This is a genomic window from Metapseudomonas boanensis (genome assembly GCF_018704125.1).
GTDB classification, from domain to species: Bacteria; Pseudomonadota; Gammaproteobacteria; order Pseudomonadales; family Pseudomonadaceae; genus Metapseudomonas; species Metapseudomonas boanensis.
On sequence record NZ_JAGTIS010000008.1, the window covers coordinates 167580 to 223738 of the forward strand.

Consider the following 56159-nt stretch of genomic DNA (forward strand, 5'->3'; position numbering starts at 1 on the left):
CGTCGATGAAGTGGAAATGCACCGCGTGCTGAACTGCGGCGTGGGCATGGTCATCTGCGTGGCACCGGAACAAGCGGAAGCGGCCATGAAGGCTCTGCGTGAAGCGGGCGAGCAACCCTGGATCATCGGCGGAATCGCCGCCGCTGCCGAAGGCGCCCAACGTGTCGTTCTGAACAACCTGAAAAGCCACTGATGGCCGCACGCTGTGATGTGGTGGTGCTGATCTCCGGCTCCGGCAGCAATCTGCAGGCGCTGATCGACAGCACCACCGGCTGCGACCATCCGGCACGCATCTGCGCGGTTGTTTCCAACCGCGCCGACGCCTTTGGCCTTGAGCGCGCCAGACGCGCAGGCATCGAGACCCGCGTACTCGACCACAAGGCCTATGCCGACCGCGAAGCGTTCGACGCGGCACTGATCGAAGTAATTGACGCATTTTCGCCGCACCTGGTGGTGCTAGCGGGCTTCATGCGCATCCTCACTCCAGGCTTCGTTCGCCACTATCAGGGCCGGCTGCTGAACATTCATCCCTCTCTGCTGCCCAAGTACAAGGGTTTGCACACCCACCAGCGCGCACTGGAAGCCGGCGATACGGAACACGGCTGCAGCGTGCACTTCGTCACCGAGGAACTCGATGGCGGGCCTCTGGTGGTGCAAGCCGTAATCCCGGTACAGTCGGACGACACACCGGAAAGCCTGGCCCAGCGTGTCCACGTGCAGGAGCACCGCATCTATCCGCTGGCCATGCGCTGGTTTGCCGAAGACAGGCTCCGCCTGACCCCGACAGGTGCCGAACTGGATGGACAAGAGCTGCCTGCCAGCGGGCAGCAACTGCGTAACTAGGAGATTCGCCAATGCGCCGTGCCTTGCTGTTGATCCTCGCCCTCTTCACCTTGCCTGCCATGGCCGCCGAGTTGAAGCCATTCACGGCCAGCTACACCGCCGACTGGAAACAGCTGCCGATCAGCGGAAACGCTGGACGCAGCCTGAAGAGTCTCGGCGATGGTCGCTGGGAACTGGATTTCGAAGCCGCCATGCTGGTCGCCAGCCTGAGCGAAGTCAGCACCTTCCGCGTCGAGAACAACGCTTTCCTGCCGCTGACCTACCGCTTCAACCGCAGCGGCCTGGGCAAGAGCAAGCAAGTCGAGTTCGACTTCGACTGGACCCAGAAGCAGATCATCGGCAGCGATCGGGGTGCTCAGGTACGCCTGCCACTCAACCGTGGCCTGCAAGACAAGTCCACCTACCAACTGGTACTGCAACATGACGTTGCCGACGGCAAGAAGAGCATGAGCTACCAGGTGATCGATGGCGACGAGATCGAAACCTACGACTTCCGCGTCCTGGGCGAAGAGCGCGTCCACACCGAAGCTGGTGTAGTCGATGCGATCAAGGTGGAACGTGTTCGCGACCCCACTCAGAGCAGCCGCAAAACCGTGCTCTGGTTCGCCAAGGATTGGGACTTCCTGCTGGTCCGCCTGCATCAGGTGGAAAAGGACGGCAAGGAATACCAGATCATGCTCAAGGAAGGCACGGTCAACGGGCGGCAGGTGAAAGGCCTGACCGAGTAATCCACATCATGAAGAAACCGGGCCCAGCGCCCGGTTTTTTTTGCCTGCTCAACGGCGCCCGAACGACCAAACATTGGACCAGGCCCCGCTATGCTGAAGAGTGCCAATACTAGGAAGGTGAACAGCCCGTTCGGCCGGCACCTGCATGAAGAGCGCAGGCTGCCATCATGCCGCTGAGGAATCAGTCATGACCGAGGAATACCTGCCGCTATCCTGCGATCTCTACGATTACATCGAGATCGCCTGCCTGCACCGCTATCAGCTGCACATCGAGCTGGCCGGTGGTGGGCGCCTGGATGCCCGCGCAGTGACGACCCTGACGACACCCGACAAGGAAGAGTTCCTGATCGTGCAGAACGAAGGCGGCCAGGAACATTTGCGCCTAGACCAGATCATCGCCATTACACCGCTCACCGAAGGCGCCAGCTTCGGCCGGGTGCTGCTGGGCAACCAGATTTGCTGAAGCTATAGCCCTGCAGGAGCGATTTCGTTGGCGCAGCCCCACATACTCCGTAGGAGCCAGCTTGCCGGCGAAGGGTGCACGGCGCTTCGCGAGCAAGCTCGCTCCTACAAGACACCCAGCTACGCTGCGCCGGGAATCAAATCGACGGGACAATAAAAAGCCGGGCAATGCCCGGCGCTCTAGTCTCAACGTGTCTCACCACATCAGGTCGTCAGGCACCTTGTAGGCGGCGTACGGATCATCGGCATCCGGCTCTTCCACCTGAGTATTGAGCAGCACCACCCGGCGCGGGTCGCGCTCCTGGATGCGCAGCGCTGCATCACGCGGGATGATCTCGTAGCCGCCACCGTGCCGCACGATGGCCAGGGATCCACGACTAAGCTTGTCGCGCATCATGTCGTTCACCGCGATTCGCTTGACCTTCTTTTCGTCGACGAAGTTGTAATAGTCGTCGGTGGTCATTTTTGGCAGACGCGAGCTTTCGATCAGCTGCTTGACCTGCGCAGCTCTGGCCTTCTGGTCAGCCTTCTCCTGCTGCTGGCGATTCAGCTCCTGATCGCGGGCAGCCTTCTCGGCCTGTGCCTGAAGAGCTGCCTGACGCAAGGATTCGTCTTTCTCAACCTGGTTCTTCTTCTCCAGGCGCTGTTGCTTCTGCTGCTGCTTGCTGGCCTGCTTGACCTGCTTTTCATTGACCAGGCCGGCTTTCAGCAACTGGTCGCGAAGGGAAAGGCTCATAACGGGATTCAGTCTCTCGAGTTAGCAGCCAAGGGCCGGTTTTTCCTGCTTCTTGGCTTCGCCCCACAGGGCATCCAGTTCTTCCAAGTTGCAATCTTCAATGGGACGACCTGCTTCGCGCAATGCCTGTTCGATAAAACGGAAACGTCGATCGAACTTTGCATTGGCATTGCGCAGTGCAGTCTCTGGGTCCACCTTCAGGTGACGGGCCAGATTAACCACCACGAACAGCAGGTCGCCAACCTCATCGGCAATGGCCTGGCTGTCATTGTCGGCCATGGCCTCCAGCACTTCATCCAGCTCTTCGCGCAGCTTGTCGATCACTGGAAGGGCTTCCGGCCAGTCGAAGCCCACCTGCGCTGCGCGTTTCTGCAACTTCGCGGCCCGACTGAGGGCCGGTAACGCCGCTGGCACATCGTCGAGCAGGGACAGCTGCTCGGGCGCTTCAGCCTTCTCGGCGCGCTCCTCAGCCTTGATCTCCTCCCAGCGCTGCTTGATTGCAGCCTCCTCCAGGCGTGCCATGTCCGGTGCGCCGTAGAGGTCGCCATCGGGAAACACATGGGGGTGGCGACGAACCAGCTTGCGGGTGATGGCATCGACCACGCCAGCAAACTCGAAACGCCCGTCTTCCTTTGCCAACTGGCTGTAATAGACCACCTGGAACAGCAGGTCGCCGAGTTCCCCGGGCAAGTGCTCGAAGTCGCCCCGCTCGATGGCATCGGCCACCTCATAGGCTTCCTCGATCGTGTGCGGGACGATGCTCGCGTAGTCCTGCTTCAGGTCCCACGGGCAGCCGTACTGCGGATCACGCAGCCGGGCCATCAGGTGCAGCAGGTCTTTGAGTTGGTACATAACGATGTCCTGTGCCTGTATCCATGTAGGTCGGTGCAGAGCACCAACCTACGACGTCGCGCCGCGGTTCCTGCGGGCCTCGATGATATTCGGCAGCTGAGCGATGCGTGCCAGCAAGCGCCCGAGCGAGTCCAGCCCCGGGATCTCGATGGTGAGCAGCATGGCAGCGGTGTTGTCCTCCTTGTTGGAACGGGTATTCACCGCCAGCACGTTGATGCGCTCGTTGAGCAGCACCTGGGACACGTCGCGCAGCAGGCCAGAACGATCATATGCGCGGATGATGATATCCACCGGATACGTCTGTTCCGGCGCTGGGCCCCAGCTGACCTGGATCATCCGCTCGGGTTCGCGCGAAGCCAGTTGCAGTGCCGAAGCGCAATCCTGGCGGTGGATGCTGACGCCACGACCGAGGGTGATGTAACCGACGATCGGGTCGCCCGGAAGCGGCTGGCAGCAGCCTGCCATCTGCGTAAGCAGGTTGCCGACACCCTGGATCTGCACATCGCCGCGCTTGCCCGGCTTGTGATGGTGGATGCGCCGCGGGATCAGCTCCAGTTGTTCGTTTGTGCCGCGCTCCGGCTCAACCAGTTGCTGCGCAGCATTGACCACGTGGGCCAGACGGAGGTCGCCAGCACCGAGCGCGGCATGCATGTCTTCGGCTGTGCGCAGGTTGCACTTCTCGGCCAGCTTCTCGAAGTCTACCGGCGGCAACGCCAGACGCGACAGCTCGCGCTCGAGCATGGCCTTGCCGGCGGCGACGTTCTGATCGCGGGCCTGCAGCTTGAACCAGTGGACGATTTTCGCCCGCGCCCGCGACGTGGTGATGTAACCCAGGTTGGGGTTGAGCCAGTCGCGGCTCGGCGCACCGTTCTTCCCGGTGATGATCTCCACCTGCTCGCCGGTCTGCAGGCTGTAGTTGAGCGGAACGATGCGGCCGTTGATCTTCGCGCCACGGCAGTTGTGGCCGATCTCGGTGTGCACGCGGTAGGCGAAATCCAGAGGCGTAGCGCCCTTGGGCAAGTCGATCGCGTGACCGTCAGGGGTAAAGACGTAGACACGGTCCGGCTCGATGTCGACCCGCAGCTGCTCGGCGAGGCCGCCGATATCGCCCAGCTCCTCGTGCCACTCCAGCACCTGGCGCAGCCAGGCGATCTTTTCTTCGTAGTGGTCGGAGCTGCTCTTGACGTCGGTACCCTTGTAGCGCCAGTGCGCACAAACGCCCAGTTCGGCCTCTTCGTGCATGGCGTGGGTGCGGATCTGTACCTCCAGCACCTTGCCGTCGGGGCCGATCACCGCTGTGTGCAGGGAGCGGTACCCGTTCTCCTTGGGGTTGGCGATGTAATCGTCGAATTCCTTGGGGATGTGGCGCCAGAGGGTGTGCACGATACCGAGGGCGGTGTAGCAATCACGCACCTCAGGCACCAGCACGCGCACGGCCCGCACGTCGTAGATCTGGCTGAACTGCAGGCCCTTGCGCTGCATCTTCCGCCAGATCGAATAGATGTGTTTGGCGCGACCACTGATATCGGCCTTGATGCCCGTAGCGGCCAGTTCTTCGCGCAACTGCTTCATCACATCGGCGATGTATTGCTCGCGATCCAGACGCCGTTCGTGCAGCAGCTTGGCAATCTGTTTGTACTGGTCAGGTTCCAGGTAACGGAAGGAGAGGTCTTCCAGCTCCCATTTGATATGGCCGATACCGAGACGATGGGCCAGAGGAGCGTAGATGTCGAACACCTCGCGGGCGACGCGATGACGCTTCTCTTCGTCGGCGTTCTTCACTTCACGGATGGCGCAAGTACGCTCGGCCAGCTTGATCAGTGCCACACGCACGTCATCGACCATGGCCACCAGCATCTTGCGCAGGTTTTCCACCTGCGCCTGAGTGCCCAGCACCATCGACTGGCGGGGGTTCATGCTCGCGCTGATGGCCGCCATGCGCAGCACGCCCTCGATGAGCTTGGCCACCACCGGGCCGAAGCGTTGCTGCACGGTTGCCAGGGGCACCTTGCCCTCGCGCACGCCGCGGTAGATCAAGGCTGCCACCAAGGACTCCTGGTCAAGCTTGAGGTCCGCCAGGATCTCGGCAATTTCCAGGCCCGTGTGGAAACTGGAAGTACCCTCGGCCCAGCGGTTCTGCGTGTCCTTGGCCTGAGACTGCAATTCGGCGTCGCGGGCGAACTCGCACGCCTCTTTGAGTAACGCGCGGTCGAGCACCGGGTCGAGACTCAGGACATGGTCCAGCCACGCCTCGAGGTTGATGCTGCCGTCCGTATTGACCGGCTGTTGCGCTCTCACCTGTACCATCTTGCCTACCTTCCCTACGACATGAACCGCTCACGTCGAATAGTCGCCAGCCTCTGTGGACCAGTCGGATTGCGCGAGCTTCCTAGCTCGCCTCGAATAACGCCATGGCCTCGACATGGGCCGTTTGCGGAAACATGTCGAGAATCCCGGCCTGTTTCAGCCGATAGCCCTGCTTGGCCAGCTCGGCGCTGTCACGCGCCAGGGTCGCTGGATTGCAGGAGACATAAACCACTCGCCGAGCCCCCGTGGAGGCAATCTGCCGGACAGCCTCGAGTGCACCATCCCTGGGCGGATCCAGCAATACCGCATCGAATCCCTGCGCCGCCCAGGCTGCGCCAACTAGCGGGTTCGACAGATCGGCCTGAAAAAAGTGCACGTTGCCCAGACCGTTGGCCAGAGCGTTGCCGCGGGCACGCTCCACCATCGCCTCGACGCCTTCGACTGCCACCACTTCGCCCACCTTGCGCGCCAGCGGCAGCGCAAAGTTGCCAAGCCCACAGAACAAGTCCAGCACGCGCTCACCGGGTTGCGGGTTCAACCAGTCTAGCGCTTGCGCAACCATAGCCTCGTTGACAGGCGCATTGACCTGCACGAAATCCCCAGGGCGATAATCCAGAATCAGATCCCAGCGCTCCAGGCGGTAACCCAGGCGCGCGTCGGGCTCGTCCGGTTGCGGCTCCCCTCCGCCCTGCAGCCAGAGTTGGGCCTGGTGCTCGGCACAGAATCCGCGCCATTGCGACAGGTCACCTTCAACCAACGGCAGGGTGTGACGCACGAGGACGGCCGATGCCGTTCCGTGGAACAATTCGACATGCCCGATGGCCTGCGGTCGTTCCAGTCCATGCAGCAACGCCGGAAGCCCGCGCATGATCGGCTGCAAGGGTTGTACCAGCACCATACAATCGGCGATTGCGACGATTGCCTGGCTGGAAGCCGCGCGGAATCCAACCTCCAGCTTGCGGGCCTTGGCATCCCAGCGCACGGCGATTCGGGCGCGGCGCCGATAACCGAATTCGGGCCCCACAAGTGGGTCAATCAAGGCCTCCGGTTCCAGGCCGGCAACGCGAGCCAACTGCTCGGTCAGGGTGCGCTGTTTAAGGGCAAGCTGCTCGACATGGGGCAAGTGTTGCAGGGTGCAACCGCCGCAATGCCCTGCGTGGGCACACGGTGCGATGCGGCGCAACGGACTGGCGGTGAGCACCTGTTCGGTACGCGCCTCCACCACTTGGCTGCGCGCAGCCAGCACTCGCGCTTCCACCTGCTCGCCAGGCAAGGCGCCCTCGACGAACCAGGTCTTCCCGTCGACGAAACCAATACCCCGACCGTCATGGGCTAGTCGCTCGATGGCAAGGCGTTGCTTCTTGCCCACCGGAGCTTGCGGGGCCCGGCTTCCACCGCTTGGCTGGAAGCGCAGGCTGGAATTACGCCGGGACATTGGGATCGTCGTAGACGCCAGTCGAAAGATAACGGTCGCCGCGGTCGCAGATAATCGCCACCATCACGGCATTCTCCACTTCGCGCGACAGGCGCAGCATGGCGGCCACTGCCCCACCCGAGGAAACGCCACAGAAGATGCCTTCCTGACGAGCCAGTTGGCGCATCGTGTCTTCCGCTTCGCTCTGGGCCATGTCGATGACGCGGTCGACGCGATCGGACTGGTAGATCTTCGGCAGATATTCCTGCGGCCAGCGCCGGATACCAGGAATGGCCGAGCCTTCCTGCGGCTGTAGGCCGACGATCTGGATCTTCTCGTTCTGCTCCTTGAGGTAACGCGACACACCCATGATGGTGCCGGTGGTGCCCATGGAGCTAATGAAATGGGTGACCGTACCCTGGGTCTGCTGCCAGATTTCCGGGCCAGTGCCAACGTAATGGGCTTCCGGGTTATCACCGTTGGCGAACTGGTCGAGCACCTTGCCACGGCCGCCGCGCTGCAGGCTTTCGGCGAGGTCGCGAGCGCCTTCCATGCCCTCTTCGCGGCTGACCAGGATCAGCTCGGCACCGTAGGCGGTCATCGCAGCCTTGCGTTCGGCGCTCATGTTGTCGGGCATGATCAGCATCATCTTGTAGCCCTTGATCGCGGCCGCCATGGCAAGGGCAATGCCGGTGTTGCCGGAGGTCGCCTCGATCAGGGTGTCGCCCGGCTTGATGTCACCGCGCAGCTCGGCGCGAGTGATCATCGACAACGCAGGACGGTCCTTGACCGAACCAGCCGGGTTGTTGCCTTCGAGCTTGACCAGCAGAGTGTTGCTGGTATCGCCCCCCAGGCGCTGCAAACGCACCAGCGGGGTGTGGCCGACGCAGTCGGCGATAGTGGGGTACTGCAGGGTCATGGCAGGTTCGCAGTCCAGACTCGGGAAGGATGCCTATGATAACGGCAAACCGCCCAACTCCATATCGCACGTAGGTTGCAGATTATGGCCGCAGGTCAGCTGGGCGACGCCAATCCTCTCCAGGGCCGCCCCAGCTCAACCCAATTGCCCCGCCCACTCCGGCCCGAGGACCATCCGCACTGAAAAACTGGCATAACTGCCTGGAGATTCCCTCCCGACGAATCGCTACACTGCGCACATAGCGCATGGGGAGGATGGGCGTGTTCAAGGATCTAGGCATCAAGGGCCGCGTGCTCTTGCTCACGCTGTTACCCACCAGCCTGTTGGCATTGGTGCTGGGCGGTTACTTCACTTGGGTGCAACAGGCCGATTTCCAGGCCCAGTTGTTGCAGCGTGGCCAGATAATCGCCGAACACCTGGCCCCGCTTGCCGCGCCTGCCTTGAAGCGTGGCGACGCCCAGTTACTGGAGCACATCGCCGACCATGCCCTCGACCAGCCGGACGTACGCGCCGTCAGTTTCATCAGTATCAATCACAAGCGTCTCGCCCACGCCGGCCCACGCATGCTCAACGAGGCCCCCGCAGGCGAAAGCGACAGCCTGGCCCTGAGCAGCAACACTGATGCGACGCGTTTTCTACAGCCTGTTTTCGAGGAGCAGCGCGTCGATGCGGGCGACACGCTGCACACGCGAGACGGCAAGCTGCTCGGCTGGGTCGAACTGGAGATGTCACACCAGGGCACTCTCCTGCGTGGATATCGGAGCCTGCTTGCCAGCCTGCTCCTGATCGGGACCGGACTCGGCGTGACCGCACTGCTGGCCCTGCGCCTGAGCCGGACGATCAACGAGCCGCTGCGACGCATCAAGCACGGCGTTGCCCTGCTCAAGGAAGGTCGGCTGGAAACCCGCCTACCACCGCTTGGCAGTCATGAGCTGGACGAGCTGGCCTCAGGCATCAACCGTATGGCCGAAGCGCTGCAAACGGCACAGGAAGAGCTCCAGCACAACATCGACCAGGCAACCGAAGACGTGCGGCAGAACCTTGAAACCATCGAGATCCAGAACATCGAACTGGACCTTGCACGCAAGGAGGCCCTGGAGGCCAGCCGCATCAAGTCCGAGTTCCTCGCCAACATGAGCCACGAGATCCGCACCCCGCTCAACGGCATCCTCGGTTTCACCAATCTGCTGAAGAAAAGCGACCTCACCACGCGCCAGCAGGACTACCTGGGCACCATCGAGAAATCCGCCGAAAGCCTGCTGGGGATCATCAACGAAGTACTGGACTTCTCGAAGATCGAGGCCGGCAAGCTGATGCTCGAAAGCCTGCCCTTCAATCTTCGCGACCTGATCCAGGACACCTTGACCATCCTCGCCCCGGCGGCGCACGAAAAGCACCTTGAGCTTGTGAGCCTGGTCTACCGTGATACACCACTAAACCTGGTGGGCGACCCGCTGCGCCTGAAGCAGGTGCTGACCAACCTGGTGAGCAACGCGATCAAGTTCACCCGGGAAGGCACCATCGCCGTTCGCGCCATGCTCGATGACGACAGCGAGACCGATCTGGCCCAACTGCGCATCAGCGTGCAGGACACCGGAATCGGCCTCTCCGACGCTGACCTGCGTGCACTGTTCCAGGCCTTCAGCCAGGCGGATAACTCCCTTACCCGACAAGCGGGCGGCACCGGCCTGGGCCTAGTGATTTCCAAGCGTCTGGTGGAGCAGATGGGCGGTGAAATAGGCGTAAGCAGTACGCCGGGGGTTGGCTCGGAGTTCTGGATCACCCTCAGCCTACCCAAAGCGCCCACCGACAGCGACGACCTGCCATTGGCGCTGCTCAGCAGACGTCGGGTTGCCGTGCTGGAAGCCTTGGAGCTGACTCGCCAATCCCTGTGCCACCAACTGGAAGACCTCGGCCTGGACGTAGTCGAGTTCCCCAGCATCGAGGCGCTGGTGGAAGGAGTTGCCAGCCTCCGCCAGGGCAAACAGGCCATCGGGCTCGCGGTCATCGGCGCAGATGCAGAATCGCTCGCCCCCGAGCCACTCAGCCAACGTATCTGGGAACTCGAGCAACTCGGCTGCAAGAGCCTGGTGCTCTGCCCCACAACCGAGCAGGGGCTCTATCACCGGGCACTGCCGGAGGCGCATAGTCAGCTGCAAGCCAAACCGGCCTGTACCCGCAAGCTCCAGCAGGCCCTGACGGGGCTGGTTGCGCCTCGCCAGCTACGCAAGGAAGACCGGCCTGTGAGCATCAATCACCGCCCTCGCCTGCTCTGCGTCGACGACAACCCAGCCAATCTGCTGCTGGTGCAGACCCTGCTCAGTGACATGGGCGCCGACGTGCGCGCTGTGGACAACGGCGTCTCCGCCGTGGAAGCCGTGCAGCGCGAGCGCTTCGATCTGGTCCTGATGGACGTGCAGATGCCGGGGATGGATGGCATCCAGGCCACCGCAACGATCCGCCGCTGGGAAAACGAGCAACGAATGGATCCGGTCCCCATCATTGCGCTGACGGCCCATGCGCTGGCCAATGAAAAGCGCGCCCTGCTGCAAAGTGGCATGGATGACTACTTGACCAAACCCATTGGCGAGCGCCAATTGATCCAGGTGATCCTGAAGTGGAGCGGCCTCTCCCTGGGTGAGCCGCCCAGCCCCCACTCGAACGGCGAACTGCTCGCGAACGGCGACCTGAAGGTGCTGGATGCCGAAGAAGGCCTGCGCTTGGCCGCCGGCAAGGCCGACCTGGCCGCCGATATGCTGGCCATGCTGCTCGCCTCTCTCGATGCCGACCGCGAAGCGATCCAGCAGGCGCAGGTCAACGGCGACCGCAACACCTTGCTGGAGCGCGTCCATCGCCTCCACGGCGCCACGCGCTACTGCGGCGTTCCACAGTTGCGGGCTGCCTGCCAGCGCAGCGAAACCCTGCTCAAGCAGAACGACCCTGCGTCACGACAGGCTCTGGAGGAACTCGACGCCGCCATCGTCCGCCTCGCACAGACCGCCAGGGTCAGTGCCTGACCCCGATCAATTCCAGCGATCCGCGGCCGGCTAGACTGCTGAACAAACAAGGAGAGACCATGCGCACCATCGTCTTCAGCAGCCAGGCGTACGACCGCGACAGCTTCCTCGGCGCCAACCCGACCTTCGATCTCCACTTCCAGCAAGTGCGCCTTACCCTCGACACTTCGGCCTTGGCCAGCGGTTTCGACGTGGTCTGCGCATTCATCAACGACGACCTTTCCGCACCGGTGCTGGAGCGACTCGCCGCCGGCGGCACACGCCTGATCGCCCTTCGCTCGGCCGGCTACAACCACGTCGACCTGGTCACCGCCAAGCGGCTGGGCCTGACTGTGGCACGCGTGCCAGCCTACTCGCCGCACGCCGTAGCTGAACACGCCGTAGCGCTGATCCTCGCACTGAACCGGCGCCTGCACCGCGCCTACAACCGTACCCGCGAGGGGGATTTCAGCCTCCACGGCCTGACCGGTTTCGACCTGGTGGGTAAGACCGTCGGCGTGGTCGGCACTGGGAAGATCGGCGCCACCTTCGCCCGCATCATGGCAGGTTTCGGCTGCGGTCTGCTGGCTTACGACCCCAACCGCAACCCCAGCGTAGAAGCGCTCGGCGGGCTTTATGTCGAGCTGCCGGAGCTGCTGACCAACAGCGACATCATCAGCCTGCACTGCCCGTTGAACGACGCCACCCGGCACCTGATCAACGCCGAGAGCCTGGGACGGATGAAACCCGGCACCATGCTGATCAACACCGGCCGCGGAGCCCTGGTGGATACTCCGGCGCTGATCGAAGCGCTCAAGTGCGGGCAGCTCGGGTACCTCGGCCTGGACGTGTATGAAGAGGAAGCCAACCTGTTCTTCGAGGACCGCTCCGACCTGCCCCTGCAGGACGACGTGCTGGCCCGCTTGCTGACCTTCCCCAATGTCATCATCACGGCCCACCAGGCGTTCCTCACCCGCGAGGCTCTTGCCGCCATCGCCCGCACTACCCTCGACAACATCACTGCCTGGGCCGCCGGGCGGTCCTGCAACCAGGTGGAAGCCTAGGCCGTGGTAGGATGCGCGGCGTTTCTGGAGGACCTATGGCCGAACACGATTTCCGTTACACCCTGCTCAACCCCGCCCACACCCTCAACGAGTGCCGCGCCCTGTCGCCTGGCCTCTACCAGGTAACCGGCACCGGTGGCTCGATCCAGAACGGCGATGCCCTGCTCGTGACCCTCAAGGGCAGTCGCGATCTGAGCATGCGTCTGGTGGTCGAAAAGGTACGCCACCTGATCAACCCGCCCGGCCAGTGGCTGGCGGTGGCCAAGGGCCCCGTTTTCAAGGAGCTTGCCATCCACAATTGGCACGTGGACTGCGACAGCTGCGGCACCCGCCTGGACTTCGAGTTCGCCGTCGATGGCGGCCTTGGCAAGTCAGCGCAGTCCCCGGCGGCAGAAGCCCGCATCGCCGAATTGGGCTGGCGCAGCCGTGCCGGCAAGCATTACTGCCCAAAATGCCGTCAGGAGGACGCCCCATGAATCACCACATGCTGCTACTGGCCGGGTTGGCCGCGGGCCTGACCGGCTGCGCTTCCGATGCGTTGCAGCTGCAGACTGACCGCACTTACCAAGTGGAATGGATCGGCGAGCGCCCACTCATCGACCGCAGCCACCTGACCGTCACCCTCGGCGAAGACGGTCGCGCCTATGGCACCGCCGGCTGCAATCACTGGTTCGCCTCCTACAAACTGGAAGGCGACCAGCTCAGCTTCGGCGCCGCCGGCAGTACTCGCAAGATGTGTGCCCCGTCGCTGATGGAACAGGAGCAACGCTTCCTCAAGGCCCTGACCAAGGTCCAGCGCTGGGACTTCTCCCCGATCGACCAACTGCGCCTGTGGCCCACCGAAGGCAAGCCGATTCGGCTGTGGCCGGCAGAGGGTTGATCGTCAGTCTCCCCCAGAGCCGCTTCGCGGCCCTTTGCGAATGAATTCGCACCCACACGGCGCCGCTCGCTGGCTAGAAGAGCGCCAACTGTTCATGGGCACCACGAAGGTCCTGCAGCCTCACACCCACCCCGATCAAGCGCACCGGCTTGTCGCCCCGGGCAAACGCCGCGCTGAGCAACAGCTTGTAACTGTCCAGGTCACGCCGGGCGCCTGCCTGCTCCAGGGTCGTCTGGGTGAAATCGTGGAATTTGAGTTTGACAAAAGGCTTGTCCGGCTTGTAGCTGGCATCCAGCCTCGCCATACGGCCGTTCAGCTCCTCCAGTAGCACAGGCAGCCGACTCAGGCACGCAGCAAGGTCCGGCAGATCCTGGTCGTAGGTGTGCTCGACGCTGACCGATTGCCGCCGGCTGTCGACCTGCACACGGCGGTCATCCTGCCCGCGGGCCAGGTTATAGAGGCGCTCGCCGAAGCTGCCAAACTCGCGAGCCAGCGCCAGACGGTTCCAGTCGCGCAGGTCGGCGCAGGTACGCACTCCGAGACGCGCGAGTTTGTCCGCCGTGACCTTGCCCACCCCATGCAGTTTACTGACGGGCAGCGCTGCCACGAAATCATCCACCAGCTCCGGCGTGACCACAAACAGTCCATCCGGTTTTCGCCAGTCGCTGGCGATCTTTGCCAGGAACTTGTTCGGCGCCACGCCAGCCGACACCGTAATGCGCAATTCCTTCGCTACCCGCCTGCGAATTTCCTGCGCGATGCGCGTGGCGCTGCCGCTGAAGTGCGGGCTGTCCGACACATCCAGATAAGCCTCGTCGAGGGACAGCGGCTCAATGAGCTCGGTGTAATCACGAAAAATCTGGTGGATCTCGCGAGACACAGTCTTATAGGCATCCATGCGCGGCCGGACGATCAGCAAGTCAGGGCATAGCTTCAGCGCATGCCGCGACGACATCGCCGAACGCACGCCATAGGCCCGCGCCTCGTAATTGCAGGTCGCAATCACCCCACGCCGATCCGCTGCGCCACCAACAGCCAGCGGCCGATTGGCCAGACTGGGGTCATCCCGCATCTCGATGGCAGCGTAAAAACAGTCACAATCAATGTGGATGATCTTTCTTTGACTCATAAGTCTTTGGTTTTAATGGGTAGCGTCAAAGAAAATCGATTTCACACCTTGTTATGTTAACCACTATCTTGCACGCTGGCCCAGGTTCGAGAACCTACGAACCCGCGCGCGATTCAGAACGCATTTAATGTAGGGCCTGCGGCAGTGAAGCAGGCCCAAGCTGCAGCAGGCTAACCTTACTGACTCTCCTCGGTCACGGCCCTCGCAGCATTCAACCCCGCTTGGCGCCCGAAGAAGGTGGCATCTGCCAGCGACAGGCCAGAACTGTAGCCGCCACTCCAGCGCGGCAAACCACACGAGGTACGTCCGGCCGCATACAGGCCACGGATCGGTTCACGCTTCTCCGTGACGACCTGGCCCGTCGGCAGCGTATCCAGCCCCCCAAGGGTGAAGTGCGGATAGAAGGCATAGCCGATTCGGCAATCCAGCGCGACGAAGGGTGGCTCATTCAACGGCTTCAGCCATTTTTCGCCCTTATGGAACAAGGGATCACGGCCTTCGGCGGCATGGCGGTTATACAGTTCGACCGTGTGGGCCAGGGTGCCTTCTGGTAGACCAAGTTCCTGCTCGACCTCTTCCCAGGTCTCGCCTACGGCGGCGATATCGATGCGCGTGAACTCTGCAGGGCGTTCGAAAATGGCGTTATCGGCCAGCAGATAAATACGATCGCCCGACTGCTGCATGATGTGATGGCCAATGCGCCCGTGATAGCAGTCCTCGTTGATGAAACGCTGGCCTCGTTCATTGACGAAAATCCCCTTCACCAGCGACTCCGGCGCATAGAACGGCAAGCTCACAAACGCTTCGTTCATATGAATGGCCGCGCCCCCGACGCTCCTGCCCAGGAGAATGCCGGTCCCGTCATCGCCAGGTGTTCCGATGGGATCGTCGGAACGCAATAGATGCGGCGCGTAGCGCCTGACCATGTCGCGGTTCATCGCGAAACCGCCGGCACAGAGGATGACGCCTTTGCGAGCCCGCATGAAGCGAATCTGCCCATCGTTACGGACCACCAGGCCATGAACGTTGTTGGCGTCATCGGCAATCAGCGCAAGCACGCGGCTGTCGTAGCGAATATCCACGCCGAGAGCCTCAACGCGTGCGGCCAGGGCATCCATGAGCATGCGCCCACCGCCCCAACCGACAAACTGTGGCGTGTGCCCGCGAGGACAAGGTTTGGCCTGCTCCACGAACGGCCAGGCCTCTTCGCTACCCGACCAGATCAGGCAGTCATCCGTCACCGGTTCCATCATTTTTTCCGGCAGGAAAGTGTTCTTGTATTTGACCCCCTGGGCAACCAACCAGTCGTAGTGTGCAAGGCTGTTTTCCGCATAGACACGCACCTTCGACTCGTCCGCATCAGGTCCACCGGCCATCATCAGATAGCGGAACAGGTCTTCGGTGTCGTCACTGAAGCCAGCTTGGCGCTGAGCGGGGGTGCCTCCACTTCCTCCCAGGTAGATCTCTCCCCCCGACATGGCGCTGGTGCCACCGTTACCGGAAGTCGCCTCCAGCAACGTTACGCCTGCCCCCGCGCTGGCGGCCTCAATGGCAGCACTTGCGCCGGCAGCGCCAAATCCGACGACGAGGACATCGGTCTCGTGATCCCACTGGGGAACATGGTGGACGCGGTAGGGACGTGAGGCGGAGAAGTCAACGGTCATGCATGTTGTCCTTGTTGATTTTGTCATGCGGGGGCTGCTTGATTCGAGCGCTCAAAGTACAAGCAGCCGGAAATCTTCCACCTCGTCCACTTGGACTAACGCACGCTTTTGCCCTTATGTGCTTTCCGGATGCAGTTCAGGCGCGTAATGCGGCGCTCTTACACTGTGGAAAATCTTGCACACGAAAAGCGCTGCAAGCCCCGGCGGGCATGGTCTCAAGGCTCTCCATCCCGGACCTGGGCAACGCTAAGCGTCTGAAGAAAAAACACTTTTTTTGAAAATAACGTTTGACCCCTCAGCGTCTGGCTGTAGAATGGCGACCGCGGGATGGAGCAGTCTGGTAGCTCGTCGGGCTCATAACCCGAAGGTCGTTGGTTCAAATCCAGCTCCCGCAACCAGTTTCAAGAAGAAGGCCACTCAATCGAGTGGCCTTTTTCGTTTGGCCGCGAATAAACATTTGATTTAAATAGCAGAAATCGATTGACGGGCTCCCACAGAACTGTAGAATTGCCGGCGCGGGATGGAGCAGTCTGGTAGCTCGTCGGGCTCATAACCCGAAGGTCGTTGGTTCAAATCCAGCTCCCGCAACCAGTTTCAAGAAGAAGGCCACTCAATCGAGTGGCCTTTTTCGTTTCAACGCCTTTCGTCTCTTCGCCCCTACCCTTTTCCGCGCATCGGCCTGGCCACGTGGCCAGGCGTCCTGCCCAGATCACAGCTTGGCGATCGATACCTCCGTCGACTTCACGAATGCGATCACTTCGCTGCCAACCTGCAGCTCCAGTTCACGTACGGAACGGGTCGTGATCACTGAAGTGACGACACCCGCGGCGGTCTGCACGTCGATTTCGGAGAGCACGTCACCGATGACGATCTCCTTGATGGTTCCCTTGAACTGGTTGCGAACGTTGATGGCTTTGATGGTCATGGTCTTGCTCCTTGGGGGTTGGTCTTAAAGCGCCCAACGCAATTGCGTTGGCAGAGGTGAAACGGGCTCGGGCTGCGGTGGCAGCTCGGGCAATGCCAGCACACGGTTGAGCACATCGGCTTCGAGCGCGGCCAGGCACGCCGAGCCACGCTGACGTGGGCGCTGCAGGTCGACCGAAAGATCCAGGCCGACCTGGCCCTCTTCGATCAGGATCACCCGATCGGCAATCGACACCGCCTCATTGACGTCATGGGTCACCAGCAGCACGGTGAAGCCATGTTGCTGCCACAAGCGCTCGATCAGTTGCTGCATTTCGATTCGCGTCAACGCATCCAGCGCACCGAGCGGTTCGTCGAGCAGCAGCAGGTGCGGCTTGTGGATCAGCGCGCGAGCCAGGGCCACGCGTTGTTTCTGACCACCCGACAGTGCTGCCGGCCAATCCTCGGCACGTTCGGCCAGGCCAACAGCTGCCAAGGCCTCCAGGGCCCGCGGGCGCCAATTGCCAGAGAGCCCGAGGCCGACGTTTTCGATCACTCGTTTCCACGGCAGCAAGCGTGAGTCCTGGAACATCAAGCGAATGTCATCTCGCGTAGCCGCCAGCGGACCATTGCCCGCCAGCAGCTGACCGCCGCTGGGCAGGTCGAGGCCGGCCAGCAGACGCAGCAAGGTGCTCTTGCCGCAGCCGCTGCGGCCCACGACGGCGACGAACTGACCAGCCGGAATGTGCAGATCGATGTCCGCCAGGACCTGGCGCTCACCAAAGGCCTTGCCGATGCCATTGAGCGCCAGCGGTATTCCGCGTTTGAGGGTATGCAGGGTGGTCATTGCGCACCTCCCTTGACCTGATATGCCGGGTGCCAGCGTAACCACAGGCGCTCCAGCAAACGGGCGGCGACATCAGCCAGTTTGCCCAGCACGGCGTAGAGCAGGATCGCCAGGACAACGATGTCGGTCTGCAGGAACTCGCGGGCGTTCATCGCCAGGTAGCCGATGCCGCTGCTGGCCGAAATCGTCTCGGCAACGATCAGGGTCAGCCACATGAAGCCCAGGGCGAAACGCACGCCCACCAGGATCGAGGGTAGCGCGCCCGGCAGGATCACCTGGCGGAACAGACTGAAGCCGGACAGACCATAGCTGCGGGCCATCTCCACGAGCGCCGGGTCGACGTTGCGGATGCCGTGGTAGGTGTTCAGGTAAATCGGGAACAAGGTGCCGAGGGCAACCAGGAAGACCTTGGCCGCTTCGTCGATTCCGAACCACAGGATCACCAGCGGAATCAGCGCCAGGTGCGGGACATTGCGGATCATCTGCACCGAGCTGTCGAGCAGGCGCTCACCCCAGCGCGACAGGCCAGTGATGAAGCCAAGGACCAGGCCAATGGCGCCGCCGATGGCAAAACCAATGGCCGCGCGCTGACCGCTGATGGCCAGGTGTTTCCAGATTTCGCCACTCGCCAACAGAGCCCACCCCGCCTCCAGCACGGCACTCGGCGCTGGCAGGATGCGCGTGGACAGCAGGCCTAGGCTCACCGCGGCCTGCCAGACTGCCAGCAAGATCAGGGGCAGCACCCAGGGCGCAGCACGCAAAAACAGAGTACGGGTCATGACCAGGTCCTCAACTCTGCGCTGCAGCTTTGGGCAGGATGTCGTTGGCCACCATTTCGCCGAATGGGCTGACGTAGCCCCGGGACTCCGGACGCTCGGGCTGGGCAAATTCAAGGTGCGGGAACAGCAGCTCGGCCACCCGGTAGGACTCCTCCAGGTGCGGATAGCCAGAGAAGATGAAGGTGTCGATGCCCAGCTCCACGTATTCCTTGACCCGTGCCGCCACCGTCCGGCCGTCGCCTACCAACGCGGTACCCGCACCGCCGCGCACCAGTCCGACGCCGGCCCAGAGGTTGGGTGCGACTTCCAGCCTGTCACGCTTGCCGCCATGCAACGCGGCCATGCGCTGCTGGCCAACGGAGTCGAAGCGCGCCAGCGCGGCTTGCGCCCTTGCGATGGTGGCATCGTCCAGATGGCTGATCAGCCGATTGGCGGCGGCCCAGGCCTCTTCATTGGTCTCCCGCACGATCACATGCAGGCGGATGCCGAAGCGCACGCTGCGGCCGAACTTGGCGGCCTTCTCGCGTACCTGGGCAATCTTCTCAGCCACGGCAGCCGGCGGCTCGCCCCAGGTCAGATACAGCTCGACCTGTTCTGCGGCCAGGTCGTGGGCAGCTTCGGACGAGCCGCCGAAATACAGCGGTGGACGCGGCTGCTGGATGGGCGGGTAGAGCAGCTTGGCGCCCTTCACCTGCACATGCTTGCCGTCGTAATCGACGGTCTCGCCTTCCAGCACCCGACGCCAGACGCGGGTGAATTCCACAGAGGCCTCGTAGCGCTCTTCATGGGACAGGTGCAGGCCATCGCCGGCCAACTCGTCCGGATCACCGCCGGTGACCAGGTTGAACAGGGCGCGACCGTTGGACAGCCGATCCAGGGTCGCAGCCTGGCGGGCGGCCACCGTCGGCGAGATGATCCCGGGCCGCAGCGCGACTAGGAACTTCAGCCGCTGGGTCACTGGAATCAGCGACGCAGCAACCAGCCAGGAGTCTTCGCAGGAACGCCCGGTAGGGATCAGCACTCCGCCAAAACCAAGGCGATCGGCCGCTTGGGCGACCTGCGTGAGGTAGCCGTGATCGACAGCGCGTGCGCCTTCGGCGGTGCCCAGATAGTGGCCGTCGCCGTGGGTAGGCAGGAACCAGAAGATGTTGAGGCTCATGGAGTCGTCTCCTTATGACGAATCGAGGGAGCGGGCGCGTAGGCTGCCGGCCGCGCGTCATGCATGAGCGCGGCCCGGCAGTGGGACTTGGCCGCTACCGGGCCTGTGCGAGATTGGCAGGCGGGGTCCAGACCACGTCCTTGATGCTCAGGCGCTTGGGAATCAGCTGGAGGTCGCTGAAGGTGTCCGCGATCTTCTGCTGGGCTTCCACCACCTGCGGGCTGATCAGCTGCGCACCATAGGTCTGGCGCTCGACCGCAAGGCGAGTGATGTCCGCTGGGAGACCGATAAGCGGCGCCACCTGGATCGTGGCCGCTTCGCTGTTGGCCTGGGTCCATTCACCCACGGCGCGGATTTCCTCGACCAGCACGCCTAGCACGTCCGGGTGCTTCTCAGCGTAAGGCTTGGCCGCCAGGTAGAACTGGTGATTGGCCACCAGGTCCTTGCCATCACGCAGGCTGCGGGCCTGCAGTTGCCTCTCGGCGGCCGCCTGGAAGGGGTCCCAGATAACCCAGGCATCCACGCTGCCACGCTCGAAGGCGGCACGCGCGTCAGCCGGTGGCAGGTAAACCGGGGTAATGTCCTTGATCGACAACCCAACATCCTCCAGCGCGCGCACCAGCAGGTAATGCACGTTGGAGCCCTTGTTCAGCGCGACCTTCTTGCCCTTGAGGTCGGCCACGGACTTCAGCGACGAACCCTTGGGCACCAGGATCGCCTCGCTGGTGGGCGCGGGCGGCTCATGGGCGACGTAGAGCAGGTCCGCACCGGCGGCCTGGGCGAAGATCGGCGGCGCTTCGCCGGTGGTGCCGAAATCGATGGAGCCGACATTCAGCCCTTCCAGCAGCTGCGGGCCGCCGGGGAATTCCGTCCACTGGACGTCGATGCCCTTCTCCGCCAGGCGCTTCTCGAGGGTACCCTTGGCCTTGAGCAGGACCAGAGTGCCGTACTTCTGATAGCCGATTCGCAGAGTTTCGGCCTGGGCTTGGGTGATGGCGCCGAAGGAAATGGCCGCTGCGAACAGGGCGACCAGGCTCCGACGCAAAGTAATGGTGCGCATGGCGCTCTCCTTTGCAGTGTCAGGTTTGGCGGCCTGCTCGTCCGTTAGCGGACCAGTAAGGCGGGGGTGTGACGTTATGAGGATGGGGTGGCGGGTGGACCCGGCACGGGGCTCGTATCAGCGGTTGGGTTGTGGGGTCAGGCGCAAGTAGGGCTTCACCGTGCGGTAACCTTTCGGGAAGCGCTGCTGGATCTCGTCCGGGTCCTGGAGCGAGGGCACGATCACCACCTCGTCGCCATCCTGCCAGTTGGCCGGAGTCGCCACCTTGTGGTTGTCGGTCAGCTGCAGCGAGTCGATCACCCGCAGGATTTCGTTGAAGTTGCGGCCGGTGCTGGCCGGGTAGGTGATGATCAGGCGCACCTTCTTGTTCGGGTCGATGATGAACAACGAGCGCACCGTCAGGGTGTCGTTGGCGTTGGGGTGGATCAGGTCGTACAGGCCGGAAACCTTGCGATCGGCGTCGGCGAGGATGGGGAAATTGACCTGCGTGTCCTGGGTTTCGTTGATGTCATCGATCCACTTGATGTGCGACTCCGCCGGATCGACCGAGAGCGCGATGGCTTTGACGCCACGTTCGGCGAAGGCGTCCTTGAGCTTGGCGGTGAGGCCCAGCTCGGTGGTGCACACCGGGGTGAAGTCGGCGGGGTGGGAGAACAGCACGCCCCAGCTGTTGCCCAGCCATTCGTGGAAGCGAATGTGGCCGATGCTGGAGTCCTGTTCGAAATCGGGGGCGATGTCACCGAGACGGATGCTCACGTTTTTCTCCTTGGGTGAGTGCGTGGTGTGGGCTCACTATGCGCAAGATCACTAAGGATTAAAAAGAATAAATAAAAATTTGTTTATTACTCTTTTGAATATAAAAATCCGCGGACGCCCTCCCCTCGCAACAGCTAGCCACGCACAAGCGAGCCATCCCTTGCAAAGCCTTGGACGGCACGCAGGAGGCATGGCGGTAGGGTTTGAAGGCAGCAGGGAAGGAGAGAGGCAGCAGCCTCCGTGGAATGCCATCTGGCGGCTGCTCTTAGGGCGTTCAGTCCGCGACAGTGCTTATACCAAGGCCAAAAGCCGAGTCTGTCGACACCGATTTGCGGAGCGCACGGCGCAGCCTACATCTACGCCGCGCAGGTAGGTGAAGCGGACTCAGCTCGCCCGGACGGTAGCCGTCAGTTCGCCGATCTTCTCCAGCCTGGCACGAACGATATTGCGGCTGATGCCCAACAGGCGTCCGGTCTGCAACTGGTTGCCATGGCAGAAGCGATAGGCCGCACGAAAGAGGGTTTCCTCGATATACCCGTAGAGGTCCGGCAAGTTTTGCTCGAACAGCTCATTCAGCGCCGCCTCCAGATCTGCAGGCCCGCGAGTCGCGGAACTGTATTGGCCCGAGTCGTCCTGTCGGCCCGCAGCGCCGCGCATCTCGACCAGGTGCAGGTCGGCAGGCTGCACGACTTGGTGACGGCACACCAGCAAGGCATGGTGAATGGCGTTCTCGAGTTCTCGGATATTGCCCTGCCAGCCATGCCCCAGCAGCTTGCGCTCGGCCTCCGGGCTGAGCTGCGCGCGGACGTAACCGAGGCGCTGGCAATGCTCTTCAAGGAAAAACTCGGCCAATGGCAGGATATCGCCCGGCCGTTCCCGCAGCGGCGGCAGGCGAATCGTCGCCACGTGCAAGCGATAGAACAGGTCCTCGCGAAAGTGCCCGGCAACCACCGCATCGGCCAGGTTGACGTTGGTCGCCGCCACCAGGCGCACATCGATCGGAATCGGCGTGCGTGAGCCAAGGCGCACCACCTCGCGCTCCTGCAGCACCCGCAGCAGCTTGACCTGCATATTCAGCGGCAGGTCACCGATCTCATCGAGAAACAGCGTCCCCCCGCTGGCCGTCTCGAACCAGCCCGCCTTACTGCTGGTAGCGCCGGTGAAGGCACCCTTTTCATGGCCGAACAGCTCGCTTTCCACCAGGCTCTCGGGAAAAGCACCGCAGTTAACGGCCACGAAAGGCCCCTTGCTGCGACGGCTCAGATTGTGGATATGCCGGGCCACCAGCTCCTTGCCAGTCCCGGTCTCGCCGATGATCAGTGCATTAGCCTCACTCGGTGCGAGACGCTCGATGCGATCGAGCAGTTCCGCTGAGCGCGGGTCCTTGAATACCAGCACGGTGGCCCTGACCGACTTGGTCAGCTCACGGGCGTTGGGATGGGTCAGCAGCGACATCTCGGATTCCTTGCGTCGTAGAGCGCCGAGGAATATTGCACCATCCTCAATAGACTAAATAATTATTAATTAATATTTATATAGACCATATTGGAATATATCTACTTTCACGCGACGTGCTGCTCCCGCAACAGTCGAACAGCACAACTGCTGCCCGGTCGCCAGCAAAGCGCGATGGAAATCCGCGCAACTGCACTGATTCCGCACACTTCAGCCCTTGGTATGGCTCTTGCCTCTGGCCGCTGTACACCACGCAACATCACCAAGGAATGCTTCATGAGCCATCCGATCAAAGTCGTCGCCGTCTCCGGCGGCACCTACCGCCCCTCACGTACCCAGGTGCTGACCCAGGCGATCATCGCCGAGGTGGAAAAGCACCTGCGTATCGACAGCCATATCATCGAGTTGGGCGATATCGCTCGCCCGCTGGGTGGCGCGCTGTCGCGCAAGGAGCTGCCCGAGATCGTCGAGCATGAGCTGCGCGCCATCGAATCGGCCGACCTGCTGATCGTCGCGGCGCCAGTCTATCGCGGCTCTTACCCCGGCCAGTTCAAGCACCTGTTCGATCTCATCGACATGAATGCCCTGATCGGCACCCCGGTCCTGCTGGCGGCCACGGGCGGCAGTGACCGCCATGCATTGGTGCTCGACCACCAGCTGCGCCCACTGTTCAGCTTCTTCCAGTCGCTCACGCTGCCGATTGGCGTGTATGCCTCGGAGGCCGACTTCCAGAACTACCAGATCAGCAGCGAAGCGCTGAAAGCCCGCATCCAGCTGGCGGCAGAACGCGCGGCGCCTTTGTTCGGCGCCGCTCTCGATCCCCTCAGGAAAATTGCCTGACCAACGCTCAGTGATTCTCGGCGTACGCCTGCTGGCAGGACTGGCAGCAGGCAGAGGTTGCTCTGGGATCGAGGCCCAACATCGGGATCAGCTGTGTTGGGCTTCGCTTCGCTCTGCCCAACCTACAGGCATCGAGCCAATGCAGCACCGTGCCAATCCAGTCCGGCAAACCCTGTGAGAAGGCACTCAGGCCCGCTTGTTCAGCAACTGCGCAAACCGGTCCCCACCGAACTGGATCAACGTCACCAGCACCACCAACAGGATGATCACCGTGAGCATGATCTGGGTGTCGAAACGCTGGTAGCCGTAGCGGTAGGCCAGGTCGCCCAAGCCTCCCGCACCGATGGCGCCGGCCATCGCCGAGGAGTTGATCATGGTCACCAGCGTGATGGTGAAGCCGCCGACGATGCCTGGCCGCGCCTCCGGCAGCAGGACGTTCCAAACGATGTGGTGGCGCTGGCAGCCCATGGCCTGCGCCGCTTCCACCAGGCCGAAATCCACCTCCCGCAGACTCACCTCGGCGATACGCGCGAAGAACGGCGTAGCGGCGATGGTCAGTGGTACCACCGCGGCCCAAACGCCGTAGCTGGTGCCGACGATCAACCGAGTGAAGGGAATCAGCGCCACCATCAGGATCAGGAAGGGAATCGAACGCAGCACGTTGACCACGCTGCCCAACGAACGGTTGAGCAACCGCGCCTCGAAGATCCCGCCCGGCCCGGTTGTGACCAGCACCAGCGCCAGCGGAATGCCCACCAGCAGGACGATGGCCGAGGACGCGCCGATCATCAGCAGTGTGTCCAGCAAACCCTGCAGTAAACGATCAAGCATGGGCGACATAGCCAAGCACCTCCGCCTTGTCCGCCAACGTTCGTGTGCGCTCCTGCAGGTCGCCGCTGCCCTGCCCCGTCAGTGCCACGCTGAGCAGCAGGTGGCCCTGGGCGCGCCCCTGGATGCGGTCGATGCCACCGTGCAGCAGGCTCACCCGCGTACCCAGCGCCTGGGCGATGGCCAGCAGGTCGGGTTCCCGGCCGCTGGCGCCGGTGAAGTGCAGGCCCAGTAGCAGCTCGTTGACGCCAGGCTGCGGTTGGTTGTGCAGGCGTGCCAGCAGGTCCTCCGGCAAGTCATGGCGCAGGGTGCCGAGCAAGGTGCGGGTGACCTCATTGCGCGGCTCGCCGAACACCTGCCAGACCGGCCCCTGTTCCACCACGTGGCCTCGCTCCAGCACAACCACGCGGTCGCAGATCTCGCGGATCACCGTCATCTCATGGGTGATCAGCACAATGGTCAGGCCAAGGCGCTTGTTGATGTCACGCAGCAGCGCCAGGATCGCCTGCGTGCTCTCCGGGTCCAGCGCTGACGTAGCCTCGTCGCAAAGGAGGATTTCCGGTTGATGCACCAGCGCCCGGGCAATGCCCACGCGCTGCTTCTGCCCGCCGGAGAGTTGCGCCGGGTAGGCGTCGCGCTTCTCGGCCAGACCCACCAGCTGCAGCAACTCTGCCACCTTGCGCTCGATCTCTGGCTTGCCAACGCCGGCCACCTTCAGCGGCAGGGCGACGTTCTGCCAGACAGTCTTGGCCGACATCAAGTTGAAGTGCTGGAAGATCATGCCGACGCGACGGCGCAGCAGAACCAGCTGCTTCTCGTCGAACTGGCCGATGTCCTCTTCGTCGATGACCACCTGACCGGCGGTGGGCTTCTCCAGGCGGTTGAGGGTGCGGATCAGCGACGACTTGCCGGCTCCGCTGCGACCGATGATGCCGAACACCTCGCCGCGACGGATCTCCAGATCGATGCTGTGCAGGGCCTGCACCGGCCCCTTGCTGCCCTGATAGGCCTTGCCCAGCCCCAGCAGGCGAATATGCGGCAGGTCCAGGCTTAGATTGCGGTTGAAACTGACCATGAGGGCCTCTCGTATTTCGTTATTGCGCGTGGCTCGGGCTGCTTTTCCGTGTGGGGGGAATGAATTCGCCCCCACAAAAAGCAGGGCTCCCCTGTTTAACGGTTACTCCCAACCCGGCTGGTAGAGCTTGCCGTGGGCCTTATCCAGGGCGGCGCGTACTTGCGGCGAGTGCTGATAGATGTCGACGAACTTGCTCAGGCGGCCGTCGTCCTTGTAGTCGGCGCGGGTGACGAACTGGATGACGTATTCCTTGTTCTCAATACCGTCGAATAGCAGCGCGCCATTGGGATCGAGGGTTCCGGCGAGGCGGATGTAGTGCGGGTAACCCTGGGCCAGGTCGACGTCATCCAGCGCGCGCACCAGTTGTACGGCTTCCAGCTCGATGATCTCGATGTGCTTGGGATTCTCGACAATGTCTTCGAGCGTCGCCCTGTAACCGACACCCGCCTTCAGCTTGAGCAGCCCTGCCTTCTGCAAGAGCTGCAGGCCGCGGCCGCCATTGATGGGGTCGTTGGCGATGGCCACCCTCGCGCCTTTCGGCAGATCGGCGATGGCCTGGTACTTCTTCGAGTAGAGGCCGACGTTGTTGATCACGCCGGGGGCGAAAGGCTGCAAGGGGAAACCGCCCTCCTTCCTGGCGTTTTCCAGGAAGGGCCCGTGCTGGAAGTAGTTCACGTCGATATCACCGGCGGCCAGGGTGAGGTTCGGCGAGTTCCAATCGGTGAACTCCACCAGCTCGACCTTCAGGCCTTGCTTGGCCGCTTCCTCCACGGCGACTTCCAGCGGCGGGGCAAAGGCGGCCGTGGTACCGACCTTGAGGGTTTTGGTGTCGGCACCGTGGGCCAGGCCAGCGGCGAGCAGGAGGCCCAGGGTAAGGGCTTTGAGAATGGGTTTGCGCATGGTTGGGTTCCTTGGAGTTCAGGGGTCTGTAAGGGGCATTAAATGGTGGGAGCGAGTTCATTCGTGCTAGAACGCGCAGCGCTCACCTGGATGTGCGTGGGCTGCCCTTCGGGCTGCTTCGCGGATGAATTCGCTCCCACAGAAAAAGCGGCGCCTTTGTGGCTCCTGGGTAAATGCGGCCCCTGGCCAAACAGCTTTTCCCGCAGCGTGCCCTCGGCGTAGGCGGTCTTGTACGAGCCCCGGCTCTGCAGTTCGGGGATCACCAGGTCGATGAAGTCGGCGTAGCTTTCCGGGGTGACGATGCGGGTCAGGTTGAAGCCGTCCAGCCCGGTTTCCGCCACCCAGTCTTCCAGCTCGTCGGCTATCTGGGCCGGCGATCCCACCAGCAGGATGTAACGCCCGCCGAGGGCGTGCTGCTCCAGCAGTTGCCGACGGGTCAGGCGGTTATCCCTGAGCTTGCTGGCGGCCGACTCGATGGCATTGGTTTTCACGTAGGGGATCGGCTCGTCCAGACCGAAGTGGGCGAAGTCGACTCCGGTGGAGCTGGCGAAATGCGCTACGCCGGCTTCGGCGCTGGCGTAGGCGAGGTACTCGGCGTACCTGGCGCGTGCCTCGGCCTCAGTCGGCGCGACGATCACACTGATGCCCATGAACACTTTAACCGCCTGCGGGTCACGCCTGGAGTCCAGGGCGGCGGCGCGCACCCTGTCCACCTGGGCGCGAGTGGCGGCCTTGTTGTTGCCGCTGATAAATATGCACTCGGCATGCTCGCCGGCAAAGCGCAGGCCCCGGCTTGATGAGCCGGCCTGGAACAGCACCGGCGTGCGCTGCGGCGAGGGCTCGCAAAGGTGGTAGCCCTCCACATTGAAGAACTCGCCGCGGTGCTCGACCTTGTGCACTTTCCCGGGCTGGGCATAGATGCGGCGCTGACGGTCATTGATGACCGCGCCCTCCTCCCAGCTGCCTTCCCACAGCTTGTAGAGCACCTCCAGGTATTCGTCGGCCTGGTCATAACGGCGGTCATGCTCCATCTGCTGCGCCAGGCCCATGGCGCGGGCGGCGCTTTCCAGGTAGCCGGTGACGATGTTCCAGCCCACGCGACCGTCGCTCAGGTGGTCCAGCGTCGACATGCGCCGGGCAAACAGGTAAGGCGCGTCGTAACTCAGGTTGGCGGTAATGCCGAAGCCCAGGTGCCGGGTCACTCCGGCCATGGCCGAGACCAGCATGAGCGGGTCATTCACCGGCAGCTGGATGCTCTCCTTCAGGGTCAGCTCCACGCCGCCCTGGTAGACGTCGTAGACGCCCACAATGTCGGCGAGGAACAGCCCGTCGAACAGCCCGCGCTCCAGCAACTGCGCCAGTTCGGTCCAGTAGGCGAGATTCTTGTATTCGGCAGAGCGGTCGCGCGGGTGCGCCCAGAGGCCGTGGTTGATATGCCCCACGCAGTTCATGTTGAAGGCGTTGAGGAGGATCTGCTTCTTGCCCATCAGATCGTCCCCCGGCGCGGCGGCAGCTGGCCGTTGAGGTAGTAATTACCCACCGCGTGATACTTCCAGCGCACCGGGTCGTGCAGCGTGTGCACGCGGGCGTTGCGCCAGTGGCGGTCGAGGTTGTGCTCGGAGAGGCTGGCGCGGGTACCGGAGAGTTCGAACAGCTTGCTGCCGGCTGAGAGAGAGATCTCGGTGGTCAGCGCGCGGGCCTCGGCCACGGCGATGGAAGCAGCAGCCACCGTCTCCGCAGTGGGCTCGGCGGTGGCGACATCGAGAATGCGACCGGCGCGCTCGAGGATGGCTTCAGCGGCGTGCAGGCGGATCGCCAGGCGGCCGAACTCATGGATGGTCAGCGGGTCGTCGCTGGCCTTGTCGACCCCGGAATCGATCCACGGCCGCGAGCGCTCGCGGACGAACGCCAGGGCATCCTCTAAAGCAGCACGGGCGATGCCGGCGTCGATCGCAGCATGCAGGATCTGCGCGAAAGGGCCCACCGTTGTGGGGCGCTCGAAGGCCGCCTGGAAGGACACCAGGTCTTCGGTGCGCACCGGCACATTCTCGAACACCACCGAGCCGCTGCCGGTAGTGCGCTGGCCGAAGCCGGACCAGTCATCGATCACCACCAGGCCCGGCGCATTGCGCGACACATAGGCCAGGTACTGGTGGCCGTCCTCGGCGACCACCAGCGTAGGCACACGCTGGGCGTAGAGGGCGCCGGTGCAGTAGAACTTGCGACCGTGGATGCGGTAACCGGCACCCTCCTTGGCCAGCCGCGTGGTGCGATCGTTGGCGGTGCGCGTTCCCAGTTCGGCCAGGGCATTGCCGAAACGCTCTCCCGCCAGGGCGGCAGCGAACAGGCGACGCTGCTGGGTCTTGCTGCCGTTCACCCGCAGCACTTCCAGCGCGTAGAAGTGGTTCTGCGGAATCTGCCCGAGGGAACTGTCGGCGGCGCTGATGATGGCCATGACACGGGCCAGGGTGACTCGCGAGACGCCGGCGCCACCGAATTTTTTCGGCACGCTGATGCCCCACAGACCGGAGCGGCTGAAGTCTTCCAGCTCCGCATGAGGCAAGCGCCGGTTGCAGTCGCGGACTGCGGCGCCGCGCCTGAACTCGACGGCGATGCGACGAGCCACGTCGAGGGCTTCGACGTCATCACGAATGATGGCCGCGGCAGGGATTGGATGCTTTTGCGCAATAGTCATCAAAGACTCCTCAGATCCAGGAGTGGCGCGCCGGTTTGGCGCCATTGAGGTGGTAGTTGCCCACGGCGTGGACCTTCCAGCGCACCGGGTCGTGCAGCGTGTGCACGCGGGCGTTGCGCCAATGGCGGTCAAGGTTGAACTCGGCCAGCGTGGCGCGGCTGCCGGCCAGCTCGAAGAGCTTCTCGCTGGCAGCCAGGGCGATTTCGGTGGTGAGCACCTTGGCCTCGGCCACAGCGATGGAGGCACGGGCAGCAGACTCGGCGTCGACCGGCCTGGCGCTCACTTCATCCAGCACCTGGCCAGCTCGCTCCAGCAGTGCATTGGCGGCGTTCAGCTCAACCTTCAGGCGACCGACCTCGGCGATGGTGTAGAGCTCTTCGCTGGCGCGCTCGACGTTCGCCTCCACCCAGGGCCGCGAGTGTTCGCGGACGAAGGCGATGGCGTCGTCCAGCGCCGCCTCGGCGATCCCGGCGTCGATAGCGGCCTGGATCAGCTGCGACAGCGCGCCCTGCAGGCTCGGCACCTCGGAGAGAAGGCTGTTGTGGAACACCAGGTCATCGGCCACCGGGGCCTGATCCAGCTGCACGGTGCCGCTGGCGGTGGTGCGCTGGCCGAAGCCGGACCAGTCGTCGACGATGCGCAGGCCGGGAACGCCGCGTGCCACCAAACCGAGCACCCCCACGCCGTCGTCATCGATGGCCTTCACTGCCACCCAATGAGCGAACAGCGCGCCGGTGGAATAGAACTTCTCGCCACTGACCGAAAGGCCTGCGTCGCTGCGGGTGATGCGCGCGGTGATCTCCAGGGTGTTGCGGCTATTGCGCTCGGGCCCGGCGTTCGCCAGGCGGCGGCCGGCGAGAATGCCGGCGAAGACCTTGCGCTTCTGCACCTCGCTGCCGACATTTTCGATCACGCTGAGCAGGCCGAACTGGTTCTGCGGAATCTGCCCCAGGGCCGGGTCGGCGGCGCAGATGATGCGGAAAACCTCAGCGAGGGTGACATGGGAGACTTCCGCCCCGCCGTATTGGCGCGGAATTCGGATGCCGCCCAAGCCCAGCCGGGTGAACAGCTCCAGCTCGCGCCAGGGCAGTTGGCGCTCACGGTCCCGTTGTGCGGCGTGCTCCCTGGCCAGCTTCGCCACCTCGTGAGCCGCGTGCAGAGCCTGTGCATCGTCCTCGATCAGCGCGGCTGGCAGTAACGGCGGCGCTTCATCATTGAGTACCTCGTGTGCTGAGGTCTGGCGGTACGTCATGGGCAACTCTCTACTCTCTGCTGTATCGCCGCGAACAGCCGCGGCCTTGCGTACAGAGGGCTGAAGCACATCCCATGCCTGATCTATAAATCCTTTAATATCAATTACTTACAAATATATCCAACACTTGCAACGCGCCAAGGCACGCAATCTGTTGCTCTGGTGTTGCTGTAGCAACAGTTCGCCAGCTTGGCAGCCAGTGGCAAATACCTGATTGCAGGGCGAGCCCTATCTGGACCGTTCGGAGGCCCGCCCGCCCGCGAGGCTGCCGGGCTCTATACTTCAACCGCGAAGTCCCTGAAGTGGAGGATGGCGATGTCTGAGTACTGCGCATCCAGCGAGGAGCTCGAATACCTGAATCGGGCCCTGCGCACACTGAGTGGGAGCAACCGCGCGCTGCTGCGAGCCGAGGATGAAGGCTTCCTGCTTCAGGAAATCTGCCGGGTGATCGTCGAAGAGGCTGGTTACCGCCTGGCGTGGATCGGTCGGGCCGAACGCGATGCCGAGCAGAGCGTGACACCCGTGGCCCACGCCGGACTTGAACAAGCTTATGTCGATTCACTCCACATGACGTGGGCTGACCGCGAACGCGGTCGTGGCCCGACTGGCACGGCGATCCGCACCGGAAGGCCGACCATCAGCCGTGACATCCTGACCGATCCCAAGGTCACGCCTTGGCGCGAGAGCGCCATCGTCCACGGAATCGCCTCGGTCCTTTCCCTGCCGCTGCGCGTTGAAGGGGAAATCTTCGGTGGCATCGGCATCTGCGCGTCGGAGCCCGACGCCTTCGGTGAACGGGAAGTCGAACTGCTCAGCGAAGCGGCCGAAGACCTGGCGTTCGGCATCGAGGCCTTGCGCATCAAGGCCAGGCGGCGCCAGGCAGAACTCCAGGTCGCGGCGTTGAACCGGGCCCTGTCGACACGTGTGGCCGTCAACCATGCCGTGATCCATGCCACGGACGAGGTGCCCCTGCTCAAGGAAATCTGCCGCGTGTTGGTCGACGACTGCGGCTACCGCCTGGCCTGGGTGAACTATCGCCAGAAGGACGACGAGCAACCTTCCCGCCCCATGGCCTATCACGGTTTCGATGAAGGCTTCCTCAGCGTGGGGACGACTTGGCGCGCCAGTGCCGAAGGTATGGCCTTCATCCGCGACCTGGAAAACCGGCTGGCGACAGGCCATCCGGTGGTGATGCGCGACTTGGCCAACATCAGCGATATGCCATTGCGCAGCGAAGCGCTCGAGCGCGGCTACAGCGCAGCCCTGGTGCTCCCGTTGCTGATTGAGGACGAGTTGATCGGCATGCTGCTGATCATGGCCGGCAGCCCCGACGCCTTCGATGAACAAGAAGTCAGCCTGCTACAAGCCACGGCGAACGATCTGAGTTTCGGCATTTCCACCCTGCGCACCCGCGCCCGGGCCATGGAAGCCGAAGCGACTGTCCGGCGCATGGCCTATACCGACCTGCTCACCGGCCTACCGAATCGAGTACGCCTGCGCGAGCTGCTGGAGGACGCAATCGCCAACGCCCGCCAGGAGCGGCGGTCGTTCGCTGTGCTGCATCTGGAAATCGCCCGCAATCAGGAAATCAATGAAACCCTGGGCTACCGCGAGGGCGACCGCCTGCAACTGGAAATCGCCACGCGCCTGACCCAGGCTGTGGGGCCCGACCGGCCTGTCGCACGCATGGGTGAGTGCGAGTTCGCCGTGCTGATGCCCAATGGGGGCGCCGAGCAGGCCTCGCAGTTGGCGAAGCAGATCCTGGTGGCGCTGTATGAGCCGGTGGAGCTTTCCGGACTCTATCTGGAAGCCCGCGCGAGCATCGGCATCTCCCTCTTCCCGGGCCACGGCACTGACCCGGAAGCGCTGATTCGCCGCTCCGGCAGCGCCATGGAGCAGGCCAAACGCTCGAATGCAGGCTTCGCCCTGTTCCAGGGTGGCCTCGACCAGGAGTGCGCCCAGCACCTGACGCTGATGGGCGACCTGCGCCGCGCCATCGACCGCAATGAGCTGCTGCTCTATTACCAACCGAAAATCCAGATCTCCAGCAACAAGGTTTGTGGCACCGAAGCCCTGGTGCGCTGGCGTCATCCGCAACACGGCATGTTGCCTCCGGACGAGTTCGTCAAACTGGCGGAGAACACCGGCCTGATCACACCACTCACCCTTTGGGTGCTGGATACCGCGCTGGGCCAGCGCTATGCGTGGCATGAAGAGGGTGATGAGCGGCCGATCTCGGTCAACCTGTCCGCTCACGACCTGCGCGACCCGCGCTTACTGGAGCGCATCCGCGGCTCCTTCGCCACCTGGGGCGCCAAGCCGCACTGGATCGAGTTCGAACTGACCGAAAGCGCCCTGATGGAAGACCCTGTCGCGGCGCTGGACACCCTGTGTGAACTGAAGAAACTCGAATCCCACCTGACTATCGATGACTTCGGCACCGGCTACTCCTCGCTGGCCTACCTGCAGAAACTGCCGGTGGATTCGCTGAAGATCGACCAGTCCTTCGTCACCGACATGACCAGCAACGACGGCTCGGCGAAGATCGTGCGCTCGATCATCGAACTCGCCCACAACCTCGACCTGACGGTCGTTGCCGAAGGGGTGGAGGACCAACTCACCCTGACCCAATTGGGGCAGTTCGGCTGCGACATCGCCCAGGGCTACCGAATCAGCCAACCAATTCCGGCGGATCAGTTCAAGGCTTGGGAGAAGCAGTCGGCGTGGCACTGAGAGCCCCCTGACAACCCCGCCCCCTCAGCCTTTGACTTCCTTTGCAGTTAGGCGACGGGCCGATCCCGCCGCCTGCCTCTTCATTTTCCCGACCACAGCGCGCAAACCTCCTGCTCCGCCCACTCCTACCTTCGGATAGTCGGTAGCTGTCAGGCTACCCAGCATTACGTATTATGGTATACCATAAACCATCAATTCGATCCTGCGTCTCCGCCGGCGAAAGCGCCTAATGGCGAGCCCACAGAACACAGCGGCTCGGGCGATGAACGGCGATTTGAAAGCTTGACTTGCGCAAGACGTATTATGGTATACCATGATACCAAACAAGGTGCCGACAGCACCGCCCCCTATTCACTGCACCAGGAGCGTCCAATGAGTTTCGAGATTCGCAAGATCGTCACCTACGTCGAGGAAACCTTCATCGAGGGCGGCAAAGCCACTGATAAGCCGGTGACCATGGTGGGCCTCGCTGTAGTGATCAAGAACCCATGGCTCGGCCGTGGCTTCGTCGAAGACCTCAAGCCAGAAATCAAGGCCAACTGTTCCGACCTCGGCGCCATGATGGTCGAGCGCCTGACCGCCACCATCGGCGGTGCTGCAAAGATCGAGGCCTACGGCAAGGCAGCCGTGGTCGGTGCAGACGGTGAGATCGAGCACGCCTCTGCCGTGATCCACACCCTGCGCTTCGGCAATCACTACCGCCAGGCGGTGAACGCCAAGAGCTACCTGAGCTTCACCAACAAACGCGGCGGCCCGGGCACCTCCATCCAGATCCCGATGATGCACAAGGACGACGAGGGCCTGCGCTCCCACTACATCACCCTGGAAATGCAGATCGAAGACGCACCGCGCGCCGACGAGATCGTCGTCGTCCTGGGTGCCGCCGACGGTGGCCGCCTGCACCCGCGCATCGGCAACCGCTACATCGATCTGGAAGAACTGGCTGCCGAGCAGGCCCAGTGACCCCAAGGCCCGTGCAGGAGCGATCCATGATTCGGCTCACCGCTGAACGCACCCCGGCCGGCACCAGCTATCTGGCGACCGGCCAAGGCCACCCCGTGGTACTGATCCACGGCGTCGGCCTGAACAAAGAGATGTGGGGCGGCCAGATCGTCGGCCTCGCGCCGGACTTCCAGGTCATCGCCTACGACATGCTCGGCCACGGCTCCAGCCCGCGCCCTCAGCCGGGCACCGGGCTGGCCGGCTATGCCGACCAGTTGCACGAGTTGCTGGAGCACCTGCAGGTTCCTCTGGCCACCGTCATCGGCTTCTCGATGGGCGGCCTGGTGGCACGGGCCTTCGCCCTGCACTACCCGCAGCGCCTGGAAGGCCTGGTCATCCTCAACAGTGTGTTCAACCGCAGCGCCGAGCAGCGCGCTGGCGTGATCGAGCGCACTCGTCAGGCCGCCGAACATGGTCCGGATGCCAACGCCGAAGCCGCCTTGTCCCGCTGGTTCAGCCGCGAGTACCAGGCAGCCAACCCGGCACAGATCGCAGCCATCCGCCAGACCCTTGCCAGTAACGATCCGCAGGGCTATCTGACTACCTATGAGCTGTTCGCCACCCAGGACATGTATCGGGTCGATGATCTGGGCAGCATCCAGGTACCGACCCTGGTCGCCACCGGCGAACTGGACCCGGGATCGACGCCCGAAATGGCCCGGCAGTTGGCCGAGCGCATTCCCGGAGCCGAGGTGGCCGTGCTCGACGAGCAACGCCACATGATGCCGGTGGAGTCGCCGCGCCTGGTCAACCAGATGCTGCTGGACTTCCTCCACCGCGCGCAGTCCTCACAGAATCAAGCAAAGGGGATCGTCGCATGACGCTCGCACGCTTCCAGATGTGCATCGATGGACAATGGGTCGATGCGCTGTCCGGCAAGACCTTCCAAAGCATTAATCCGGCACTGGCCGAGCCCTGGGCGGAACTGCCCGATGCCGATGAAGCGGACGTCGAGCGCGCGGTCCAGGCCGCGCAGAAAGCTTTCGAAAGCCCCGCCTGGCGAGGCCTGACGGCCACCGCACGGGGCAAGTTGTTGCGCCGCCTGGGCGACCTGATCGCCGAGAACAAGGAGCACCTGGCGCAACTGGAGAGCCGCGACAACGGCAAGCTGATCCGCGAGACCCGCGGCCAGGTCGGCTACCTGCCGGAGTTCTTCCACTACACCGCAGGCCTCGCCGACAAGCTCGAAGGCGGCACCCTGCCACTGGACAAGCCCGACCTGTTCGCCTACACGGTGCACGAGCCGCTGGGCGTGGTGGCCGGGATCATCCCGTGGAACAGCCCGCTGTACCTCACCGCAATCAAGCTGGCCCCAGCCCTGGCCGCTGGCAACACTATCGTGCTCAAGCCCTCCGAACACGCCTCGGCGACCATCCTCGAGCTGGCCCGGCTGGCGCTTGAAGCGGGTATTCCGGCGGGCGTAGTCAACGTGGTTACCGGCTTTGGCCCCAGCACCGGCGCCGCCCTCACCCGTCACCCTCTGGTGCGCAAGATCGCCTTCACCGGCGGCGCCGCGACCGCACGCCACGTAGTGCGCAGCAGCGCAGAGAACTTCGCCAAGCTATCCCTGGAGCTGGGCGGCAAGTCGCCGAACATCATCTTCGCCGACGCCGACCTGGACAGCGCCATCAATGGTGCCGTGGCCGGCATCTATGCCGCCTCCGGGCAAAGCTGCGTGGCCGGCTCGCGCCTGCTGGTGCAGGACGAAATCTACGACGAGTTCGTCGAGCGCCTGGTCGCCCGCGCCCAGCGCATCCGCATCGGCAATCCGCAGGACGAAAGCAGCGAGATGGGTCCCATGGCCACCGCACAGCAACTCGCTGTGGTTGAAGGCCTGGTCGCCGACGCCCTGGCCGAGGGTGCGCGCCTGCGCCTGGGTGGCAAGCGCCCGGAAGTGGATGGCAAAGGCTGGTACTACGAGCCAACCCTGTTCGAGTGCGACCGCAACTCGATGAAGATCATGCAGGAAGAGGTCTTCGGCCCGGTGGCCTCGGTCATTCGCTTCAAGGACGAGGCCGAAGCGCTGGCGATCGCCAACGACTCCCAGTTCGGCCTCGCCGCCGGCATCTGGACCCGCGATCTGGGCCGCGCCCATCGCATGGCTCGCGACGTGCGTTCCGGAATCATCTGGGTCAACACTTACCGTGCGGTGTCCGCGATGGCACCCATCGGCGGTTTCCACAACAGCGGCTACGGCCGCGAGAGCGGCATCGACTCGGTGCTGGCCTATACCGAACTGAAAACGGTGTGGATCAACCTCTCGCAAGCGCCCATGCCCGACCCCTTCGTGATGCGTTGAGAGGAGAATCGAGATGATCGAACCCGGCATCTACAAAGAAGTGATGGGCTCCTTTCCCTCCGGCGTCACCGTGGTCACGACCCTGGACAGCGACGGCGAGATTGTCGGCATCACCGCCAGCGCCTTCAGCGCCCTGTCCATCGACCCGCCCCTGGTGCTGTTCTGCCCCAATTACGCCTCGGACACCTACCCGATCCTGCGCGATAGCAAGCAGTTCGCCATCCATCTGCTCTGTGCCGACCAGCAGGCCGAGGCCTATGCCTTCGCCAAAAAGGGCAAGGACAAGGCCCTGGGCATCGAGTGGCACCTGAGCGAGCTGGGCAACCCGCTGCTGCCCAAGGCCACTGCCATCATCGAATGCGAGCTGTGGCGCGAATACGACGGTGGCGACCACGCCATCATCGTCGGCGCGGTGAAGAACCTGATCCTGCCCAAGGAGGAGGTGACGCCCATGGTCTACCACCGGGGCAAGCTCGGCGCCCTGCCGGATATCGCCTGAGTCACCCTTCAGGGCCGCCCGTCGCCACTCTCGGCAGCGGCCCTTTTTTGTTGCTGGAGCCCTGTAGGAGCGAGCTTGCTCGCGAACCTGGTCATTCGCGAGCAAGCTCGTTCCTACACGGGTACCGAACAGGAGCAGCCTTTCATGAGCAACGAGAAATACGAAAAAGGCCTGGAGATCCGCACCCAGGTGCTGGGCGAGGCCTATGTGAACAAGTCGATCCAGAACGCCGACGACTTCACCCGCCCCCTGCAGGAACTGGTCACCGAATACTGCTGGGGCCATGTCTGGGGCCGGGAGGGTTTGTCGCTGAAAGAACGCAGCATGATAAACTTGGCCATGATTTCGGCACTCAACCGGCCGCATGAATTGAAGCTGCATGTTCGCGGCGCCCTGCGCAATGGCCTGAGCCGTGAGCAGATCCGTGAAATCCTGCTTCAGGTCGGTATCTATTGCGGCGTTCCGGCGGCAGTGGACAGTTTCCGCATCGCTCGCGAAGCCTTCGCCGAGGCCGATGCCGAAAACCAGGGTTGATTGCTGGCGCCAGTCGATGGCGGAGCCCCACCCGGCTCCGTCGTTCATCCTACGGACAGCCATAACCAGAGCGGACCACATGAAACGCTTGCCCCTCGACGACAGCTTCAAGGTCAACCGCAATCCCGTCACCTTGCGCGAGATCGTGCTCGACAAGCTGCGCGGCGCCATCCTGAACTTCCAGCTGCTACCCGGTGACCGCCTGGTAGAGCGCGACCTGTGCGACCGCCTCGGTGTCAGCCGTACATCGGTACGCGAAGCCCTGCGCCATCTCGAGTCCGAAGGCCTGGTGGAGTTCGCCGATGCCAAGGGTCCACGCGTGGCGATCATCACCCTGGAAGATGCCTGCGACATCTACGAGCTGCGCTGCGTGCTCGAAGGCCTGATCGTCCAGCTCTTCACCCTCAACGCCAAGGCCAAGGACATCCGCGCCCTGGAAAAGGCCCTCGAGGAAAACCGCAAAGCCCTCGAAGAAGGCGAACTGCAGCAGGTCCTGGACTCCGTGCAAGGCTTCTACGATGTGCTGCTGGAAGGTTCCGGCAACCACATCGCCGCCACCCAACTGCGCCAGCTGCAGGCGCGCATCAGCTACCTGCGTGCGACCTCCGTGTCCCAGGCCAACCGCCGCGGGGCTAGCAACCTGGAGATGGAGCGCATCGTCGAGGCGATCAAGAGCGGCGACCCGCTCGCTGCTCACCAGGCCTCGGTTGACCACGTCCGCGCTGCTGCCAAAGTGGCCTTGGACTATCTCAAGTCCAAGCAGGACGAGCCGGGCAAGGTACGCGACATGGCCATGCCCATCGCCCTCAAAGAGCCGCGCATAGGACGCTGATGCCATGCCCACCCTGCGCTTCTGCCCCCACTGCGGCTCAGGTGAACTGAGCCGCCGGCAACCTGCCGGGGATACCCACGAACGGCTGATCTGCGCAGGCTGCGGCTACATCCACTACGAAAACCCCAAGGTCATTGCCGGCTGCATCATCGAGCAGGACGGCAAGTATCTGCTATGCCAGCGCGCCATTCCGCCGCGCCCCGGCACCTGGACCCTGCCGGCAGGATTCATGGAGAACGGCGAAACCACCGAGCAGGCGGCTCTGCGCGAGGTATGGGAAGAGAGCGGCGTGCGCGCCGAGATCATCTCACCCTACTCCATCTTCAGCGTGCCGAAGATCAGCGAGGTGTACATCATCTTCCGCGCCTCGGCAGTCGAAGTGACTGGCCAGCATGGGCCGGAAACCCTCGACTACCGCTTCTTCGCCCCCGAGGAGATCCCCTGGGAGAGCATCTACTACCCGGCAATCCGGCAGATCCTCGAGCGCTATATCGAGGAGCGCCAAGCCGGGGTGTATGGGATCTACATAGGCAATGACGATACCGGGAAGATTCATTTCATCCGGTAATCCGGCTCTCCGCCTTCTTGTAGGTTAGGCAGCGCCTAGCGAAGCCCAACAATCCCGACCTCCTGCCACGGCAATCTTGGGCTTCGCTCAGCTCGGCAGAACGCTGCCCGGCCCAACCTACACCTCCACCCCCTCGACTATTATCACTTCAGCACGCGCAGCGCTCTCGCGGTACCGGCAGGCCTCCTGGTATTCAGGTGAGTGATAACAGGCCAGTGCCTGCTCGTAGGAAGTGAACTCGATGACCACACTGCGCTGCGGTGTCGCCCGCCCCTCCATCGCCTGGGAGCGGCCGCCACGGGCGAGCAGCTTGCCGCCATACTGGGCAAAAGCAGCCGGAGCACGACGGGTGTATTCGCTGTATTGGGTTGGGTCCGTCACATCGACGTGGGCAATCCAGTAAGCCTTCATGGTGACCTCAGTTGTTTCGGCAAAATTGGTATTATGGTATACCAGATTATCCATCATGCCATCTACACCAGGTACACCGCCATGCCGTTCAACCGCATCGAAGAAATCATCGAAGACTACCGTCAGGGAAAGATGGTCCTCCTGGTCGACGACGAGGACCGCGAGAATGAGGGCGACCTGCTGCTGGCGGCGGAAATGTGTACGCCCGATGCCATCAACTTCATGGCCCGCGAAGCCCGCGGCCTGATCTGCCTGACATTGACCGACGAACACTGTGATCGCCTTGGCCTGGAACAGATGGTTCCCACCAACGGCAGCGCATTCGCCACCGCCTTCACCGTCTCCATCGAAGCCGCCACCGGCGTCACCACCGGCATCTCCGCCGCCGACCGTGCCCACACCGTGCTCACCGCCGTAGCACCAGAAGCCTGTGCCGAAGACCTGGTGCAGCCCGGCCATATCTTCCCACTACGCGCCCGCGAAGGCGGTGTGTTGACCCGCGCCGGACACACCGAGGCCGGCTGCGACCTGGCGCGCCTGGCCGGATTCGGCCCCGCCTCGGTGATAGTCGAGGTGATGAACGATGATGGCAGCATGGCCCGCCGACCCGATCTGGAAGCCTTTGCCGAGAAGCACGGGATCAAGATCGGCACCATCGCCGACCTCATTCACTACCGCCTGAGCACCGAGCACACCGTCACCCGTATCGGCGAGCACGAACTGCCCACGGTCCATGGCACCTTCCGCCTGGTCACCTTTGAGGACCGCATCGAGGGTGGCGTACACCTGGCCATGGTCATGGGTGACATCCGCCGTGACGAACCGACCTTGGTGCGCGTGCACGTCATCGACCCGCTGCGTGACCTGGTCGGCGCTGAGTACACCGGGCCAAAGAACTGGACCCTCTGGGCGGCCCTGGAGAAGGTTGCCGAAGCCGGACATGGCGTGGTCGTGGTGCTGGCCAATAACGAATCCTCGCAAGCGCTGCTGGAACGCATACCGCAACTGACCCAGCCACGCCGGCAGTTCAGTCGTTCGCAGTCGCGCATCTATTCCGAGGTAGGCACCGGTGCGCAGATTCTCCAGGACCTGGGCGTCGGCAAGCTGCGCCACCTGGGCGCTCCGCTGAAGTACGCAGGGCTGACCGGTTACGACCTGGAGGTGGTGGAGACCATTCCGTTCGAGGGCTGAACCAAGGCGATGAGGATCGCGTTGTTCCACCCATCCTACGAATCAGGCCCTTGTAGGACGGGTGGAGCGCAGCGATACCCATCATCCGGGCTACAGGGGTGAAATCATTCGCTGAGCAGGCCGAAGGTCCGCCCTGAAAGGCCAATGGGGCAACTGCGCAGCCCTTCGCGAATGAATTCGCCCCCACAAGCGCGCCCGAAGGGATGCCGCGCACCCAACCATTCGTCCCAATGGCGCGGCTTGCAGCGGTAACAGCGATAACTGGCAACGCGGAGGACTTGCACAAAGTTTGGAATACCATAATATGACATTCCGTAGGCCGAACTATTTGCCGAGTGCCCCCGCAAGGAACAGCACGAACAACAGCATCCGGCACGGTCGCTCTTGATGGCCCTCCTGAGGGCCCACTGCTCCAGATAAGCGGGCAAGCAAGGCCCGCTTGCGTACAAACACAACAATGAGGGCAAGCAAGATGGTGTTTAAGAAATGTGCAACCGCGGTTCTAGCCGCAGCATTCCTGACCGCGACCGGCACCGCCGCCATCGCCGCTGAAAGCCTCAGCTTCGTCAGCTGGGGCGGCACCACCCAGGACGCGCAGAAGCAGGCCTGGGCTGACCCGTTCAGCGAGGCCAGCGGCATTCGCGTGGTTCAAGACGGTCCCACCGACTACGGCAAGCTGAAGGCCATGGTGGAAAGCGGCAACGTGCAGTGGGACATCGTCGACGTCGAAGCCGACTTCGCCCTGCGCGCCGCCAGCGAAGGCCTGCTCGAGCCGCTGGACTTCAAGGTCATCCAGCGCGACAAGATCGACCCGCGCTTCGTTTCCGACCATGGTGTCGGCTCCTTCTACTTCTCCTTCGTGCTCGGCTTCAACCAGGGCAAGCTCGGCGGCAAGGCTCCTCAGGACTGGACCGCCCTCTTCGATACGGCCAACTACCCGGGCAAGCGCGCTCTCTACAAATGGCCGAGCCCCGGCGTACTGGAACTGGCCCTGCTCGCCGACGGTGTACCCGCCGACAAGCTTTATCCTCTGGACCTGGACCGGGCCTTCAAGAAACTCGACACCATCAAGAAAGACATCGTCTGGTGGGGCGGCGGCGCCCAGTCCCAGCAACTGCTCGCTTCCGGCGAAGCCAGCCTGGGCCAGTTCTGGAACGGCCGCATCTATGCCCTGCAACAGGACGGCGCGCCGGTTGGCGTGAGCTGGAAGCAGAACCTGGTCATGGCCGACTTCCTGGTCATTCCCAAGGGCGCGAAGAACAAGGAAGCGGCCATGAAGTTCCTGGCCAACGCGAGCAGCGCCAAGGGCCAGGCCGACTTCGCCAACCTCACTGCCTATGCCCCGGTGAACATCGACAGCGTCAGTCAGCTCAAAGGCGACCTCGCCCCCAACCTGCCGACCGCCTACGCTAAGGACCAGATCACCCTCGACTATGCGTACTGGGCCAAGAACGGTCCGGCCATCGCTGCCCGGTGGAACGAATGGCTGGTCAAATGAAAGCGGCTAGCCTTCGTCCCACTTCATCAGCCAAGGTTGCCGGAGGCGCTTCCCGCGCCACCGGCACCCCTGACACCAAGGCTGTGCCGATGAAGCATGACAAACAAACTGCGCTGCGCTGGCGTGGCGCTCCCAACCTGATCCCGGCCCTGCTGTTCCTGGGTCTGTTCTTCCTCGCCCCGCTGATCGGCCTGTTGCTGCGCGGCGTGCTGGAGCCGACACCGGGCCTGGGCAACTACGAGCAGCTGTTCGCCAACTCGGCGTATGCCCGCGTGCTGTTCAATACCTTCGCCGTCGGCGGCCTGGTGACCCTGATCAGCCTGCTGCTGGGCTTCCCCCTGGCCTGGGTGATCACCCTGGTGCCGCGCGGCTGGGGCCGCTGGCTGCTGAACATCGTGCTGCTGTCGATGTGGACCAGCCTACTGGCGCGGACCTACTCCTGGCTGGTGCTGCTGCAGGCCTCGGGGGTGATCAACAAGGCGCTGATGGCGATGGGTATCATCGATCAGCCGCTGGAGATGGTGCACAACCTCACCGGCGTGGTGATCGGCATGAGCTACATCATGATCCCGTTCATCGTATTGCCGCTGCAGGCCACCATGTCGGCCATCGACCCCATGGTGCTGCAGGCCGGCTCGATCTGCGGCGCCAGCCCCTGGACCAACTTTTTCAAGGTGTTCCTGCCGCTGTGCCGGCCCGGGCTGTTCTCCGGTGGCCTGATGGTCTTCGTCATGTCGCTCGGCTACTACGTCACCCCGGCGCTGCTGGGCGGCGCGCAGAACATGATGCTGCCGGAGTTCATCGTCCAGCAGGTGCAGTCCTTCCTCAACTGGGGCCTGGCCAGCGCTGCGGCAGCACTGCTGATCGCGATCACCCTGGTGCTGTTCTACTTCTACCTGAAGCTGCAACCGGAATCCCCGGTGGCTTCGAGCACTGCGAGGTAAGCCGCCATGCTGCTGTCACCCAATGCCATGGGCCCGCGCCTGCGCATCGGCCTCTACCTCACCACGGGGGCGATTGCGGCCTTCCTGCTGCTGCCGATCATTTTCATCGTGCTGCTGTCGTTCGGCTCCTCCCAGTGGCTGGTATTCCCGCCACCGGGCTGGACGCTGAAGTGGTACGGGCAGTTCTTCTCCAATGCGGAGTGGATGGAATCGGCCTTCACCAGCCTCAAGGTAGCGCTGCTCACCACGGTGTGCTCCGTCGCGCTGGGCCTGCCCACCGCCTTCGCCCTGGTGCGTGGCAAGTTCCCCGGCCGTGAGATGCTCTACGCGTTGTTCACCCTGCCGATGATCGTGCCGCTGGTGATCATCGCGGTCGCCGTGTATGCCCTGTTCCTCAAGCTTGGCTACACCGGCACGCTGTTCTCCTTCGTGGTCAGTCACGTGATCGTAGCCCTGCCCTTTACCATCATCTCGATCATCAACTCGCTGAAGCTGTTCGATCAGTCCATCGAGGATGCCGCGGTGATCTGTGGCGCCTCGCGGCTGCAGGCGGTGTTCAAGGTGACCTTCCCCGGCATCCGCCCCGGCATGATGTCCGGCGCACTGTTCGCCTTCCTGGTCTCCTGGGATGAAGTGGTGCTGAGCGTGATGATGGCCAGCCCTACCCTGCAGACCCTGCCCGTGAAAATGTGGACCACCCTGCGCCAGGACCTGACCCCGGTAATCGCCGTCGCCTCGACGCTGCTTATCGGCCTGTCCGTCCTTGTCATGGTGATCGCCGTCGCCCTGCGCCGGCGCAACGAAGTCAGCGCCTGAGCGCCGAGGTATATGAAATGAGTGCCGTAATCCAAGACACCCGCGAACAAAAGACCCTGGTCAGCCTGCGCAACCTGAACAAGCACTACGGCGACTTTGCCGCCGTGGACAACATCAACCTGGACATCCAGGACGGTGAATTCCTCACCTTCCTCGGCTCCAGCGGCTCCGGCAAGAGCACCACCCTGTCGATGCTGGCCGGGTTCGAGACGCCCAGCTCCGGGGAAATCCTCGTCGACGGCAAATCCCTGGTGAACGTGCCGTCGCACAAGCGCGGCATCGGCATGGTGTTCCAGCGCTATTCGCTGTTCCCCCATCTCAATGTGCGCGACAACATCGGCTTCCCGCTGGCCATCCGCAAGCAGGCTGCCGGCGAGCGCGAGCGCCGGGTCGAAGCCATGCTCAAGCTGGTGCAGCTGGAGCAGTTCGCCCACCGCCGCCCGGCCCAGCTGTCCGGCGGTCAACAACAGCGCGTCGCCATCGCCCGGGCCCTGGTGTACGAGCCACGCATCCTGCTGATGGACGAACCCCTGGGCGCCCTGGACAAGAAGCTGCGCGAAGACCTGCAGGATGAACTGCGCCACCTGCATCGCCGCCTCGGCATCACCATCGTCTACGTGACCCATGACCAGGAAGAAGCCATGCGGCTGTCCCAGCGCATCGCCATCTTCAGCCACGGCAAGATCGTCGGCCTGGGCAGCGGTTATGACCTGTACCAGAATCCACCAAATGCCTTCGTCGCTTCCTTCCTTGGCAACTCCAACTTCCTCAAGGTCAAGGCCCAGGGCAATGCCGCGGCGACCTTCGAGGGCCAAGCCCTGGCCATCCGTCCCACCGCTGGCCTGCAAGATGGCCAAGACCTGGTGCTGATGGTACGTCCGGAAAAAGCCCAGGTACTGACCCCAGACCAGGCTTCACTATCGCCGCTGGCGGCCGGCTGGAACGAGATCCAGGCCAAGGTTGCGGAGACTGTGTTCCTCGGCGAAAGCCTGACCTGCAGTGTGGTCACCGCCAGCGGAACCCATCTGACGCTGAAGGAGCTGTCCGGCGCCACCCAGCCCCTGCAACCTGGCGCGCCGGTGCGCGTGCGCTGGGCAGCGGCCGATGCCTGCGTCTACAGCGAGTGGAATGAGAGCGACCTGAGCAAAGCCGCTGGCGCGCACTGAGAACTGATCTTCCTTTACAGCCCCCTGCCCTTCGTCCCGAGGGCTGGGGGTTTCTTTTTGCCATGTCCGTCGACCGCCGGGCTACCCCTCCCCCCGCAGGAGCCAGCTTGCTGGCGAAAGCACGGCTCACATTCGCGAGCAAGCTCGCGCCTACATCGACATGGCCTCAGCCGCCTGGGTTCGCGCAACCGATCATCCCACGATCGAAGGGCAACGCCCGTAGGAGCCAGCTTGCTGGCGAAAGCACGACTCACATTCGCGAGCAAGCTCGCTCCTACATCGACGTGGCCTCAGCCGCCTGGGTTCGCGCAACCGATCATCCCGCGATCGAAGGGCAACGCCCGTAGGAGCCAGCTTGCTGGCGAAAGCACGACTTTTCGGGTCGGATGAAGCCCTGAATCGTAGGCAAGAAAAAGCCCCGCCTGCATCGCAGGACGGGGCGAAGGCACAGGAAATCCTGCGCGGATCGGTTTCAGTCAATCTGCCATGTGCAGCACCCCGACCGGCTCCTTGCTGCGGGTCGCCAGGCAGTAATACAGCGGGCAGGTCACCAGCAACCCCACCAGCCAGGACAGATCCACACCTTCGACGTAGTTGGCGTAGGGCCCAATATAAATCGCGGTATTGGCGAACGGCAGCTGCACCAGAATGCCAATGAAATATGCGGTGATCGCGTGAGCATTGAAGCGCCCGTAGATTCCACCATCGGCCTGGAAGATCGAGGTGATGTCGTAGCGGCCACGCTTGATCAGGTAGAAGTCGATCAGATTGATCGAGGCCCAGGGCACCAGTACCAGCAGCAGTGCCAGGATCAGGCCGATGAAGTGAGAAATGAAGTTCGCCGAGGCGCTCAGCGCCATCAGGCAGCTGCCACCCAGCACCAGCGCCGACAGGATGACCCGCACGCGCACGCTGGGCGTCCAGTTTCCGGCGAAGGTCTGGATCGAGGTGACGATGGACAACACAGCGCCGTAAAGGTTGAGCGCGTTGTGGCTGATGATATTGAGCAGGAACAACAGCATCAGCAGAGGGCCAAGCACACCGGTTGCCTGTTTGACGGCCGCCATCGCTTCGGTACCTTCCGGGGTGGCCAGCACGGCTACGGCTCCGAAGCTGAAGGAAAGGATGGTGCCCAGGCAGGCGCCGGCGTAGGTGGCCAGGAAAGGTCGGGCGATACCGACGTTGGCCGGCAAGTAACGCGAGTAGTCGGATACATAGGGCGAGAAGCTTATCTGCCAGATGATCCCCAGGCAGATCGTGGCCAGCCAGCCGGACAGGTTGAAGTTCCCGCGACTGAAGAAGTCCGCCGGCAACTCATTGCAGAAGATGTAGCCGAATCCGGCCAGCAGTGCGCCGCCCATCACCCAGGTGCCGACGCGGTTGAGGGAGTGGATGAAGCGGTAGCCGATCACGCCGATGGCGGTCGCACTGATGGCACCAATGATGATCGCGGCCGGCATCGGCACCGAAGGGGCGATGCCGTGGATCGACTCACCCGCCAGGACAATGTTGGAGATGAAGAAGCCGACATAGATGATCGCCGCGAAGAATACGATCAACAGCGCGCCGTAACGGCCAAACTGGCCGCGGCTCTGGACCATCTGCGGAATGCCCATCTGCGGGCCCTGGGCCGAAGCCAGGGCGATGAAGACGCCGCCGATCATATGGCCCAGGACAATCGCCAGCAGGCCCCAGAGCAGGTCAAGGTGGAAGACCTGGACCACCATGGCACCCGTGACGATCGGCAGCGGGGCGATATTGGTGCTGAACCAGAGCGTGAAGAGGTCGCGTGCCTTGCCATGGCGTTCGGCAGGCGGTACGTAATCGACGGTATGGTTCTCGATCAACGGTGTGTGCTGGGAAGTCTCGGACATCGTATTGCCTTGCTTATTGTCTTTGTAGGAAGTGCCACTCAGGGCCTGACTACCGGGCCGTGGGTTGACCATACTGGTGCCGGCGGTCGATAACGGGGCACCATATTATGGTATTCCAAAAATCAGACAAGGCTTTTACTGACCCGCCAAGCCCTGAGTGGAGGCAAGAACGGCTGCTCAAAGAACCACTCAAAGTTCCTTGAAGCCCTGTAAATAAAGGCTTTCAGGGTACAAGTCGACGTTCGTCGGCATGCTGACGAGTCCTGGAAAATAGTGCTTGCATTGACAATATTACGGTATACCATCAGACACATTAGCGCTGCCGGTCGCAGCCATTGCACCCGATAGGTACCCGAAATGATCGACACCAATGCCTACAAACAAGTCATGGGCTCCTTCCCCTCCGGCGTCACCGTGATCACCACCCTGGATGACGACGGCCAGATCGTCGGGCTGACCGCCAGCGCCTTCAGCTCCCTGTCCATGGACCCGGCCCTGGTGCTCTTCTGCCCCAACTACAGCTCCGACTCCTACCCGGTTCTGATCAAGAGCAAGCGCTTCGCCATCCACCTGCTTTCGGCCGACCAGCGCGATGAAGCTTATGCCTTCGCCAAGAAGGGCAAGGACAAGGCGCAAGGCATTGAATGGACCCTGAGCGAACTGGGCAACCCGCTCCTCAGCAACGCCACTGCCATCATCGAGTGCGAGCTGTGGCGTGAATACGAAGGTGGCGACCACGCCATCCTCGTGGGAGCGGTAAAGAACCTGATCGTGCCCGAACAGACCGTCGCACCGATGATCTATTGCCGCGGCAAGATGGGCGCCCTGCCCGCATTTGCCTGATCCACCCGGCAGCCCTGCGGGATCCGGGAGAAAGATCTTGCAGATACTCCGTATTATGGTATACCAATATTCAGCGATCCGCTCCGCCTTGCTTGAGGCGTCCTACTGACGCAGCGGAATCAACGAAACAGGAGCGCAGTGCACGCTTCACCGCAGCCGGCCAGTCCAGGGCCGAACAGACACAGGTTCGAGGAAAGCATCATGAAATTTTCTTTGTTCGTGCATATGGAGCGTTACGACGAGCAGATCAGCCACCGTCAGCTCTTCGAAGATCTCACCGAGCTGACTTTGATGGCCGAAGCCGGCGGCTTCAGCACCGTATGGATCGGCGAGCACCACGCCATGGAGTACACCATCTCGCCAAGCCCCATGCCGCTGCTCTCCTACCTCGCAGCCCGCACGAGCACCATTCGCCTAGGCGCCGGTACCATCATCGCGCCCTTCTGGCACCCCATCCGCGTAGCCGGCGAATGCGCCCTGCTCGACGTGATCAGCAATGGCCGCATGGAAGTGGGCCTGGCCCGTGGCGCGTACCAGTACGAATTCGACCGCATGGCAGGCGGCATGCCGGCCACCGGTGGCGGCCAGCACCTGCGGGAGATGGTCCCGGTGGTCAAGGCCCTGTGGCAGGGCGACTACGCCCACGAAGGCGAGATCTGGAAGTTCCCCACCTCCACCTCGTCGCCGCGTCCGATCCAGCAGCCGCATCCGCCGATCTGGATCGCCGCCCGCGACCCGGACTCCCACAACTTCGCCGTGGCCAATGGATGCAACGTGATGGTCACCCCGCTGATGAAGGGCGACGAAGAAGTGGTTGACCTGAAGAACAAGTTCGAAAACGCCCTGGCCAACAATCCAGACGTGCCGCGCCCGCAACTGATGGTGCTGCGCCACACCCATGTCCACAGTCCTGAAGATACCGAAGGCTGGAAGGTCGGTGCCGCCGCCATCTCACGCTTCTACCGTACCTTCGATGCCTGGTTCGGCAACAAGGAAGTCCCGGTCAACGGCATCCTTCAACCGAGCCCGGAAGAGAAGTTCAAGGACCGTCCGGAGTTCGAACTGGAGAACATCCGCAAGAACACCATGATCGGCACCCCCGAAGAAGTCATCGCGCGCATTCGCCACTACCAGGAACTGGGCGTGGACGAGTTCAGCTTCTGGGCCGACAACAGCCTGTCCCATGCCGAGAAGAAGAAGTCGCTGGAGCTCTTCATCAAGCACGTAGTGCCGGCGTTCAACTGAGTCATCGCTTCACGTGGCCGGATCGGGCGATCCGGCCACGCCTCCCATGAAAATGGTCGACAGCCCCATGAACGAAGGCCTGATCACCTGCAACGCCCAACCACTGCCTGGAGCCGCAATGGCTTACCTGCGGGGCAAGTGGACCCCTTCGCACGTTCACCTGAAACGTCTGCGTCCCGCCGTCGCCGCCAAGCAGAACGGCTTCTGGGCAATAGTTTCCTGAGCAACTCCCCCGCTGAACACACCTGACAGCCGGCTCGACCCATCGAGCTCCCGGCCCTGGCATCCGTGAACCACGGTGCCGGGGGTGGGCTGTCGGCATTTTCTGCACAAGAACAAGAGTTGCCCATGAGAAACGATATCGCCTACCTGATCATCGACATGCAGCAGGAGGATGGATTCCACCTGCAGGACTTTGAGGCCGTGATCGACAACTGCGCCAAGCTGATCGATGCCGCACGAGCTGCCAGCATCCCCATCATCTACACGCGACATATCAACAATGCAGACGCCTCGGACCTTCCGCCCGGCGAGCCACTGGACGCTCTGGGGCGTCCCGCCAGCTATTGTGCCGGCACCCGCCAGGTGGAAATCCTCCCGCGCTTGGCACCCCAGCCCGGCGATCCCGTCATCGACAAACCACGCTACAGCGCCTTTCATCGCACCGAACTGGATGCACAACTGAAGCGCCTCGGCGTCAGCCGCCTGATGGTTTCCGGCGTGCTCACCGACGCCTGCGTGCTGTCCACGGTGCTCGACGCCTTCGCCCTCGGCTATCGGGTCGACCTCATCGCCGACGCCTGCACCTCGACCACCAGCGCGGCGCATTACTCTGCACTGCTGATCATGACCAACTGGGTCTACTCCATCGAACTGTTCAACTGCGAGCAGTTTCTGCGCGCCTTGCGTGGAGATGACTTCAGCTCTTGCAAACCAGCATCCCCGGACCTCTTCGCCCACCGGCCCGACACGCTTCCCCAGGCCATCGCCCGCCTGCAATCCAGCCTTCAGCCGCAGGAGTGAACGCCATGAACGTCGAGAAAAGAAGCATCGATTTCATCCCCGAAAGCGAGCGCCACGGCAAACCCGGCTCGCTGTTCTACATCTGGTTCGGCGCCAACATGAACATCACCACCATCGCCTCCGGGGTGCTGCCGGTGGTCATCGGCCTGAACCTGTTCTGGAGCGCCGTGGCGATCGTCCTCGGCTCGCTGATCGGCGCCATCTTCATGGCCTCCCACTCGGCCCAGGGCCCCAAGCTGGGCATCCCGCAGATGATTCAGAGCCGTGCACAGTTCGGCGTGATTGGCGCAGTGCTGCCACTGCTGTTCGTCATGCTCATCTACCTGGGCTTCTTCGTCAGCAACACCTTGCTGGCTGCCCAGGCCATCGAATCGGTCAGCCCCCTGGGCGGCGACGGCAACATCTACCTGATCGGTGCGCTGTGCTTCGTGGTGGCGCTCTACGGCTACCGACTTATCCATCGTTTGCAAAAGGTTCTGTCGATCCTCTCCATCCTGGTGTTCCTGGTCGCCACGGGGCTCGCCCTGGGCCTTCCGATCCCTGCGGAGCAGTGGTCGCCGGCCGGATTCTCGCTGTCGAAGTTCCTGGTGGCAGTGAGCATCGCCGTGACCTGGCAGCTCTCCTACGCGCCCTATGTGGCGGACTACTCGCGCTACCTGCCGAGTTCAACACCCATGTCCCGGGTGTTCTGGTTCAGCTACGCCGGCACCGTGGCAGGCGGCGCCTGGATGATGATCCTTGGCGCCGTGCTCGGCGTCGCCATCAGCGGCTTCTCCGACAACGTCGGTAGCCACCTGGCAGCGCTCTTCGGACCTGGCGCGGTGCTGCTGTTCGTGTTCATCGTCTACGGCCAGGTGGCGATCAACGTGTTCAACCTCTATGGCGCCTTCATGTCCACGGTCACGGTAATCGAGCCCTTCGCGCGTCTACGCGTGACGCCCATGGTCAGGGGGCTGTTCATGCTATTGATCAGCGTCATCGCTACCGCCCTGTGCACCATCAGCCAGGAGGACTTCATCGCCTTCTTCCTCAACTTCATCTTCTTCATGAGCTACTTCCTCATCCCCTGGACCGCCATCAACCTGGTGGATTACTACTGCCTGAGAAAGGGCGACTACTGCGTACCCGACATCTTCGACATGGACGGCCGCTACGGTCGGGTCAACCTGGTGGCTTGCGGCAGTTTCGTGCTGGCCATCCTGCTGGAAGTTCCGTTCATGAACACCACCCTCTACGTCGGCCCCATCGCCAATGCCCTGGATGGCATCGACCTGGCCTGGGTCGTCGGCCTGCTGGTGCCGGCCATGACCTACTTCGGGCTGATGAAGCGCAGAGTGGCAGTGGGAGTTGAGCGGGAACTGTCGTCCTGACCCCGCCCGTATTCCCGGCTAGAGCCCCTCTCCCGTATGGAGAGGGGCTACCCCCGCACCTCGAATATCGCCCCTTCGACGCCCTGCACCGCTCCTGAATCGGAGTAGATGCCAATCCCCTTCTCCCAGACATCCTTGATCTGCCCGTCGGCGCACCGGATGCGATAGCTCAGCTGGAAGGGCTCGTGCGTGAGCAGCGCACATTGCACGCAATACCAGATGTACTCGGCGTACTCGGCGAGAATCAGCGATCCATAGCTGTGTTCGCGATTGGTGGTCAGGTACTCGGACGGATAGCCGGTGAGTTGCAGGCAGCCGGCACTGACGAACTCCATGGACCAGGTGCGATCGTTATCGCCCCGGTAAATCAACCCGGGAAGTTCGTCGAGCAAGCCAGTCACTCTCGACGAAAGCGCAGCCTGTTTCGGGGCTGCTGATACCTCACCGGACCAGGCGGCAACCCGCATGGATGCCCCTGTCAATGCGGGCCGCAGGGCATTGCCGCTGCGATAGACCCAAGTGGCGAGTTCCAGGCGCGAGTTCAAGTGGAATTTGCGCAACAAGTTACGCACGTAAATCTTCACGGTCCCATCGCTGATGCCCAGTTCGCGGGCAATCTGCTTGTTGCTCAGCCCTGAGGCAATCAGCTCCAGGGTCTGGCCTTCACGCTCGGTCAATTCGCCCGGCGAGGGCGTCAGTGGCACAGCGAACTGCGGTCGCTCGGCGGGCAATAACAGGCTGGCGTTGTGCATCGTTCTCCTCCTCCTCCGGCGCTCTTGCCCTGTGGGTCAGCAGACCCTGCAGGACAGCAACTTCCATGCCTCTCCTACCCACTACCCCTTTGTGCATATCACCTCATGCGGATTGAGCATTGATTCGCATAGAGAAATTATCTTCCCCACGAGGAAACAGCCCGACCGGCACCGCAATGCCGCCCATGGCGACGCACCAAGGCAAGGCCTGGTCGCTTCAATCCGGGGCAAGCCAGCGGCGTTGGACTTCCTCCGATGCCAGCCAGCAAGAGGACCACCATGAACGCAGAAGCCCCCGAGCCACCCTATAGCGTGCCGCGTTACCCCAGCAGCCAGCCGTGCAAACAGGCGATCCATCACCTGCTGGTCAGCCAGGGCGCCAGTCATGCTGCACGGGCGGACCTGTACGCCGCCCTGAGCGATTCGCCGGCGCAATTCACCCACCTGGCCCTGGCCACTTACGCCGATCTCGCCGGCCTGCACCACGCCGTGCTAGAGCAATTGCGCGGCGCCCATGTGGGCCTGCGGCTCTACCTGCAGGGCGATGAAGCCTTCATCTGGCCGCTGTACGCCCTGGCCAGGGATGCGGGCCTGCAGGCGGAAGAGATCGTGCTGGATGGCTGCGACGACGGGCAGCGCGCGGTGTACTGCGTGCATTGCGCGAGCATCCAGCCCGGTACCGTCGATGATCGACTGACATGCGCCCACTGCGGTGTCGTGCTGGAAGTGCGTCGCCACTTCTCGCGACGTCTGGGGGCCTACCTTGGAGTCTGCGCCGACGCCGACCGCCCCTATGCGCAGGTGCGCCCATGAGTGCCGGCCTTGATGTCCGCGTTGCCGCCACGCGCGCCCTTACCCCAGTCATCCGCGAGCTCACCTTCGAATCGCTGGACGCTCCCTTGCCGGGCTTCTCCGCAGGCAGCCACGTCCAGTTGCAGTTGCCGAACGGCCAGCGCAATGCCTATTCGCTGCTGGGCGACCCGGCCGACACCCGCCAGTACCGCATCGCGGTGCGGCACCAGGAGGCCTCGCGTGGCGGCTCCCGCTATATCCATGAACAGCTGCAGGTCGGCGACCGTGTTCGACTGTCGGCACCCGCCAACCTGTTCCCGATCCACAGCGAGGCACACCTGCACATCCTGGTCGCAGCGGGCATCGGCATTACCCCCTTCCTCGCCTACTGCACGGAGCTGCTGCGTCGGGGCGCCCACTTCGAATTGCATTACGCCTATCGCACCGGTCTGACCGACGCCTATGTCGAGTACCTGCGCAACTTGCTGGGCGACCGCCTGCACCGCTATGACAGCCCCGCGCGCCGACTCGATCTGAGCCAACTGCTGCGCGACCGGCCGCTGGGCAGCCATGTCTACGCCTGCGGTCCGCAATCGCTGCTGCTGTCCCTGCGCGAACAGGCCACCGCCCTGGGCTGGAGCGACGCCCGAGTGCAGTGGGAAGCCTTCGCCGCGCCAGAACCGGGCCGGCCGTTCAGCGTCGAGCTGGCCCGCAGCGGCCGCCAACTGGAGATCAGCGCCGAGCAGAGTCTGCTGGAGGCCCTGGAGGCAGCGGGCGTGGAGATTCCCAACCTGTGCCGTGGCGGCGTCTGCGGCCAGTGCCAGACGCGCTACCTGAAAGGTGACGTGGAACACCGCGACCACTACCTCGCCCTCAACGAGCGCGCCGACAGCCTGATGCCCTGCGTCTCGCGCGGCTGCGGCAGCCCGATCCTGCTCGACCTTTAGGCCCCACTTTTCAGGAGACGCAACGACATGAGCCTGACCTTCAAACCGGTGGAAAGCTACCGAGAGGATTTCAGCTTCCGCAACAGCGCCGAAGCGATCCAGCGCTTCCCCTTCCCCTTCCCGGAAGACCAGTACATGTACTCGGTGAACCTGGAACCGGCGACTTCCCGAGACCCCGGTTCTGTGTACGAGCACTGCTTCGACATCGATGAGCACTACCGATCGGAAATGGCCGAGCGCAACCGTGTACTGGAACGGGACCCGCAACGCTGCCTGGTCATGCCGCACATGCAGCCGGCCGCCTGGGACGCCCTCAGCGTGCTGATGGAACACCTGGCCCGTGACTATCCGCAGCACTTCCAGCTTGACCGCGATGGCGACAGCTGGCACTGGCGCAACCTCGCCCTGGGCATCGACCAGTCGTTTACCTACGGCGATGCGAACAGCCTGCCGTGTGAGCCGCTGGACTACATCACTCGTCAGGTGCAGGGGGATTTCGCCCTGCTCGACCAGCGCGATGGCGACCTGTTCATGGACGCCGGGATGGTCACCGGACCTGCCGACTGGTCCCTGGCCTTCGACGCCGGCATGAGCTTCAAGCAGTGGCATTCGCCGGTGCCCATGGCGCACCAGATGGGCGTATTCGACCGCGCCCTGAAGTACCTGCTGAACATTCAGGTGGGCCAGCCCGTGCGCCGACTGAACTGGACCATGACCATCAATCCGCGCCTGGACACCTCGCCCGAAACCTTCCACGAATGGGGCAGCGACCGCGGCAGTGTCACACCAGAGAACGTCGGCCGTTTGGTGCACCTGCGGGTCGAGCTGCAGTTGATGGTGCGCCTGCCTCGCTCCAACGCGCTGATGTTCAGCATTCGTACCTACCTGATCAGCATGGACGAACTGGTCACCCAGCCTGCCTGGGCCAGGCGCCTGCACCGTGTGCTCCGCGACCTGCCCGACCCCATCGCCGACTACAAGGGACTGACCCGCTACCGCCTGCCCCTGGTCGACTGGCTGCGCCAGTTCGACCCCGAAGCCTGAACCGCCCACGACAAGAGGATCCCACCATGGCCAATTCATGGCGCATCAGCGCACTCCGCGAACGCCACCTGGCGCTCGGCTCGCAACTCGAAGACTGGAACGGCATGGGCACCGCCTGGACCTATGCCAGCGATCTCGCCGACCACCACGAGGCCATCCGCACCCGCGCCGGGCTGATGGATGTGTCCGGACTGAAGAAGGTGCACTACGTCGGCCCCCACGCTGAAAGCCTGCTCGACCATGCCACCACCCGCGACATCAGCAAGCTCTATCCCGGCAAGTCGGTTTACGCCTGCATGCTCGACGAAGACGGCAAGTTCATCGACGACTGCATCGTCTACCGCACCGGTCCCAACGCCTTCATGGTGGTGCACGGCGCAGGCTCGGGCCACGAAGTACTGATCCGCTCGGCCCAGGGCCGCCAGGTGGCGGTACTGTTCGACGACGACCTGCACGACCTGTCCCTGCAAGGACCGAAGGCCGTGGACTTCCTCGCCGAGCACGTACCGAGCATCCGCGACCTGCCCTACTTCCACCACATGGAAACGAAGCTGTTCGACCGCCCGGTGATGATCTCCCGTACCGGCTACACCGGCGAGCGCGGCTACGAGATCTTCTGCAAGGCCGCCGATGCCCCGGCCATCTGGGACGGCATCCTGGCCAAGGGCAAGGACCTCGGCATCATCCCCTGCGCCTTCACCGCGCTGGACTGGCTGCGGGTGGAGAGCTACCTGCTGTTCTTCCCCTACGACAACTCGCAGATGTACCCCTTCGCCGACCAGAAGGCCGGCGACACCCTGTGGGAACTGGGCCTGGACTTCACCGTGTCGCCCGGTAAGCAGGACTTCCGTGGCGCCGGTGAGCACTACCGGCTCAAGGGCCAGGAACGCTTCAAGATCTTCGGCGTGCTGCTCGACGGCCATGTCGCCGCGCAGAACGGCGACACCCTCTGGCACGACGGCCGCCAGGTCGGTGTCATCACCTGCGCCATGTACTCGCGCCTCACCGAACGCTCCATGGCCATCGCCCGCGTCGAGCCGCAGATCGCTGAACAAGGCGTGCCCCTGGACGTGCGCGGCAGCCTGAGCGTGAAAGCCATCGCCCACACGCTGCCGTTCGACGACCCCGAGAAGAAAAAGCGCACCGCCAAGGGCTGAGCGCGGCCGTTCCTTGCCTGCATGAGAGCAACCAACATGAATCACTACATCCTCAAGATCAGCTGCCCGGCCACCT

55 protein-coding genes and 2 tRNA genes (2 of these 57 cut by a window edge) are annotated in these 56159 nt (G+C 63.1%); 34 read left to right on the forward strand and 23 right to left on the reverse strand.

Annotation, left to right across the window (positions count from 1 at the left end; genetic code table 11):
• The 4 genes from purM to J7302_RS16030 all read left to right on the forward strand — a co-directional run.
• Positions 1 to 193 carry the end of a phosphoribosylformylglycinamidine cyclo-ligase gene (gene purM, locus J7302_RS16015; protein ID WP_215376809.1) on the forward strand. The gene continues 866 nt to the left of window position 1, outside the view, so the window shows 193 of its 1059 coding nt (coding positions 867–1059); the start codon falls outside the window, past its left edge; its stop codon occupies positions 191 to 193.
• Entirely contained in the window at positions 193 to 843 is a 651-nt protein-coding gene (gene purN / locus J7302_RS16020) for a phosphoribosylglycinamide formyltransferase (RefSeq protein WP_215376814.1), read from the forward strand. Before purM ends, purN begins: the two co-directional genes overlap by 1 nt.
• A gap of 11 nt (positions 844 to 854) precedes the next feature.
• Positions 855 to 1571 carry a DUF3108 domain-containing protein gene (locus J7302_RS16025; RefSeq protein WP_215376817.1) on the forward strand — a complete coding sequence of 239 codons (717 nt, stop codon included), beginning with the start codon at positions 855 to 857 and terminating at the stop codon, positions 1569 to 1571.
• A gap of 187 nt (positions 1572 to 1758) precedes the next feature.
• On the forward strand, positions 1759 to 2034 hold the full coding sequence (locus J7302_RS16030; protein WP_215376820.1) for a Rho-binding antiterminator: 276 nt from the start codon (positions 1759 to 1761) through the stop codon (positions 2032 to 2034).
• A gap of 195 nt (positions 2035 to 2229) precedes the next feature.
• On the opposite strand, the gene J7302_RS16035 is transcribed toward J7302_RS16030, so the two are convergent.
• From J7302_RS16035 to cysM, 5 genes are all read right to left on the reverse strand, one after another.
• Positions 2230 to 2769 (reverse strand): DUF2058 domain-containing protein, encoded by a 540-nt coding sequence (locus J7302_RS16035; protein ID WP_215376823.1) that lies wholly within the window; start codon positions 2767 to 2769, stop codon positions 2230 to 2232.
• A gap of 21 nt (positions 2770 to 2790) precedes the next feature.
• Positions 2791 to 3621, reverse strand: a complete 831-nt coding sequence (gene mazG / locus J7302_RS16040) for a nucleoside triphosphate pyrophosphohydrolase (RefSeq protein ID WP_215376826.1) — start codon at positions 3619 to 3621, stop codon at positions 2791 to 2793.
• 48 nt (positions 3622 to 3669) lie between these two features.
• Positions 3670 to 5928, reverse strand: a complete 2259-nt coding sequence (gene relA / locus J7302_RS16045) for a GTP diphosphokinase (RefSeq protein ID WP_215376829.1) — start codon at positions 5926 to 5928, stop codon at positions 3670 to 3672.
• An 82-nt stretch (positions 5929 to 6010) separates the two neighbouring features.
• The gene (gene rlmD / locus J7302_RS16050) at positions 6011 to 7363 is read right to left on the reverse strand and encodes a 23S rRNA (uracil(1939)-C(5))-methyltransferase RlmD (RefSeq protein ID WP_215376832.1); all 1353 of its coding nucleotides are present in this window, start codon (positions 7361 to 7363) and stop codon (positions 6011 to 6013) included.
• The gene (cysM, locus tag J7302_RS16055; protein ID WP_215376836.1) at positions 7350 to 8261 is read right to left on the reverse strand and encodes a cysteine synthase CysM; all 912 of its coding nucleotides are present in this window, start codon (positions 8259 to 8261) and stop codon (positions 7350 to 7352) included. The genes rlmD and cysM overlap by 14 nt, the downstream gene beginning before the upstream one ends.
• Positions 8262 to 8521: 260 nt before the next feature.
• Between cysM and J7302_RS16060 the strand changes: the two genes are divergently transcribed.
• The 4 genes from J7302_RS16060 to J7302_RS16075 are packed head-to-tail and all read left to right on the forward strand — an operon-like array spanning position 8522 to position 13201.
• A complete protein-coding gene (locus J7302_RS16060) occupies positions 8522 to 11278 on the forward strand; it encodes a response regulator (protein WP_215376839.1) in 2757 nt (918 codons plus the stop codon).
• Positions 11279 to 11337: 59 nt separating this feature from the next.
• Positions 11338 to 12321 (forward strand): 2-hydroxyacid dehydrogenase, encoded by a 984-nt coding sequence (locus J7302_RS16065; protein ID WP_215376843.1) that lies wholly within the window; start codon positions 11338 to 11340, stop codon positions 12319 to 12321.
• A gap of 35 nt (positions 12322 to 12356) precedes the next feature.
• Positions 12357 to 12797: a hypothetical protein gene (locus J7302_RS16070; protein ID WP_215376848.1), complete on the forward strand. Its 441-nt coding sequence runs from the start codon at positions 12357 to 12359 to the stop codon at positions 12795 to 12797.
• Complete coding sequence (locus J7302_RS16075) at positions 12794 to 13201, forward strand: META domain-containing protein (protein ID WP_215376851.1); 408 nt, start codon at positions 12794 to 12796, stop codon at positions 13199 to 13201. The genes J7302_RS16070 and J7302_RS16075 overlap by 4 nt, the downstream gene beginning before the upstream one ends.
• Positions 13202 to 13274: 73 nt before the next feature.
• On the opposite strand, the gene dinB is transcribed toward J7302_RS16075, so the two are convergent.
• Both dinB and J7302_RS16085 read right to left on the reverse strand, forming a co-directional pair.
• Positions 13275 to 14330: a DNA polymerase IV gene (gene dinB / locus J7302_RS16080; protein WP_215376854.1), complete on the reverse strand. Its 1056-nt coding sequence runs from the start codon at positions 14328 to 14330 to the stop codon at positions 13275 to 13277.
• Between the two features lie 176 nt (positions 14331 to 14506).
• Complete coding sequence (locus tag J7302_RS16085) at positions 14507 to 15994, reverse strand: FAD-dependent oxidoreductase (RefSeq protein ID WP_215376857.1); 1488 nt, start codon at positions 15992 to 15994, stop codon at positions 14507 to 14509.
• Between the two features lie 321 nt (positions 15995 to 16315).
• Here J7302_RS16085 and J7302_RS16090 point away from each other — a divergent pair.
• Together J7302_RS16090 and J7302_RS16095 are read left to right on the forward strand one after the other, a co-directional pair.
• Positions 16316 to 16392: transfer RNA gene (locus J7302_RS16090), tRNA-Met, on the forward strand.
• A gap of 116 nt (positions 16393 to 16508) precedes the next feature.
• A tRNA-Met gene (locus J7302_RS16095) sits at positions 16509 to 16585 on the forward strand.
• A 118-nt stretch (positions 16586 to 16703) separates the two neighbouring features.
• Here the strand turns inward: J7302_RS16095 and J7302_RS16100 are convergent.
• The 7 genes from J7302_RS16100 to J7302_RS16130 form a co-directional block, all read right to left on the reverse strand.
• The gene (locus J7302_RS16100) at positions 16704 to 16919 is read right to left on the reverse strand and encodes a TOBE domain-containing protein (RefSeq protein ID WP_043252087.1); all 216 of its coding nucleotides are present in this window, start codon (positions 16917 to 16919) and stop codon (positions 16704 to 16706) included.
• A gap of 24 nt (positions 16920 to 16943) precedes the next feature.
• The gene (gene ssuB / locus J7302_RS16105) at positions 16944 to 17744 is read right to left on the reverse strand and encodes an aliphatic sulfonates ABC transporter ATP-binding protein (protein WP_215376860.1); all 801 of its coding nucleotides are present in this window, start codon (positions 17742 to 17744) and stop codon (positions 16944 to 16946) included.
• A complete protein-coding gene (ssuC, locus tag J7302_RS16110; RefSeq protein ID WP_394359093.1) occupies positions 17741 to 18523 on the reverse strand; it encodes an aliphatic sulfonate ABC transporter permease SsuC in 783 nt (260 codons plus the stop codon). Before ssuC ends, ssuB begins: the two co-directional genes overlap by 4 nt.
• Before the next feature lie 10 nt (positions 18524 to 18533).
• Entirely contained in the window at positions 18534 to 19682 is a 1149-nt protein-coding gene (ssuD, locus tag J7302_RS16115) for an FMNH2-dependent alkanesulfonate monooxygenase (RefSeq protein ID WP_215376864.1), read from the reverse strand.
• Positions 19683 to 19776: 94 nt separating this feature from the next.
• Positions 19777 to 20742 carry a sulfonate ABC transporter substrate-binding protein gene (locus J7302_RS16120; protein WP_215376867.1) on the reverse strand — a complete coding sequence of 322 codons (966 nt, stop codon included), beginning with the start codon at positions 20740 to 20742 and terminating at the stop codon, positions 19777 to 19779.
• A 117-nt stretch (positions 20743 to 20859) separates the two neighbouring features.
• On the reverse strand, positions 20860 to 21498 hold the full coding sequence (locus J7302_RS16125; protein ID WP_215376870.1) for a peroxiredoxin: 639 nt from the start codon (positions 21496 to 21498) through the stop codon (positions 20860 to 20862).
• 384 nt (positions 21499 to 21882) lie between these two features.
• Complete coding sequence (locus J7302_RS16130) at positions 21883 to 22953, reverse strand: sigma-54 interaction domain-containing protein (protein WP_215376873.1); 1071 nt, start codon at positions 22951 to 22953, stop codon at positions 21883 to 21885.
• Between the two features lie 276 nt (positions 22954 to 23229).
• Between J7302_RS16130 and msuE the strand changes: the two genes are divergently transcribed.
• Positions 23230 to 23793, forward strand: coding sequence for an FMN reductase (gene msuE / locus J7302_RS16135; RefSeq protein WP_215376876.1), 564 nt, complete (start codon positions 23230 to 23232; stop codon positions 23791 to 23793).
• Between the two features lie 186 nt (positions 23794 to 23979).
• Here the strand turns inward: msuE and J7302_RS16140 are convergent, their stop codons facing one another.
• The 6 genes from J7302_RS16140 to J7302_RS16165 form a co-directional block, all read right to left on the reverse strand.
• Positions 23980 to 24633 carry a methionine ABC transporter permease gene (locus J7302_RS16140; RefSeq protein WP_215376879.1) on the reverse strand — a complete coding sequence of 218 codons (654 nt, stop codon included), beginning with the start codon at positions 24631 to 24633 and terminating at the stop codon, positions 23980 to 23982.
• A complete protein-coding gene (locus J7302_RS16145) occupies positions 24617 to 25696 on the reverse strand; it encodes a methionine ABC transporter ATP-binding protein (RefSeq protein WP_215376882.1) in 1080 nt (359 codons plus the stop codon). The genes J7302_RS16140 and J7302_RS16145 overlap by 17 nt, the downstream gene beginning before the upstream one ends.
• A gap of 102 nt (positions 25697 to 25798) precedes the next feature.
• On the reverse strand, positions 25799 to 26596 hold the full coding sequence (locus J7302_RS16150) for a MetQ/NlpA family ABC transporter substrate-binding protein (protein WP_215376885.1): 798 nt from the start codon (positions 26594 to 26596) through the stop codon (positions 25799 to 25801).
• 38 nt (positions 26597 to 26634) lie between these two features.
• The gene (locus tag J7302_RS16155; protein ID WP_215376888.1) at positions 26635 to 28083 is read right to left on the reverse strand and encodes an LLM class flavin-dependent oxidoreductase; all 1449 of its coding nucleotides are present in this window, start codon (positions 28081 to 28083) and stop codon (positions 26635 to 26637) included.
• Positions 28083 to 29291 (reverse strand): SfnB family sulfur acquisition oxidoreductase, encoded by a 1209-nt coding sequence (locus J7302_RS16160; RefSeq protein WP_215376891.1) that lies wholly within the window; start codon positions 29289 to 29291, stop codon positions 28083 to 28085. The genes J7302_RS16155 and J7302_RS16160 overlap by 1 nt, the downstream gene beginning before the upstream one ends.
• A gap of 10 nt (positions 29292 to 29301) precedes the next feature.
• Positions 29302 to 30543, reverse strand: a complete 1242-nt coding sequence (locus J7302_RS16165; protein WP_215376894.1) for an SfnB family sulfur acquisition oxidoreductase — start codon at positions 30541 to 30543, stop codon at positions 29302 to 29304.
• 315 nt (positions 30544 to 30858) lie between these two features.
• Here J7302_RS16165 and J7302_RS16170 point away from each other — a divergent pair, with 315 nt between their 5' ends.
• The 8 genes from J7302_RS16170 (at position 30859) to J7302_RS16205 (ending at position 39010) form a co-directional block, all read left to right on the forward strand.
• On the forward strand, positions 30859 to 33276 hold the full coding sequence (locus J7302_RS16170; protein ID WP_215376897.1) for a bifunctional diguanylate cyclase/phosphodiesterase: 2418 nt from the start codon (positions 30859 to 30861) through the stop codon (positions 33274 to 33276).
• A 372-nt stretch (positions 33277 to 33648) separates the two neighbouring features.
• Positions 33649 to 34239 carry an amino acid synthesis family protein gene (locus J7302_RS16175; RefSeq protein WP_215376900.1) on the forward strand — a complete coding sequence of 197 codons (591 nt, stop codon included), beginning with the start codon at positions 33649 to 33651 and terminating at the stop codon, positions 34237 to 34239.
• 26 nt (positions 34240 to 34265) lie between these two features.
• A complete protein-coding gene (locus tag J7302_RS16180; protein WP_215376903.1) occupies positions 34266 to 35099 on the forward strand; it encodes an alpha/beta fold hydrolase in 834 nt (277 codons plus the stop codon).
• On the forward strand, positions 35096 to 36577 hold the full coding sequence (locus J7302_RS16185) for an aldehyde dehydrogenase (protein WP_215376906.1): 1482 nt from the start codon (positions 35096 to 35098) through the stop codon (positions 36575 to 36577). Before J7302_RS16180 ends, J7302_RS16185 begins: the two co-directional genes overlap by 4 nt.
• A 13-nt stretch (positions 36578 to 36590) precedes the next feature.
• On the forward strand, positions 36591 to 37076 hold the full coding sequence (locus J7302_RS16190) for a flavin reductase family protein (RefSeq protein ID WP_215376909.1): 486 nt from the start codon (positions 36591 to 36593) through the stop codon (positions 37074 to 37076).
• 144 nt (positions 37077 to 37220) lie between these two features.
• Entirely contained in the window at positions 37221 to 37610 is a 390-nt protein-coding gene (locus J7302_RS16195) for a carboxymuconolactone decarboxylase family protein (protein ID WP_215377097.1), read from the forward strand.
• A gap of 79 nt (positions 37611 to 37689) precedes the next feature.
• On the forward strand, positions 37690 to 38442 hold the full coding sequence (locus tag J7302_RS16200) for a GntR family transcriptional regulator (RefSeq protein WP_215376913.1): 753 nt from the start codon (positions 37690 to 37692) through the stop codon (positions 38440 to 38442).
• A 4-nt stretch (positions 38443 to 38446) separates the two neighbouring features.
• Positions 38447 to 39010, forward strand: coding sequence for an NUDIX hydrolase (locus J7302_RS16205; protein WP_215376916.1), 564 nt, complete (start codon positions 38447 to 38449; stop codon positions 39008 to 39010).
• Between the two features lie 117 nt (positions 39011 to 39127).
• On the opposite strand, the gene J7302_RS16210 is transcribed toward J7302_RS16205, so the two are convergent.
• Positions 39128 to 39421: a DUF1330 domain-containing protein gene (locus J7302_RS16210; RefSeq protein WP_215376919.1), complete on the reverse strand. Its 294-nt coding sequence runs from the start codon at positions 39419 to 39421 to the stop codon at positions 39128 to 39130.
• Positions 39422 to 39502: 81 nt separating this feature from the next.
• On the opposite strand from J7302_RS16210, the gene ribBA reads away from it, so the two are divergent.
• The 5 genes from ribBA (at position 39503) to J7302_RS16235 (ending at position 45036) form a co-directional block, all read left to right on the forward strand.
• Complete coding sequence (ribBA, locus tag J7302_RS16215) at positions 39503 to 40612, forward strand: bifunctional 3,4-dihydroxy-2-butanone-4-phosphate synthase/GTP cyclohydrolase II (RefSeq protein ID WP_215376922.1); 1110 nt, start codon at positions 39503 to 39505, stop codon at positions 40610 to 40612.
• Between the two features lie 472 nt (positions 40613 to 41084).
• Positions 41085 to 42110: a polyamine ABC transporter substrate-binding protein gene (locus J7302_RS16220; protein WP_215376925.1), complete on the forward strand. Its 1026-nt coding sequence runs from the start codon at positions 41085 to 41087 to the stop codon at positions 42108 to 42110.
• Entirely contained in the window at positions 42095 to 43054 is a 960-nt protein-coding gene (locus J7302_RS16225; RefSeq protein WP_215376928.1) for an ABC transporter permease, read from the forward strand. The genes J7302_RS16220 and J7302_RS16225 overlap by 16 nt, the downstream gene beginning before the upstream one ends.
• Before the next feature lie 6 nt (positions 43055 to 43060).
• The gene (locus J7302_RS16230) at positions 43061 to 43870 is read left to right on the forward strand and encodes an ABC transporter permease (RefSeq protein ID WP_215376931.1); all 810 of its coding nucleotides are present in this window, start codon (positions 43061 to 43063) and stop codon (positions 43868 to 43870) included.
• Between the two features lie 17 nt (positions 43871 to 43887).
• Positions 43888 to 45036, forward strand: coding sequence for an ABC transporter ATP-binding protein (locus J7302_RS16235; protein ID WP_215376935.1), 1149 nt, complete (start codon positions 43888 to 43890; stop codon positions 45034 to 45036).
• A 476-nt stretch (positions 45037 to 45512) separates the two neighbouring features.
• Here the strand turns inward: J7302_RS16235 and J7302_RS16240 are convergent, their stop codons facing one another.
• On the reverse strand, positions 45513 to 46910 hold the full coding sequence (locus tag J7302_RS16240; RefSeq protein WP_215376938.1) for a purine-cytosine permease family protein: 1398 nt from the start codon (positions 46908 to 46910) through the stop codon (positions 45513 to 45515).
• A gap of 357 nt (positions 46911 to 47267) precedes the next feature.
• Between J7302_RS16240 and J7302_RS16245 the strand changes: the two genes are divergently transcribed.
• The 5 genes from J7302_RS16245 (at position 47268) to J7302_RS16265 (ending at position 51391) form a co-directional block, all read left to right on the forward strand.
• Entirely contained in the window at positions 47268 to 47753 is a 486-nt protein-coding gene (locus J7302_RS16245) for a flavin reductase family protein (protein ID WP_215376941.1), read from the forward strand.
• Between the two features lie 201 nt (positions 47754 to 47954).
• Positions 47955 to 48998: an LLM class flavin-dependent oxidoreductase gene (locus J7302_RS16250; RefSeq protein ID WP_215376944.1), complete on the forward strand. Its 1044-nt coding sequence runs from the start codon at positions 47955 to 47957 to the stop codon at positions 48996 to 48998.
• Between the two features lie 46 nt (positions 48999 to 49044).
• The gene (locus J7302_RS16255; RefSeq protein WP_215377101.1) at positions 49045 to 49221 is read left to right on the forward strand and encodes a hypothetical protein; all 177 of its coding nucleotides are present in this window, start codon (positions 49045 to 49047) and stop codon (positions 49219 to 49221) included.
• A gap of 125 nt (positions 49222 to 49346) precedes the next feature.
• Positions 49347 to 50021, forward strand: a complete 675-nt coding sequence (locus tag J7302_RS16260) for a cysteine hydrolase family protein (RefSeq protein WP_215376948.1) — start codon at positions 49347 to 49349, stop codon at positions 50019 to 50021.
• 5 nt (positions 50022 to 50026) lie between these two features.
• Positions 50027 to 51391: a purine-cytosine permease family protein gene (locus tag J7302_RS16265; protein WP_215376951.1), complete on the forward strand. Its 1365-nt coding sequence runs from the start codon at positions 50027 to 50029 to the stop codon at positions 51389 to 51391.
• Between the two features lie 47 nt (positions 51392 to 51438).
• Here J7302_RS16265 and J7302_RS16270 read toward each other — a convergent pair whose 3' ends face one another.
• A complete protein-coding gene (locus tag J7302_RS16270; RefSeq protein ID WP_215376954.1) occupies positions 51439 to 52143 on the reverse strand; it encodes a LuxR C-terminal-related transcriptional regulator in 705 nt (234 codons plus the stop codon).
• 279 nt (positions 52144 to 52422) lie between these two features.
• On the opposite strand from J7302_RS16270, the gene J7302_RS16275 reads away from it, so the two are divergent.
• The 5 genes in view from J7302_RS16275 to purU are tightly spaced (at most 36 nt apart) and all read left to right on the forward strand, a layout consistent with a single transcriptional unit that may run on beyond the window.
• On the forward strand, positions 52423 to 52956 hold the full coding sequence (locus tag J7302_RS16275) for a dimethylamine monooxygenase subunit DmmA family protein (protein ID WP_215376957.1): 534 nt from the start codon (positions 52423 to 52425) through the stop codon (positions 52954 to 52956).
• Entirely contained in the window at positions 52953 to 53882 is a 930-nt protein-coding gene (locus J7302_RS16280) for a PDR/VanB family oxidoreductase (protein WP_215376960.1), read from the forward strand. The genes J7302_RS16275 and J7302_RS16280 overlap by 4 nt, the downstream gene beginning before the upstream one ends.
• A gap of 27 nt (positions 53883 to 53909) precedes the next feature.
• On the forward strand, positions 53910 to 54926 hold the full coding sequence (locus J7302_RS16285) for a heme-dependent oxidative N-demethylase family protein (protein WP_215376963.1): 1017 nt from the start codon (positions 53910 to 53912) through the stop codon (positions 54924 to 54926).
• A gap of 26 nt (positions 54927 to 54952) precedes the next feature.
• Complete coding sequence (locus J7302_RS16290; protein ID WP_215376967.1) at positions 54953 to 56083, forward strand: aminomethyltransferase family protein; 1131 nt, start codon at positions 54953 to 54955, stop codon at positions 56081 to 56083.
• A 36-nt stretch (positions 56084 to 56119) separates the two neighbouring features.
• Positions 56120 to 56159, forward strand: the 5' portion of a protein-coding gene (gene purU / locus J7302_RS16295) for a formyltetrahydrofolate deformylase (RefSeq protein WP_215376971.1). Its footprint extends 815 nt past the window's final position; 40 of the gene's 855 nt are visible here — the first part of the coding sequence; it begins with the start codon at positions 56120 to 56122; the stop codon falls past the right edge of the window.

Bases quoted from the DNA above. Each gene is read 5' to 3' on its own strand.
- J7302_RS16270 (WP_215376954.1), bottom strand. From the start codon at position 52,143: ATGCACAACGCCAGCCTGTTATTGCCCGCCGAGCGACCGCAGTTCGCT.
- J7302_RS16035 (WP_215376823.1), bottom strand. From the start codon at position 2,769: ATGAGCCTTTCCCTTCGCGACCAGTTGCTGAAAGCCGGCCTGGTCAAT.
- mazG (WP_215376826.1), bottom strand. From the start codon at position 3,621: ATGTACCAACTCAAAGACCTGCTGCACCTGATGGCCCGGCTGCGTGAT.
- J7302_RS16160 (WP_215376891.1), bottom strand. From the start codon at position 29,291: ATGACTATTGCGCAAAAGCATCCAATCCCTGCCGCGGCCATCATTCGT.
- relA (WP_215376829.1), bottom strand. From the start codon at position 5,928: ATGGTACAGGTGAGAGCGCAACAGCCGGTCAATACGGACGGCAGCATC.
- msuE (WP_215376876.1), top strand. From the start codon at position 23,230: ATGAGCCATCCGATCAAAGTCGTCGCCGTCTCCGGCGGCACCTACCGC.
- J7302_RS16155 (WP_215376888.1), bottom strand. From the start codon at position 28,083: ATGGGCAAGAAGCAGATCCTCCTCAACGCCTTCAACATGAACTGCGTG.
- J7302_RS16255 (WP_215377101.1), top strand. From the start codon at position 49,045: ATGAAAATGGTCGACAGCCCCATGAACGAAGGCCTGATCACCTGCAAC.
- cysM (WP_215376836.1), bottom strand. From the start codon at position 8,261: ATGACCCTGCAGTACCCCACTATCGCCGACTGCGTCGGCCACACCCCG.
- J7302_RS16250 (WP_215376944.1), top strand. From the start codon at position 47,955: ATGAAATTTTCTTTGTTCGTGCATATGGAGCGTTACGACGAGCAGATC.
- ribBA (WP_215376922.1), top strand. From the start codon at position 39,503: ATGCCGTTCAACCGCATCGAAGAAATCATCGAAGACTACCGTCAGGGA.
- J7302_RS16225 (WP_215376928.1), top strand. From the start codon at position 42,095: ATGGCTGGTCAAATGAAAGCGGCTAGCCTTCGTCCCACTTCATCAGCC.
- ssuC (WP_394359093.1), bottom strand. From the start codon at position 18,523: ATGACCCGTACTCTGTTTTTGCGTGCTGCGCCCTGGGTGCTGCCCCTG.
- J7302_RS16085 (WP_215376857.1), bottom strand. From the start codon at position 15,994: ATGACCGTTGACTTCTCCGCCTCACGTCCCTACCGCGTCCACCATGTT.
- J7302_RS16140 (WP_215376879.1), bottom strand. From the start codon at position 24,633: ATGTCGCCCATGCTTGATCGTTTACTGCAGGGTTTGCTGGACACACTG.
- J7302_RS16180 (WP_215376903.1), top strand. From the start codon at position 34,266: ATGATTCGGCTCACCGCTGAACGCACCCCGGCCGGCACCAGCTATCTG.
- J7302_RS16150 (WP_215376885.1), bottom strand. From the start codon at position 26,596: ATGCGCAAACCCATTCTCAAAGCCCTTACCCTGGGCCTCCTGCTCGCC.
- J7302_RS16075 (WP_215376851.1), top strand. From the start codon at position 12,794: ATGAATCACCACATGCTGCTACTGGCCGGGTTGGCCGCGGGCCTGACC.
- J7302_RS16210 (WP_215376919.1), bottom strand. From the start codon at position 39,421: ATGAAGGCTTACTGGATTGCCCACGTCGATGTGACGGACCCAACCCAA.
- J7302_RS16195 (WP_215377097.1), top strand. From the start codon at position 37,221: ATGAGCAACGAGAAATACGAAAAAGGCCTGGAGATCCGCACCCAGGTG.
- J7302_RS16220 (WP_215376925.1), top strand. From the start codon at position 41,085: ATGGTGTTTAAGAAATGTGCAACCGCGGTTCTAGCCGCAGCATTCCTG.
- J7302_RS16245 (WP_215376941.1), top strand. From the start codon at position 47,268: ATGATCGACACCAATGCCTACAAACAAGTCATGGGCTCCTTCCCCTCC.
- J7302_RS16145 (WP_215376882.1), bottom strand. From the start codon at position 25,696: ATGGTCAGTTTCAACCGCAATCTAAGCCTGGACCTGCCGCATATTCGC.
- J7302_RS16100 (WP_043252087.1), bottom strand. From the start codon at position 16,919: ATGACCATCAAAGCCATCAACGTTCGCAACCAGTTCAAGGGAACCATC.
- J7302_RS16290 (WP_215376967.1), top strand. From the start codon at position 54,953: ATGGCCAATTCATGGCGCATCAGCGCACTCCGCGAACGCCACCTGGCG.
- J7302_RS16190 (WP_215376909.1), top strand. From the start codon at position 36,591: ATGATCGAACCCGGCATCTACAAAGAAGTGATGGGCTCCTTTCCCTCC.
- J7302_RS16260 (WP_215376948.1), top strand. From the start codon at position 49,347: ATGAGAAACGATATCGCCTACCTGATCATCGACATGCAGCAGGAGGAT.
- J7302_RS16230 (WP_215376931.1), top strand. From the start codon at position 43,061: ATGCTGCTGTCACCCAATGCCATGGGCCCGCGCCTGCGCATCGGCCTC.
- ssuD (WP_215376864.1), bottom strand. From the start codon at position 19,682: ATGAGCCTCAACATCTTCTGGTTCCTGCCTACCCACGGCGACGGCCAC.
- J7302_RS16200 (WP_215376913.1), top strand. From the start codon at position 37,690: ATGAAACGCTTGCCCCTCGACGACAGCTTCAAGGTCAACCGCAATCCC.
- J7302_RS16240 (WP_215376938.1), bottom strand. From the start codon at position 46,910: ATGTCCGAGACTTCCCAGCACACACCGTTGATCGAGAACCATACCGTC.
- J7302_RS16205 (WP_215376916.1), top strand. From the start codon at position 38,447: ATGCCCACCCTGCGCTTCTGCCCCCACTGCGGCTCAGGTGAACTGAGC.
- ssuB (WP_215376860.1), bottom strand. From the start codon at position 17,744: ATGACCACCCTGCATACCCTCAAACGCGGAATACCGCTGGCGCTCAAT.
- J7302_RS16120 (WP_215376867.1), bottom strand. From the start codon at position 20,742: ATGCGCACCATTACTTTGCGTCGGAGCCTGGTCGCCCTGTTCGCAGCG.
- J7302_RS16130 (WP_215376873.1), bottom strand. From the start codon at position 22,953: ATGTCGCTGCTGACCCATCCCAACGCCCGTGAGCTGACCAAGTCGGTC.
- J7302_RS16065 (WP_215376843.1), top strand. From the start codon at position 11,338: ATGCGCACCATCGTCTTCAGCAGCCAGGCGTACGACCGCGACAGCTTC.
- J7302_RS16265 (WP_215376951.1), top strand. From the start codon at position 50,027: ATGAACGTCGAGAAAAGAAGCATCGATTTCATCCCCGAAAGCGAGCGC.
- J7302_RS16285 (WP_215376963.1), top strand. From the start codon at position 53,910: ATGAGCCTGACCTTCAAACCGGTGGAAAGCTACCGAGAGGATTTCAGC.
- J7302_RS16185 (WP_215376906.1), top strand. From the start codon at position 35,096: ATGACGCTCGCACGCTTCCAGATGTGCATCGATGGACAATGGGTCGAT.
- dinB (WP_215376854.1), bottom strand. From the start codon at position 14,330: ATGAGTCAAAGAAAGATCATCCACATTGATTGTGACTGTTTTTACGCT.
- J7302_RS16235 (WP_215376935.1), top strand. From the start codon at position 43,888: ATGAGTGCCGTAATCCAAGACACCCGCGAACAAAAGACCCTGGTCAGC.
- rlmD (WP_215376832.1), bottom strand. From the start codon at position 7,363: ATGTCCCGGCGTAATTCCAGCCTGCGCTTCCAGCCAAGCGGTGGAAGC.
- J7302_RS16280 (WP_215376960.1), top strand. From the start codon at position 52,953: ATGAGTGCCGGCCTTGATGTCCGCGTTGCCGCCACGCGCGCCCTTACC.
- purN (WP_215376814.1), top strand. From the start codon at position 193: ATGGCCGCACGCTGTGATGTGGTGGTGCTGATCTCCGGCTCCGGCAGC.
- J7302_RS16025 (WP_215376817.1), top strand. From the start codon at position 855: ATGCGCCGTGCCTTGCTGTTGATCCTCGCCCTCTTCACCTTGCCTGCC.
- J7302_RS16275 (WP_215376957.1), top strand. From the start codon at position 52,423: ATGAACGCAGAAGCCCCCGAGCCACCCTATAGCGTGCCGCGTTACCCC.
- J7302_RS16030 (WP_215376820.1), top strand. From the start codon at position 1,759: ATGACCGAGGAATACCTGCCGCTATCCTGCGATCTCTACGATTACATC.
- J7302_RS16070 (WP_215376848.1), top strand. From the start codon at position 12,357: ATGGCCGAACACGATTTCCGTTACACCCTGCTCAACCCCGCCCACACC.
- J7302_RS16170 (WP_215376897.1), top strand. From the start codon at position 30,859: ATGTCTGAGTACTGCGCATCCAGCGAGGAGCTCGAATACCTGAATCGG.
- J7302_RS16175 (WP_215376900.1), top strand. From the start codon at position 33,649: ATGAGTTTCGAGATTCGCAAGATCGTCACCTACGTCGAGGAAACCTTC.
- J7302_RS16165 (WP_215376894.1), bottom strand. From the start codon at position 30,543: ATGACGTACCGCCAGACCTCAGCACACGAGGTACTCAATGATGAAGCG.